The sequence below is a fragment of the Arthrobacter sp. Leaf141 genome (assembly GCF_001424565.1).
GTDB lineage: Bacteria > Actinomycetota > Actinomycetes > Actinomycetales > Micrococcaceae > Arthrobacter.
The window spans coordinates 140,180-195,708 of sequence record NZ_LMOL01000005.1 but is presented as its reverse complement, the minus strand read 5'-3'; the positions used below and the strand labels follow the sequence as shown (position 1 = coordinate 195,708).

At 67.8% G+C, this 55,529-nt stretch carries 56 protein-coding genes (2 of these 56 running past the window's edge); 27 read left to right on the top strand and 29 right to left on the bottom strand.

Annotation, left to right across the window (positions count from 1 at the left end; all coding sequences use genetic code 11):
• The 6 genes from paaE to ASF72_RS03425 all read right to left on the bottom strand — a co-directional run.
• Positions 1-364 carry the 5' end (the start) of a 1,2-phenylacetyl-CoA epoxidase subunit PaaE gene (gene paaE, locus ASF72_RS03450; RefSeq protein WP_056596658.1) on the bottom strand. 857 nt of this gene lie to the left of the window's left edge, so the window shows 364 of its 1,221 coding nt (coding positions 1-364); its start codon is at positions 362-364; its stop codon lies beyond the left edge, outside the window.
• Between the two features lie 12 nt (positions 365-376).
• Positions 377-877 carry a 1,2-phenylacetyl-CoA epoxidase subunit PaaD gene (gene paaD / locus ASF72_RS03445; RefSeq protein WP_056597417.1) on the bottom strand — a complete coding sequence of 167 codons (501 nt, stop codon included), beginning with the start codon at positions 875-877 and terminating at the stop codon, positions 377-379.
• Positions 878-888: 11 nt separating this feature from the next.
• A complete protein-coding gene (gene paaC / locus ASF72_RS03440; protein ID WP_056596655.1) occupies positions 889-1,818 on the bottom strand; it encodes a 1,2-phenylacetyl-CoA epoxidase subunit PaaC in 930 nt (309 codons plus the stop codon).
• On the bottom strand, positions 1,815-2,219 hold the full coding sequence (paaB, locus tag ASF72_RS03435; RefSeq protein WP_056596652.1) for a 1,2-phenylacetyl-CoA epoxidase subunit PaaB: 405 nt from the start codon (positions 2,217-2,219) through the stop codon (positions 1,815-1,817). The genes paaC and paaB overlap by 4 nt, the downstream gene beginning before the upstream one ends.
• On the bottom strand, positions 2,216-3,235 hold the full coding sequence (paaA, locus tag ASF72_RS03430) for a 1,2-phenylacetyl-CoA epoxidase subunit PaaA (protein ID WP_056596647.1): 1,020 nt from the start codon (positions 3,233-3,235) through the stop codon (positions 2,216-2,218). The genes paaB and paaA overlap by 4 nt, the downstream gene beginning before the upstream one ends.
• A 163-nt stretch (positions 3,236-3,398) precedes the next feature.
• Positions 3,399-3,881, bottom strand: a complete 483-nt coding sequence (locus ASF72_RS03425) for a pyridoxamine 5'-phosphate oxidase family protein (RefSeq protein ID WP_056596644.1) — start codon at positions 3,879-3,881, stop codon at positions 3,399-3,401.
• Positions 3,882-4,190: 309 nt separating this feature from the next.
• On the opposite strand from ASF72_RS03425, the gene ASF72_RS03420 reads away from it, so the two are divergent.
• Together ASF72_RS03420 and ASF72_RS03415 are read left to right on the top strand one after the other, a co-directional pair.
• Positions 4,191-6,416: a catalase gene (locus tag ASF72_RS03420; protein WP_056596640.1), complete on the top strand. Its 2,226-nt coding sequence runs from the start codon at positions 4,191-4,193 to the stop codon at positions 6,414-6,416.
• Positions 6,417-6,591: 175 nt separating this feature from the next.
• On the top strand, positions 6,592-7,548 hold the full coding sequence (locus ASF72_RS03415) for a hypothetical protein (RefSeq protein ID WP_056596637.1): 957 nt from the start codon (positions 6,592-6,594) through the stop codon (positions 7,546-7,548).
• Positions 7,549-7,630: 82 nt separating this feature from the next.
• Here the strand turns inward: ASF72_RS03415 and ASF72_RS03410 are convergent, their stop codons facing one another.
• On the bottom strand, positions 7,631-8,764 hold the full coding sequence (locus ASF72_RS03410; RefSeq protein ID WP_056596634.1) for a carboxylate-amine ligase: 1,134 nt from the start codon (positions 8,762-8,764) through the stop codon (positions 7,631-7,633).
• A 273-nt stretch (positions 8,765-9,037) separates the two neighbouring features.
• Between ASF72_RS03410 and ASF72_RS03405 the strand changes: the two genes are divergently transcribed.
• Positions 9,038-9,262, top strand: coding sequence for a hypothetical protein (locus ASF72_RS03405; RefSeq protein ID WP_056596631.1), 225 nt, complete (start codon positions 9,038-9,040; stop codon positions 9,260-9,262).
• Positions 9,263-9,281: 19 nt separating this feature from the next.
• On the opposite strand, the gene nhaA is transcribed toward ASF72_RS03405, so the two are convergent.
• Positions 9,282-10,607 carry a Na+/H+ antiporter NhaA gene (gene nhaA / locus ASF72_RS03400; RefSeq protein ID WP_056596628.1) on the bottom strand — a complete coding sequence of 442 codons (1,326 nt, stop codon included), beginning with the start codon at positions 10,605-10,607 and terminating at the stop codon, positions 9,282-9,284.
• Between the two features lie 244 nt (positions 10,608-10,851).
• On the opposite strand from nhaA, the gene ASF72_RS03395 reads away from it, so the two are divergent.
• The 3 genes from ASF72_RS03395 (at position 10,852) to ASF72_RS03385 (ending at position 13,029) form a co-directional block, all read left to right on the top strand.
• Positions 10,852-11,622: a CHRD domain-containing protein gene (locus tag ASF72_RS03395; protein WP_056596625.1), complete on the top strand. Its 771-nt coding sequence runs from the start codon at positions 10,852-10,854 to the stop codon at positions 11,620-11,622.
• Between the two features lie 10 nt (positions 11,623-11,632).
• Positions 11,633-12,319, top strand: a complete 687-nt coding sequence (locus ASF72_RS03390; protein ID WP_056596623.1) for a class F sortase — start codon at positions 11,633-11,635, stop codon at positions 12,317-12,319.
• A gap of 74 nt (positions 12,320-12,393) precedes the next feature.
• Positions 12,394-13,029 carry a hypothetical protein gene (locus ASF72_RS03385; protein WP_056596620.1) on the top strand — a complete coding sequence of 212 codons (636 nt, stop codon included), beginning with the start codon at positions 12,394-12,396 and terminating at the stop codon, positions 13,027-13,029.
• A gap of 72 nt (positions 13,030-13,101) precedes the next feature.
• Here the strand turns inward: ASF72_RS03385 and ASF72_RS03380 are convergent, their stop codons facing one another.
• Together ASF72_RS03380 and ASF72_RS03375 are read right to left on the bottom strand one after the other, a co-directional pair.
• Positions 13,102-13,938 carry an alpha/beta fold hydrolase gene (locus tag ASF72_RS03380; protein ID WP_056596617.1) on the bottom strand — a complete coding sequence of 279 codons (837 nt, stop codon included), beginning with the start codon at positions 13,936-13,938 and terminating at the stop codon, positions 13,102-13,104.
• 112 nt (positions 13,939-14,050) lie between these two features.
• Positions 14,051-14,683: a PAS and ANTAR domain-containing protein gene (locus tag ASF72_RS03375; protein WP_056597415.1), complete on the bottom strand. Its 633-nt coding sequence runs from the start codon at positions 14,681-14,683 to the stop codon at positions 14,051-14,053.
• A 214-nt stretch (positions 14,684-14,897) separates the two neighbouring features.
• On the opposite strand from ASF72_RS03375, the gene ASF72_RS03370 reads away from it, so the two are divergent.
• The 4 genes from ASF72_RS03370 to ASF72_RS03355 all read left to right on the top strand — a co-directional run bounded on the left by ASF72_RS03370 (position 14,898) and on the right by ASF72_RS03355 (position 18,531).
• Positions 14,898-15,512, top strand: a complete 615-nt coding sequence (locus ASF72_RS03370; protein ID WP_056596614.1) for an arsenate reductase/protein-tyrosine-phosphatase family protein — start codon at positions 14,898-14,900, stop codon at positions 15,510-15,512.
• 182 nt (positions 15,513-15,694) lie between these two features.
• Complete coding sequence (locus ASF72_RS03365; RefSeq protein WP_082483992.1) at positions 15,695-16,765, top strand: LCP family protein; 1,071 nt, start codon at positions 15,695-15,697, stop codon at positions 16,763-16,765.
• Positions 16,766-16,865: 100 nt separating this feature from the next.
• Entirely contained in the window at positions 16,866-17,645 is a 780-nt protein-coding gene (locus ASF72_RS03360; protein WP_056596611.1) for a histidine phosphatase family protein, read from the top strand.
• Positions 17,629-18,531 (top strand): NAD(P)H-hydrate dehydratase, encoded by a 903-nt coding sequence (locus ASF72_RS03355; protein WP_200933614.1) that lies wholly within the window; start codon positions 17,629-17,631, stop codon positions 18,529-18,531. Before ASF72_RS03360 ends, ASF72_RS03355 begins: the two co-directional genes overlap by 17 nt.
• A 22-nt stretch (positions 18,532-18,553) precedes the next feature.
• Here ASF72_RS03355 and ASF72_RS20250 read toward each other — a convergent pair whose 3' ends face one another.
• Positions 18,554-18,745, bottom strand: a complete 192-nt coding sequence (locus ASF72_RS20250) for a hypothetical protein (RefSeq protein ID WP_157370881.1) — start codon at positions 18,743-18,745, stop codon at positions 18,554-18,556.
• A 230-nt stretch (positions 18,746-18,975) separates the two neighbouring features.
• Here ASF72_RS20250 and ASF72_RS03350 point away from each other — a divergent pair, with 230 nt between their 5' ends.
• The 6 genes from ASF72_RS03350 to ASF72_RS03325 all read left to right on the top strand — a co-directional run bounded on the left by ASF72_RS03350 (position 18,976) and on the right by ASF72_RS03325 (position 28,128).
• The gene (locus ASF72_RS03350) at positions 18,976-21,216 is read left to right on the top strand and encodes a S9 family peptidase (protein WP_056596608.1); all 2,241 of its coding nucleotides are present in this window, start codon (positions 18,976-18,978) and stop codon (positions 21,214-21,216) included.
• 152 nt (positions 21,217-21,368) lie between these two features.
• Positions 21,369-23,366 carry a PKD domain-containing protein gene (locus ASF72_RS20765; protein WP_200933613.1) on the top strand — a complete coding sequence of 666 codons (1,998 nt, stop codon included), beginning with the start codon at positions 21,369-21,371 and terminating at the stop codon, positions 23,364-23,366.
• Between the two features lie 132 nt (positions 23,367-23,498).
• On the top strand, positions 23,499-24,200 hold the full coding sequence (locus ASF72_RS03340) for a hypothetical protein (RefSeq protein WP_056596606.1): 702 nt from the start codon (positions 23,499-23,501) through the stop codon (positions 24,198-24,200).
• Between the two features lie 6 nt (positions 24,201-24,206).
• Complete coding sequence (locus ASF72_RS03335; protein WP_056596603.1) at positions 24,207-26,714, top strand: hypothetical protein; 2,508 nt, start codon at positions 24,207-24,209, stop codon at positions 26,712-26,714.
• A gap of 8 nt (positions 26,715-26,722) precedes the next feature.
• Positions 26,723-26,929, top strand: coding sequence for a DUF2945 domain-containing protein (locus tag ASF72_RS03330; RefSeq protein WP_056596600.1), 207 nt, complete (start codon positions 26,723-26,725; stop codon positions 26,927-26,929).
• Between the two features lie 2 nt (positions 26,930-26,931).
• Positions 26,932-28,128: an NAD(P)/FAD-dependent oxidoreductase gene (locus ASF72_RS03325; protein ID WP_056596597.1), complete on the top strand. Its 1,197-nt coding sequence runs from the start codon at positions 26,932-26,934 to the stop codon at positions 28,126-28,128.
• A gap of 18 nt (positions 28,129-28,146) precedes the next feature.
• On the opposite strand, the gene ASF72_RS03320 is transcribed toward ASF72_RS03325, so the two are convergent.
• The 3 genes from ASF72_RS03320 to ASF72_RS03310 form a co-directional block, all read right to left on the bottom strand.
• Positions 28,147-29,313 (bottom strand): acetate kinase, encoded by a 1,167-nt coding sequence (locus tag ASF72_RS03320; protein WP_056596594.1) that lies wholly within the window; start codon positions 29,311-29,313, stop codon positions 28,147-28,149.
• A gap of 85 nt (positions 29,314-29,398) precedes the next feature.
• Complete coding sequence (locus ASF72_RS03315; protein WP_056596592.1) at positions 29,399-29,704, bottom strand: winged helix-turn-helix domain-containing protein; 306 nt, start codon at positions 29,702-29,704, stop codon at positions 29,399-29,401.
• Entirely contained in the window at positions 29,701-30,138 is a 438-nt protein-coding gene (locus ASF72_RS03310; protein ID WP_056596589.1) for a hypothetical protein, read from the bottom strand. The genes ASF72_RS03315 and ASF72_RS03310 overlap by 4 nt, the downstream gene beginning before the upstream one ends.
• Positions 30,139-30,318: 180 nt before the next feature.
• Here ASF72_RS03310 and ASF72_RS03305 point away from each other — a divergent pair, with 180 nt between their 5' ends.
• Positions 30,319-30,618 carry a hypothetical protein gene (locus ASF72_RS03305; protein WP_050684466.1) on the top strand — a complete coding sequence of 100 codons (300 nt, stop codon included), beginning with the start codon at positions 30,319-30,321 and terminating at the stop codon, positions 30,616-30,618.
• Positions 30,619-30,699: 81 nt separating this feature from the next.
• On the opposite strand, the gene pta is transcribed toward ASF72_RS03305, so the two are convergent.
• A complete protein-coding gene (pta, locus tag ASF72_RS03300; RefSeq protein ID WP_056596586.1) occupies positions 30,700-32,769 on the bottom strand; it encodes a phosphate acetyltransferase in 2,070 nt (689 codons plus the stop codon).
• 273 nt (positions 32,770-33,042) lie between these two features.
• Between pta and ASF72_RS03295 the strand changes: the two genes are divergently transcribed.
• From ASF72_RS03295 to ASF72_RS03280, 4 genes are all read left to right on the top strand, one after another.
• Positions 33,043-33,504 (top strand): hotdog fold thioesterase, encoded by a 462-nt coding sequence (locus ASF72_RS03295; protein ID WP_056596583.1) that lies wholly within the window; start codon positions 33,043-33,045, stop codon positions 33,502-33,504.
• A gap of 7 nt (positions 33,505-33,511) precedes the next feature.
• The gene (gene paaK, locus ASF72_RS03290; protein ID WP_056596580.1) at positions 33,512-34,867 is read left to right on the top strand and encodes a phenylacetate--CoA ligase PaaK; all 1,356 of its coding nucleotides are present in this window, start codon (positions 33,512-33,514) and stop codon (positions 34,865-34,867) included.
• 76 nt (positions 34,868-34,943) lie between these two features.
• Entirely contained in the window at positions 34,944-35,576 is a 633-nt protein-coding gene (locus ASF72_RS03285; protein WP_056596577.1) for a TetR/AcrR family transcriptional regulator, read from the top strand.
• A 111-nt stretch (positions 35,577-35,687) separates the two neighbouring features.
• Positions 35,688-35,981 carry a hypothetical protein gene (locus ASF72_RS03280; protein WP_050684461.1) on the top strand — a complete coding sequence of 98 codons (294 nt, stop codon included), beginning with the start codon at positions 35,688-35,690 and terminating at the stop codon, positions 35,979-35,981.
• 116 nt (positions 35,982-36,097) lie between these two features.
• Here the strand turns inward: ASF72_RS03280 and paaZ are convergent, their stop codons facing one another.
• Positions 36,098-38,209, bottom strand: coding sequence for a phenylacetic acid degradation bifunctional protein PaaZ (paaZ, locus tag ASF72_RS03275; protein WP_056596574.1), 2,112 nt, complete (start codon positions 38,207-38,209; stop codon positions 36,098-36,100).
• 144 nt (positions 38,210-38,353) lie between these two features.
• Here paaZ and ASF72_RS03270 point away from each other — a divergent pair, with 144 nt between their 5' ends.
• Positions 38,354-38,788: a PaaI family thioesterase gene (locus ASF72_RS03270; RefSeq protein ID WP_050684459.1), complete on the top strand. Its 435-nt coding sequence runs from the start codon at positions 38,354-38,356 to the stop codon at positions 38,786-38,788.
• A gap of 7 nt (positions 38,789-38,795) precedes the next feature.
• On the opposite strand, the gene ASF72_RS03265 is transcribed toward ASF72_RS03270, so the two are convergent.
• Positions 38,796-41,006 (bottom strand): S1 family peptidase, encoded by a 2,211-nt coding sequence (locus tag ASF72_RS03265; protein WP_056596572.1) that lies wholly within the window; start codon positions 41,004-41,006, stop codon positions 38,796-38,798.
• A complete protein-coding gene (locus ASF72_RS03260; RefSeq protein WP_056596569.1) occupies positions 41,003-41,722 on the bottom strand; it encodes a tyrosine-protein phosphatase in 720 nt (239 codons plus the stop codon). Before ASF72_RS03260 ends, ASF72_RS03265 begins: the two co-directional genes overlap by 4 nt.
• A 134-nt stretch (positions 41,723-41,856) precedes the next feature.
• Between ASF72_RS03260 and ASF72_RS03255 the strand changes: the two genes are divergently transcribed.
• Complete coding sequence (locus ASF72_RS03255; protein WP_056596566.1) at positions 41,857-42,774, top strand: SGNH/GDSL hydrolase family protein; 918 nt, start codon at positions 41,857-41,859, stop codon at positions 42,772-42,774.
• 7 nt (positions 42,775-42,781) lie between these two features.
• On the opposite strand, the gene ASF72_RS03250 is transcribed toward ASF72_RS03255, so the two are convergent.
• Positions 42,782-43,390: a GNAT family N-acetyltransferase gene (locus ASF72_RS03250; protein ID WP_056596565.1), complete on the bottom strand. Its 609-nt coding sequence runs from the start codon at positions 43,388-43,390 to the stop codon at positions 42,782-42,784.
• Between the two features lie 72 nt (positions 43,391-43,462).
• Here ASF72_RS03250 and ASF72_RS03245 point away from each other — a divergent pair, with 72 nt between their 5' ends.
• Positions 43,463-43,696: a DUF6480 family protein gene (locus ASF72_RS03245; protein ID WP_050684454.1), complete on the top strand. Its 234-nt coding sequence runs from the start codon at positions 43,463-43,465 to the stop codon at positions 43,694-43,696.
• Between the two features lie 10 nt (positions 43,697-43,706).
• Here the strand turns inward: ASF72_RS03245 and ASF72_RS03240 are convergent, their stop codons facing one another.
• From ASF72_RS03240 to ASF72_RS03220, 5 genes are all read right to left on the bottom strand, one after another.
• Entirely contained in the window at positions 43,707-44,582 is an 876-nt protein-coding gene (locus ASF72_RS03240) for a 3-hydroxyacyl-CoA dehydrogenase family protein (RefSeq protein ID WP_056596562.1), read from the bottom strand.
• Entirely contained in the window at positions 44,579-45,379 is an 801-nt protein-coding gene (locus ASF72_RS03235; protein ID WP_200933612.1) for an enoyl-CoA hydratase/isomerase family protein, read from the bottom strand. The genes ASF72_RS03240 and ASF72_RS03235 overlap by 4 nt, the downstream gene beginning before the upstream one ends.
• The gene (locus ASF72_RS03230; protein WP_056596551.1) at positions 45,379-46,605 is read right to left on the bottom strand and encodes a thiolase family protein; all 1,227 of its coding nucleotides are present in this window, start codon (positions 46,603-46,605) and stop codon (positions 45,379-45,381) included. The genes ASF72_RS03235 and ASF72_RS03230 overlap by 1 nt, the downstream gene beginning before the upstream one ends.
• Before the next feature lie 129 nt (positions 46,606-46,734).
• A complete protein-coding gene (locus ASF72_RS03225; protein ID WP_082178193.1) occupies positions 46,735-47,334 on the bottom strand; it encodes a pentapeptide repeat-containing protein in 600 nt (199 codons plus the stop codon).
• Between the two features lie 77 nt (positions 47,335-47,411).
• Positions 47,412-47,870 (bottom strand): SRPBCC family protein, encoded by a 459-nt coding sequence (locus ASF72_RS03220; protein WP_050684451.1) that lies wholly within the window; start codon positions 47,868-47,870, stop codon positions 47,412-47,414.
• 132 nt (positions 47,871-48,002) lie between these two features.
• Here ASF72_RS03220 and ASF72_RS03215 point away from each other — a divergent pair, with 132 nt between their 5' ends.
• Together ASF72_RS03215 and ASF72_RS03210 are read left to right on the top strand one after the other, a co-directional pair.
• Positions 48,003-48,179 carry a CsbD family protein gene (locus tag ASF72_RS03215; RefSeq protein ID WP_050684450.1) on the top strand — a complete coding sequence of 59 codons (177 nt, stop codon included), beginning with the start codon at positions 48,003-48,005 and terminating at the stop codon, positions 48,177-48,179.
• Positions 48,180-48,379: 200 nt separating this feature from the next.
• On the top strand, positions 48,380-49,111 hold the full coding sequence (locus ASF72_RS03210) for a dienelactone hydrolase family protein (protein WP_056596548.1): 732 nt from the start codon (positions 48,380-48,382) through the stop codon (positions 49,109-49,111).
• 93 nt (positions 49,112-49,204) lie between these two features.
• Here ASF72_RS03210 and ASF72_RS03205 read toward each other — a convergent pair whose 3' ends face one another.
• Positions 49,205-50,662, bottom strand: a complete 1,458-nt coding sequence (locus ASF72_RS03205; RefSeq protein ID WP_050684448.1) for an amino acid permease — start codon at positions 50,660-50,662, stop codon at positions 49,205-49,207.
• A gap of 318 nt (positions 50,663-50,980) precedes the next feature.
• On the opposite strand from ASF72_RS03205, the gene ASF72_RS03200 reads away from it, so the two are divergent.
• Entirely contained in the window at positions 50,981-51,742 is a 762-nt protein-coding gene (locus ASF72_RS03200; RefSeq protein WP_056596545.1) for a CPBP family intramembrane glutamic endopeptidase, read from the top strand.
• On the opposite strand, the gene ASF72_RS03195 is transcribed toward ASF72_RS03200, so the two are convergent.
• The 4 genes in view from ASF72_RS03195 to ASF72_RS03180 are tightly spaced (at most 40 nt apart) and all read right to left on the bottom strand, a layout consistent with a single transcriptional unit that may run on beyond the window.
• Positions 51,739-53,460, bottom strand: a complete 1,722-nt coding sequence (locus ASF72_RS03195) for a hypothetical protein (protein ID WP_056596542.1) — start codon at positions 53,458-53,460, stop codon at positions 51,739-51,741. The genes ASF72_RS03200 and ASF72_RS03195 overlap by 4 nt on opposite strands.
• Before the next feature lie 40 nt (positions 53,461-53,500).
• Positions 53,501-54,424 (bottom strand): carbohydrate ABC transporter permease, encoded by a 924-nt coding sequence (locus ASF72_RS03190; protein WP_200933611.1) that lies wholly within the window; start codon positions 54,422-54,424, stop codon positions 53,501-53,503.
• Positions 54,425-54,427: 3 nt separating this feature from the next.
• A complete protein-coding gene (locus ASF72_RS03185; protein WP_197273518.1) occupies positions 54,428-55,366 on the bottom strand; it encodes a carbohydrate ABC transporter permease in 939 nt (312 codons plus the stop codon).
• A 5-nt stretch (positions 55,367-55,371) separates the two neighbouring features.
• A protein-coding gene (locus tag ASF72_RS03180) for an ABC transporter substrate-binding protein (RefSeq protein ID WP_050684445.1) crosses the window boundary here: on the bottom strand, positions 55,372-55,529 show its end. Its footprint extends 1,114 nt past the window's final position; the window shows 158 of its 1,272 coding nt (coding positions 1,115-1,272); the start codon falls outside the window, past its right edge; the stop codon is at positions 55,372-55,374.

The window sequence follows — 55,529 nt, the reverse complement described above, 5'->3', positions numbered from 1 at the left end:
GGGTGTCCCCCGCCTTCAGCTCGGCGTTGGCCCAGGTGGAGAACAGCCCGCCCAGGTCCTGCTTCACGGCCACCCGGATCTCGCTGGTCCCGTCCGCGAAGCTCCGCGGCTCGGCGCAGATGGAGTAGCTGCGCCGCACCTCATGGAGTTCGCCGTCAGCATCCGGCAGCGTGGTGCGCAGGGCAACGTACTGGCCCGGGAGGTAGTCGAACTTCCCGGCCAGGTCCTGGGGCACCCCGAAGGTGACCTCGATGGCGTCCTCAGTCAGCCGGCGCACCTCCGCCACGGTGAGGGTATGGAAGGACGGACGACGGCGGCCGGTGGCCTCCGCCGTTTCGGCGGCGCTCTGGCGGACAACAGTCATGGGGTGCTTCCTTTACAGGACTTTGAAGTAGTCGAACGGTTCGCTGCAGTCCTGGCAGACGTAGAGCGCCTTGCAGGACGTGGAACCGAAGCGGGTGAGTTCCTTGGTGTGCAGGCTGGCGCACTGCGGGCACTTCACGGCCATTTGCAGCCGGATGGGGCCTGCGTGCCGGGCCGCGCCCGCCAGCCCGATAGGCGGTGCGATGCCGTACTCCTGCAGCTTCTGCTTTCCGGCGTCCGTCATCCAGTCGGTGGTCCAGGCCGGGGCGAGCACCAGGTCCACGTGCACGTCCGCGTATCCCTCTTTGGCGTAGGCGGCCTGGAGGTCGTCACGGATGGCGTCCATGGCGGGGCAGCCCGAATAGGTGGGCGTGATGGTGACCGTGACGCGCTCCCCCGCCACCTCCACGTCGCGGAGGATCCCCAGGTCAGCGATGGTGAGGACGGGGATCTCCGGATCGCACACGGTGGCGGCGATGTCCCAAACCTGTTGGGCCGCCGTCGTACGTTCCATTGCCACGGCGGTCACCACTTAGCTCCGGGATGCTCCCGGGCCAGGACCTGCATCTCCGCGAGGAGGTAGCCCAGGTGTTCGGAGTGCTTGCCGGTGCGGCCGCCGCCGGGTGCTGCCGGAACCTCCGGCACCTCGAGTTCCGCCGCCGCCAGGAGCTCGCCGGCCAGCCGGTCAAAGTCCTCCCGCAGGCTGGACGGCAGCACTGCCGCACCGGCTTGGGCCAGCCGCTCCGTGAGGTCATCGTCCTGGAACAGTTCGTTGACGTAGGGCCACATCAGGCGCAGCCCGTGGATCATCCGGCGGCGGGATTCCTCGGTGCCGCCGGCCAGGCGCAGGATCCACTGGGCGCTGTGGTCCCGGTGGTAATCCACTTCCTTGACGGCTTTGGCGGCGATGGCGGCCAGGGTGGCGTCGCTGGATTCGGTGAGCCGGCGGTACAGCTCGAACTGGTAGTAGCTGACCATAAACTGCCGGGCGATGGTCACGGCGAAGTCGCCGTTGGGCTGTTCGAACAGCTGCGCGGAGCGGAACTGGTGCTCGCGGCGGAAGTAGGCCAGGTCATCCTCGGTCCTGGCCGTGCCGTCCGGGTTGTCCATCCCGCCGGCCGCGTAGGTGAGGAAGGACCGGGCGTGGCCCAGCTGGTCCAGGGCGATGTTGCCCAGGGCCACATCCTCCTCCAGCTCCGGGGCCCGTGAAATCCAGTGACCCAGGCGCTGGGACAGGATCAAGGCGTCGTCGCCCAGCCGGAGCGCGTACTCGGCGACGTCTGCGGTGGGCTTGACCTGGCCGGTGCGGACCTCCAGGGCGATATCCTCGGGGCGGAGGGCGTTGCCGGGGGTGATGCGGGTGGCGCTGGCGTTGCTGTCGCCACTGCCGGCCACCCCGGTGGAGATGTCGCCGTGGCCGGTTTCCTGTGCCGTGTTGGTTCCGGTGCGGGTCACAGGTGCTTCACCCCTTCGCTCTTGGTGTAATACGTGGCATGCCGGTAATCCTTGCCCTGCGGGGACTCGAAGAACGATCCCTTGGCGTCCGGGTCGCTGGCGGCGATGGCATCCGCGGGGACCACCCAGATGGAGACGCCCTCGTTGCGGCGCGTGTACAGGTCCCGGGCGTTGCGGAGGGCCATGGCGGCGTCCGGCGCGTGCAGGGAGCCGGCGTGGACGTGGCTCAGGCCGCGGCTGGAGCGGACAAAGACCTCCCAGAGGCCCCAGCCGTTCCGGACTCCCGCTTCCTTGGCTGCTGCTTCCGGGCTGGGGGTTCCAGCCGGGACCTTCGCGGCTTCTTCGGCTACTTCCCTGGCGGCGCTGACGGGGGCATCGGGGTTTCCGTGTGGTGGCGTCATGCTGCGAATTCCTTTGTCTCCTTGGCCTGCTGTTTTGCTGCGTAGGCGGCCGCTGCCTCGCGGACCCAGGCGCCGTCGTCGTGCGCTTCCCGGCGACGTTCCAGGCGCTGGGCGTTGCAGGGACCGCGGCCGGCCAGGACCTCCTGGAACTCGTTCCAGTCCAGGGGGCCGTGCTCCCACTTTTTGGTGTCCTCGTTGAAGCGGACCTGATCATCGGGGAGCGTGAGGCCCAGGACCCGGACCTGCTCCACCATCATTCCCACAAACCGGCTGCGGAGCTCGTCATTGCTGAAGCGCTTGATGTTCCAGGCCATGGACTGCTTGGAGTTGGGCGAATCGTCGTCCGGCGGGCCAAACATCATCAGGGCCGGGGCGTACCAGCGGTCCACGGCGTCCTGCGCCATCTGCTTCTGCTCCGGGGTGCCGTTGGCGAGTTCCAGGAGGATCTCGAAGCCCTGGCGCTGGTGGAACGACTCCTCCTTGCAGACGCGGACCATCGCCCGGCCGTACGGTCCGTAGGAGGCGCGGCACAGCGGAACCTGGTTGCAGATGGCGGCACCGTCCACCAGCCAGCCGATGGCGCCCATGTCCGCCCAGGTCCTGGCCGGGTAGTTGAAGATGCTGGAGTACCGGGCCTTGCCGGCAATCAGGTCCGCCATCATCTGGTCCCTCGACTGGCCGAGCGTCTCCGCTGCGGAGTAGAGGTACAGCCCGTGGCCGGCCTCGTCCTGGACCTTGGCCATGAGGATGGCCTTGCGCTTGAGGCTGGGGGCGCGGGAGATCCAGTTGGCTTCGGGCTGCATACCGATGATTTCCGAGTGCGCATGCTGGGAGATCTGACGCAGCAGCGTCTTCCGGTACGCCGGGGGCATCCAGTCCCGGGGCTCGATCCGGGAATCCTCCGCCATGACGCGGTCAAAGTAGGCCTGGCCGTCCGCCTGGTGCTGCCGGGCCTGTTCCTGGGCTGCTTCCGCCTGGGGCTCTGCGGGCACTGACTGCAGGTTCTGCGCTGCCATGGTTGCTCCTATGCAATGTCCTTCTGGACGGCCGCAGATTTATTTACCGACCGTTCGTTCAGGATATGCGGAGGGGCTGCGGGGCGTCAAGCGCGCAGGGCATCAGTCCGGATGGCGCCGGACGAGGTTTGGGGTCATGACGCTGTCCCGCTTTGCGCCCCGACTACTCCGGGGAAGTGTGCGGTGCAGTGCTGAACTGGGTCCACCACGTCAGCGGCGGCGTGACCCGAAAGCGCCTGCCGGTGATGGCGTCCGGTGTGATCCGGACGAAATGGTCCTTTTGGCCGCCCTGCCAGGGGAAAAGAAAAAGGGACATCGAATCGAGGATCTCCTCGGTTCCTGTCAGGGCAGCGGCTTTGCCCTTAACCACCACGCTCCAGGCCATCCCCGAAGCCGCGTCGACGCCGTCGGCCTCCAGCGCAACCGGCGTCCCGCCCAGGGCGCCGCCCAGTTTGGTTCCCCCGCCGGTCCGGAAGACGACGCTGCCATGGTCCACTGCGTAGTTGAGCGGAAAGATGTCGGGGTGGTCATCGACCCACACCGCCAGGCGTCCAACCGATACCTGCCGCAGGAGTTCCCAGCATTGCTGGGAGTCAAGGTTTTCCACGGACGCCGTCGTCCCGGGTGCGTTGGACTGGTTGGTCATGAAGCAGACCCTACGCCCGCACGGTCAACCGCACCAGAGCGCCGAACCGGGTGCGATTGCCGATTCCACCAGGAGCTACTCGAAGGACGCACGGCGCTGATCCTTTAGGGGGATATTCCGTCCGTCCGGGGCGGCGGGCCCGGGCACCTGCCCCGGTGCCGCCGTCGTCCGCTGGCCCGCGAGCGAAAGTGCCAGCGGCCCCGGACACCGCGGACGTTGTCAGGCAGGTCCAGTCACCCTAGGATACTAAGCAAGCTTAGCTTTAGGTGATGTCCGGGCTAAGGCAGCCAACTCCGAGGAGACAATATCGTGCCAGTTGAAGACAACATCGTCATTCCGGGCGCTCCGTCCACCGAGCCTCCCGCCGTCGAAGAACCCACCGCTCCGCGCGAGCCGTTGCCGCCCAAGCCTGACCAGCAAGGGCCGGAGACCGTGTCCCCCACGGGAAGCCCCACCGGGGCGCCGGCCACCTCGCGCGCCCAGTCCGGCCAGTACCTGACCACCGCCCAAGGGCTGCGCCTGGGTGACACAGACCATTCACTCAAAGCCGGGCCGCGCGGCCCCATCCTGCTGCAGGACCACCACCTGCGGGAGAAGATCACGCACTTCGACCACGAACGCATCCCGGAACGCGTGGTGCATGCCCGGGGCGCGGGCGCGCACGGCATCTTCCGCTCCTACGGGACGGCCGCCAGGATCACCAGGGCAGGGTTCCTGGCAGCGGATGTTGAGACGCCCGTGTTCGTTCGGTTCTCCACCGTCCTGGGATCCAGGGGCTCCGCAGACGCGGTCCGGGACACCCGCGGGTTCTCCACGAAGTTCTACACCGACGAGGGCACCTACGACCTGGTGGGCAACAACATCCCGGTGTTCTTCATCCAGGACGGCATCAAGTTCCCGGACATCATCCACGCCGGCAAGCCGCACCCCGACCGGGAAATCCCCCAGGCCCAAAGCGCCCACGACACATTCTGGGACTTCGTCTCCCTGCACACCGAGGCGCAGGCCCACACCATGTGGAACATGTCGGACCGGGGACTGCCCCGCTCCTACCGGACCATGGAAGGTTTCGGCGTCCACACGTTCCGGCTGGTCGACGCGGCAGGCAAGACCACCCTGGTGAAGTTTCACTGGAAGCCCAAGCAGGGCGTCCACTCGCTGGTGTGGGAGGAAGCCCAGATCATCAACGGCATGGACCCGGACTTCCACCGCCGTGACCTCGCCGACGCCATCGAAGCGGGCGCCTACCCGGAATGGGAGCTCGGGATCCAAACATTCCCGGACACCGAGGACCAGATGTTCGAAGGGATCGACCTGCTTGACCCCACCAAGTTCGTGCCGGAGGAGCTCGCGCCCGTCCAGCCCATCGGGCTCATGACGCTCAACGCCAACCCCACAAACTACTTTGCCGAAACCGAGCAGGTGGCCTTCCATCCGGGACACCTGGTCCCGGGCATCGACGTGACCAACGATCCGCTGCTTCAGGTCCGCCTGTTCTCCTACCTTGACACCCAGATCTCCCGGCTGGGCGGGCCCAACTTCGCCCAGCTCCCGATCAACCGGCCGCACGCCCCGGTCAACGACATGCTCCGCGACGGGATGCACCAGACAGCGGTCCACGGCGGAACAGCCCCGTACCACCCGAACTCCCTGGACGGCGGCTGCCCGTTCCTGGCGGGCCAGGACGTGGGGGCGTTCGTCGATGTCCCCGAGGAAATTGCGGCGGGCATCAAGGAACGGCGCAATCCCGCGTCCTTCGACGACCATTTCAGCCAGGCCCGGTTGTTCTTCCGCAGCCTCACCCCAGTGGAGCAGGACCACGTCATCCAGGCGTACACCTTTGAGCTCGGCAAATGCTACGAAGCGAACATCCGCGAGCGGCAGCTTATGGCCCTGGCCAACATCGACGCCGGCCTCTGCGCCGCCGTGGCCGCCGGGCTGGGAATGCCCGCTCCGGGAGCCACCGTCCAGGTTGCCGATGCGGAGCCGAGCCCAGCCGTGTCACAGGTTGGCGGCTCCTGGCCGGTGACCGGCAGGGTGGTGGGGATCCTCGCCGACGCCGCCAGCGACGTCGCGCAGGTTTCAGCCGCCCGTGAGGCGTTGAACGCCGAAGGGATCGTCCCGCTCGTCATCGCGCCGACGGGCGGTGTTCTGGCGGGCGACGACGGCGCCGGCGTCCCGGTGCAGCGGACGTACCTGACGGCCCGGTCCACGGAGTTCGACGCCGTCATCGTGGCAGGTGCCGGGAAACCCGCCACCGATGCGACCCAGGGACGCGACGCCAAAGCCGGCGAGCCGGCCGGCGCCGTCGATCCCCGGGTGGCCCTGCTGCTCTCAGAAGCCTTCCGCCATGCCAAGGCGATCGCGGCGTGGGGCTCCGGAACTGAGGCGCTGGCTGCTGCCGGCGTGAGTGCGGACGGGCCCGGGATCACTGTGGGTGAGGGCCCGGATGCTGTCATCCCCGCTGTCCTTGACCTGCTGGCCGCCCACCGGGCCTGGGACCGCTTCCCGGCCACGGGGGCGGCCGGCAAGTAGTCACTCCCCCGCTGGCCCTTCTGGACCTCGACGCGCATATTCCCTGCCACGCCCCAAATACCGGGTGCGACAGGGAATCTGCGTGTCGGGAATGAAGCTGCGTGTCGGCGCCCGTTCTCCACATAGCCGCTGCCGGCCCTATCGGAGCGTCCCGGCCTTCCGGCATGGTCGGTCCGTGCCTGATCTTCCGCCGCTTCTGCTCAGCCGTGACCGCCTGTCCCACGACCTGACCCCCAACGAACTCGCCAAACGGGTGAAGGCCGGGGCGCTGGTCCGGCTCCGGCATGGCGTCTACACCGAGGGACCGCGTTGGCGGACGCTTGCCCCGTGGGAGCAGTACCGGCTCACGGTCCAGGCCGCCGCGGAGACGTTCCAGAAGCCAACGGTGTTCGCCCGGCGCTCGGCGGCCAGTGTTTGGGGAATTCCTTTCGTTGGGTACTCGCACCCGGTGGCGGCGCTCACCTTGAAGAACGACGGCGGCCGCTCACGTTGCGGGGTCCAGCGCCACTTCGCTGGCGGCGCGGGGCTTCAGGTGGTCCAGCGGGAGGGCCTCCTGGTGACCAGCCGCCTCCGCACGGTGCTGGACCTGGCGGCCTTCCTCCCGTTCGCCGAGGCTGTGCCCGCAATGGATCACGTTCTGCGCCCGGACCCGGCCCATTCGCTGCCCGCCCTGACCAAGGCAGAGCTGGAAGACGCTGTTGGCGCAACCTACTCGGCTGCAGCATCGCGGCGCATCCGGGCTGTGCTCGGATTTGCGGATCCATTGTCGGAATCCGTCGGCGAGTCGCTGAGCCGGGCAGTGATCCATCTGGCCGGGTTTGAGGCGCCGATCCTCCAGCAACGGTTCTCGGACGCCGGTGGCCTGGTGGGTTACGTGGACTTCTGCTGGAAGTGGTCCCGGGTTGTGGGTGAATTCGATGGCGAGACGAAGTACGTCAAGCAGGAGTACCTGCGAGGGAAAACTGTGTCCCAGGTGGTTGTGGCGGAGAAGAACAGGGAAAACCGGATCCGGGCGCTGGGGTTCGACGTGGTCCGCTGGGACTGGGCGGAGTTAAGGCGACCTGGCGCGCTGGAACGGAAGCTGGCCGTGGCAGGGGCGCCCCGCCGTCGGACGCGTTCCGCCGGTTCATGACGCGCAATTCCGTCCACGACGCGCATATTCCCGGGCGCACCCGTTTTATGCGGGTCGCTGGGGAATGTGCGCGTCGAAAACCTCAAGGCGCGGTGCACTCCACCGCGTCCGCCACCACCGCACGCAGGTCGCCGGTCCGGTGATACACCTCCAGCTGCCGGATCGCCCCCGTGCCGTCCGCCAGCAAGGCGTCGGTCAGCTGCTCCACCCGGCGCAGGTCGCCGTTGTCCGCCAACGCGCCGCGGACATGGTTCAGCAGGGAATTGACGACGGCGAGCGCCGGGGCAGGATGGAACGTCTCGGGATCCAGGAGTTCGCCACGCAGTCCCCACCGGCCGGCCTTCCAGTTGGCCAACCGGACCAGCGCAGCCGGCACAGCCATCGGCGGGGTGTCCTGCCGCCATTCCCGGGCGGCGGTATCCACCAGGGCCCGGGCGATGCCTGCCAGCAGCACGGTGTTTTCGGGCAGTAAGCACACATCCGCTACCCGGATCTCCACGGTGGGATAGTGCCGGGACATGCGGGCATCAAAATAGATCATGCCTTCGTCCATGGCCACGCCGGTGCTCACCATGTCGTGGACCAATTGGTGATATGCCTCTGGTGCACCCAGGATTTCGAGGGGTCCGCCGGTGGGCCACCGGCTCATCACCTGCGACCGGTAGCTGGCGTAGCTGGAGTCCTCACCGTGCCAGAAAGGCGAGTTGGCGCTGAGTGCCACGAGTACGGGCAGCCAGCAGCGGATCCGGTCCAGGACTCCCACGGCTTCGGCGGCCGACGCCACGGAAACGTGGATGTGGCAGCCGCAGGTCAGCTGCTCCCTTGCGGTCAGGCCATACTCGTCAGCCAGGGCCGCATAACGCCGGAGCCTGATGGGGTGCGGATCGCAGGGCAGCGGGGAGATGGCCAGGGCGGCGGCCCTGGCACCCACGGACTGCGCGGCCCCGTCCGCCAATGCCCGGCCAGCCCGGATGTCCGCCTCGAGTGCTGCCATGCCCGCATGCGGAGGCGTGACCACCTCGATCATCTCCTGCTGGAACTCGGCCGTCAGGACCGGGCCGCCGTCGTCGTTATTTCCCACGGCAGCCACCCGGTACCGATCCAGCAGTTCGCCGGAGAGGGGCCGTGCCTCGCCGCTCCCGGGATCGACCAGCAGTAATTCCTCCTCGACGCCGAACGTCCGGGGACCGTCTCCGCTGCTTCCGGCGTTCCTCATACCTTCCCACTACCCGCAATTGCCCCGCAGTATTCATCGGCGGAGCAAGTCAAAGCTGCGGGGACGGCCGCCTAAACCCCCCGTTGCGCTATCACCTATGGTCCCCAAACCCGGGGAATGGGAGCCATAAGTGATAGGGCAACGGGGAGGGGCGGGAGGGCGACGGGTCACACCTGTCACTGCTGACACACGAAAATCACCCGGCCGAAACACACCGGCAACGTCGCTGCGGCAGGCTGGGCCTTACCGGGATCCAACAGCAGGAGGCACAGCATGGAAGCACAGGCACTGGACACCAGCCAGCTCGGCGTCGGGGATCACATCGAGGCGTGGCACCGGGGGAAACTGTTCCACTCAGGCCGGGTGACCGGCGTCGTCCCTGCCCTTGAACTGTTCTGGATCCTGGACGAACGGACGGGCGCGCGCAAGCTCCTGGATCCCGAGGCCCTGGAGATCCGGCACGTTGGCGCAGCCGCCCAACCGCTGGCACCTGCCTGACTCGCCCAAAAGCAGGGCGTTACGGCCGGCCCTGGTACACGTCCGGGATGCCGTCCTGGTCAGCGTCCACTTTCTCCAGCTCCTCGGCCTGCCAGTAATACCGGTTCCGGGAGGTCAGCACCAGCGTGGCCAGGACCGCCGCAATCAGTGAGGCGGCCAGGATGCCCACCTTGGCGTGGTCGTCGTGCGGGCTGCCCAGCCCGAAGCTCAGCTCCGCCACCAGCAGCGACACCGTAAAGCCGATGCCCGCCAGCAGCGCCACCCCGAAGATGTCGATCCATTTCAGCGAGTCGTCCAGCCGGGCCCTGGTGGCTTTGGTCAGGACCCAGGTGGTGCCCAGGATGCCGATGGGCTTTCCCAGCACCAGGGCCACGATGATGCCGAGCGCCACCGGATCGCTCAGCGCGGAAACAAACCCGGACCAGCCGCCCACGGCCACGCCCGCTGAGAAGAACGCGAACACGGGAACGGCAATGCCCGCCGAGATGGGCCGGAAACGGTGTTCAAAGATTTCCGCCAGGCCGGGACCTGCGCCGGGGCCGCCGCCGGCCTGCGAGCGGATGACCGGAACGGCGAAGCCCAGCAGCACCCCGGCCACGGTGGCATGGATGCCGGACGCGTGGACCAGCGCCCACGTCACGATGCCCAGCGGCAGCAGGATCAGCCACGCCGCGGCGGCCTTGCGGCCGAAGAAATGCCGGTACTTCTGGGCCAGGAATGCGTACAGGCCCAGCGGGATGAGGGCCAGGAGCAGCGGAGTGACCTGGATGTCGGTGGAGTAGAAGAACGCGATGATGCTGATGGCGATGAGGTCATCCACCACGGCCAGGGTGAGCAGGAAGATGCGCAGCGCGCTGGGCAGGTGGGAGCCGATGATGGCCAGCACGGCAACAGCGAAGGCAATATCCGTGGCGGTGGGGATGGCCCAGCCGCGGAGGGTCTCGGGGCTTGTCAGGTTGATCGCAGCGTAAATCAGGGCCGGAACCACCACGCCGCCGGCCGCTGCAGCTACCGGAACGATCGACTTTTTGATCTCCCGCAGGTCCCCGGCCACAAACTCGCGCTTGAGTTCCAGGCCCACCAGGAAAAAGAAGATGGCCAGCAGCCCGTCAGCGGCCCACGCGCCGAGGCTCAGTTCCAAATGCCACGGTTCATAGCCGAACTTCAGGTCCCGGAGCGCAAAGTAGGAGTCCGACGCCGGGGAGTTGGCCCAGATGAGGGCAATCACCGCTGCGGCCACCAACAGGGCGCCGCCCACGGTTTCCTTGCGGAGGATCGCACCGATCCGGAGGGCTTCGGAGTAGCTGCCCCGGGAGAAGACACGGGACTGGGGTGTTTGATTCATGAGCTGGTCCTTCGCGGAGGGTCGACAAAACTATGCCGACCAGACTTCCCGGCGCACCTTCGCTCCATCTTACGGGCCGCCGTCGGGCGCGGGAAAACTGGCAGAAAACCGCGGCAACGGGCAAGTTCCCAGAAAAAAGTAAGGTTGCTCACAATTTTTCCCATCCAACCCGTCCACGGCACCGAAGTACAGATGTCCCTCAACTGGGACGACAACGTCACTTGTATGAGGAGAATGCTTTCCGATGAACAAGACTCTGCGCTTCCTCGCTGTTCCCACCCTCGCCCTCGGCGCGCTGGCACTGTCCGGCTCCCCCGCCATGGCATCCGACCAGTCCTACCAGTCCACGCTGGGCCAGATCAACGGCAGCTCCGCCTCCGGCACCATCACGGTTGATGTCACGGGCAACCAGGCCCACGCTGTGCTGAAGGTTTCCGGCCTCGCCCCCACGTTCATGGATGCGCCGTACCCGCACGTCCAGCACATCCACGGCGGCGCGCAGGGCGTCTGCCCGGCACCGGGCGCTGACGCTGATGGCGACGGCGTCATCTCCACCACCGAAGGCGCACCGAGCTACGGCGGCATCGTCACCACGCTCTCCACCAGCGGCGACACCAGCCCGGCCGCAGGGCTGGACCTGAAGCTCGCAGGCCAGGGCGCCAGCTACACCGTTGACCGGACGTTTGAGCTGAGCCCGGACACCAAGGCTGCCCTGGAAGCCGGCACCGCCGTTGTGGTGGTCCACGGCCTCGATCCCGCCACCCTGAGCGCTGCCGGCCAGGCCGCCAAGTCGGACCTGGTCCCCACCCTGCCGCTGGCCGCCACTTCCCCCGCACTGTGTGGAACGCTGAAGGCCGGCATGGCAATGCCGTCCGGTGGCGTTGACACCGGCGTGGCCCAGGAAACCGGCGGCACCAACGCCGGCGCCCTGGCCCTGGGCGGCGGGCTGGTCCTGATGGCCGCAGCCGGCGGCACCTACATGGTCCGCCGCCGCACCGCCAACGCAGCCGCGTAATCACACTGTGATGCATCCGAAATCCGGTCGCCGCGGGGGCCTTCGGGCCCTGGCGGCGGCCGGGCTTCTGCTCCTGACCGCCGGCTGCGCTGCCGGAGCGTCCGACGCCGGCCCCGCACCCACCGCCTCCACCGCACCGTCCGCGACTGCTTCGGCCAGTCCCTCGGCCGCGGTGCCCACAGCACCGGCTCCAGCAGCCCCGGCCGTTCCGGCCACAACGGCAGCCCCTGAACTTCCGGCCCTGGCCAGGTCCGAACCGGTACGGCTTGAGATCCCGTCCATCAGCCTGCGCACGGACCTGCTGAGCCTGGGCCTGCGGGAAAACGGCTCGCTGGAGGTACCCCAGGACACCGGCAACGGTGCCCCCGCCGGCTGGTACAACGGATCGCCGTCGCCCGGCGAGCGCGGACCAGCCATCATGCTGGGCCACGTGAACGCCCTCGGCGGTAACAAGGGCGTCTTCGCGGACCTCCGCCAGCTCACCCCGGGCACCGAGATCAACGCGGTCCGGGCCGACGGCAGCACCGCCACTTTTGTGATGGACCGCGGCGCCGTCTACGGCAAGGACAACTTCCCCACCTTCGAGGTCTACGGCAACACCGCCGGGCCCGAGCTCCGGCTCATCACCTGCGACGGCTATGATCCGGCCACCGGCCTCTTCGACGACAACTACGTGGTCTACGCGAAACTCAAGTGATCCACCCGGGCTGGACTTCCCAGCCTGACAACCGGCCGCACGCCCCCAGGGCAGGCGGCCAGGACGGAAGAGTCATGAAGAAGCACGCTCCCCTGCTGGCGTCCCTGGCACTGTCGTCCCTGCTGCTCTCCGGCTGCGCTGCTGCGGCGGGCGCCCCGGGGCAGGTGACCGGGCCGTCGTCGGACGCTGCTTCCTCCGCAGACGCCTCCCCCTCCGGAAGCCACGCCGGCGGGCACCACGGCGGCGGAACGTCCTCGCCCCGGCCTGCCGACGGACCCAGCGAGGCCGCCAAGATGGTGTGCGGTGACCAGCCGATGGAGCGGCTCACCACCATCCTCAAGCTGGAGACCGACCCGCACACCATCAACAGCTGGGCGGACAGTACCTTCACCTGCATCTACCACCTGGACGAAGGCGCCCTGGAAATCTCGGTGAAGGAAGCAGCGGACCAGACCACGGCCCTGAAGTACTTCGACGCCATGCAGGCCCTGGCCAAGGACGCCAAACCCATCACCGGGCTGGCCAACCTGGGCTTCCCGGCGTACGAAACGGCAGACGGGTCCGCCGTGTTCCAGAAGGACAACTTTGTGCTCCAGGTGGACGCATCGGACCTGCCGGCCACCCTGGGGCCGGACGCCATCACCCGCAACGGACTGGCCTACCAGCTGTCCACCACCATCCTGGCCTGCTGGGTGGAGCACCACTCCTGACGCCTCAGGCACAAAAGTTGTCCCGCCGTCCATCCGGACAGCGGGACAATTTTTTTGCTGTGGTTGCTGGTGCTACTTCGCCAGGAAGTTCACGACGGCGGCATTCCACTCGTCAGCGTGGCTGACGTTGCAGCCGTGCGGGGCATCCTTGATCACGTGCAGTTCGCTGTTGGAAAGTGCTGCATGGGTGCGGGCACCGGAGCCCTCCAGCGGCACGGTGGCGTCGCCGTCGCCGTGCAGGACGAGGACGGGCACGCCCACCTTGGGCAGGTCCTCCCGGAAGTCGGTGCCGGCGAAAGCCGCCATGCAGGCGAGCGCGGCCTTTTTATCCGCCTGCCGGCAGAGCGCCAAGGCTTCCTGGCGCTGCTCCTCGGTGACCTTGAGGACGCCATCGACGGAAAAGAAGTCCTTGGTGAATCCGTCATAGAAGGCATCCTGGTCCTTGGTCAGGTCCGCCGTCATTCCCTCAGCCTGCTCCTTGGTGAGCGGCCCGTCGGGGTTGTCCTCGCCGTGCATCAGGTACGGCGGCACGGCCGAGGCGAAGACTGCGCTGCGGACCCGGTCCGCACCGTATTTGCTGAAGTAGCGGGCCACTTCGCCGCCGCCCATGGAGAAGCCCACCAGGGTGGCATCCTGCAGGTCCAGCTGTTCCACCACCGCGTGCAGGTCCTCCGCGAGGGTGTCGTAGGTGTACCCGGTCATGGGCTTGTCACTCCTGCCGAAACCGCGCCGGTCGTAAGTGACCACGCGGTAGCCGGCCGCCTGGAGGGCAGGTACCTGGTCCTTGAAGGCTTCGCCTGACAGCGGCCACCCGTGGATCAGGACCACCGGACGGCCGGAGCCGCCGGTGTCGTCAACGTGCAGGTTGGTGTCCTTGAAAAGTCCGTGATGCGCAGTAACTTCGGTCATGGCTTACCTCTCGGTAGGGATGCTCCAGGCCAGGAGGTGACCCGGATGCCCCTTATTCGTAAGCCTGCTGACTTTTGGATGGGTGGGGGTTTTCCATGCTGTGCCGGCGCGGCTAAGAGGCCAGCGCCCTGACCGCAGCATCGAGGTAGTCGTGGGCCTGCGGGGAGCCGGCCAGCTGCACCAGCTCGGTGGCCACCACCACCAGCTTGATGTTCCGGTGGCTGCTGTTGCGGGCCAGGACTTTGAAGGCGCTCTCGGCGGAGATCTTCAGCTGGCCCATCAGGATCCCGCAGGCCTGGTCCACCACGCTGCGGGTGGACAGCGCCCCGGCCACCGCGTCCCTGGAGCTCTGCTCCGTTTCCCGCTGCAGGGTGGTGGTCAGGTCCACCATGATGCCCTCCAGCGCCACCACGGTCCCGGACGCGTCCAGGATGCCGTCACCTGATGTCAGCACCCGCCGGATCCGGCCGCGCGCGTCAATGATCCGGTGGTACATACAAAAGTATCCGCCGTCCTGCGCCACCTGCGTCACGATGTCCCGGCACTTGGCGCGGTCATCAGGATGTTTGTGGGCGAACAGCAGCGCGACGCTGGGCACCACCTCACCGCGCTGGTAGCCGTGCAGCTGGTACATGCCGTCAGACCAAGTGAACGTCCAACCGGGCAATTCCACCCGGAAGCTACCGGCGACACATTCGGTGTCACCCAGCGCACTTGAATACGTATAAGGACTTACCTGTTTCATCCGGGCCGCCTCCTGGGTCGGCTTCAGCCCGGCAAGCGGGACTGAGTCCGATCGCGTTACCTTCATTATGGTCCTCCTGCTCCCCCGTGGGTAGCTTCGGGGGCCCTTGGTTCTGGAGGGCACGACGGCGGCACCCGCCCGGGTGGGCCGGCGCCGGGCCCCCGCGTGTTAAGTTGAAAAACAAAGACCCCACCGGCTGGAGCGAGAAATTTCCTTGGACACGTCCGACCCCGTACGAATCCTGACCGTCTGCACCGGCAACATCTGCCGGTCGCCGGTGGCCGAACGGCTGCTGCAGACCGGGCTGAACCAGGTGGTGCCGGGCGGCTTCGAAGTGACCAGCGCCGGAACCCGGGCCATGGTGGGCGATCCGATGCAGCCGTTGTCGGCGGACATGGTGCGGACGTACGGCGGCGAACCGGAGGGTTTCACCGCCCGCCAACTGACCCCCGGGATCCTGCGCGGAGTGGACCTGGTGCTCACCATGACCTCCGGGCACCGCGGCGAGGTCCTGCAGCTGGACGCCTCGATGCTCAAACGGACCTTCACCATCCGCGAGTTCGCCCGCATGCTCAACGTGCTGGACGAGCGGGCAGCGGCGAAGGTGGCGGGCCCCGCACCCGCTGCCGACGGCAACGCAGCCCTGTGGCGGTCCCTGCCAGCGCGCGCGGCCGGGGTACGGCACCTGTCGCTGCCCGGAGACAGTGCGGAAAACGACATCATCGACCCCTACCGCCGGGCCCCCGAGGTGTACCACCAGATGGAGGACGAGCTGGCGCCGGCCATCATTTCCATCCTGCGGCACGCCCGGCTGAACGCCCCCGCCTAGGACCACTTGCCCTATCACTCCGGGTCGCTAAAACCCCGGTTTAAGGACCATAGGTGATAGCGCAACGGGGTTGGCGGGCTGCTTCCCGGTTCCGGAGGTGACAGTTTGGCCAACTCCATAGCCAAAAGGGCCGTGCCGGGCGGACACTGATCCCACTACTGCACAGCGAAGTGGGGGACGACATGAGCTCAGCCGGCGGCCTGGCCCTGGCCCTGCACCGGCGGCGGTGGATAGCGGCCCTCCTGGCGGTCGCCCTGGCCGTTGTGGCCGTCGTCGCGGCCATCAACCTCACCCGGACCGGCGCGGATACCCCGCCCGTCACGGCCCAGGACCTGCCGCTGCCCGTCAGCGAATCGCCCACGGCAACGGCCGACGTCGGCCCCTCCCCCGCCGTGCCCCTGCCGCCGCCCGCGCCGGAGCCCATCCCGGACCTGGCGGCCGCTGCCATGAACGTTTTGGTGATCGGCAGTGACAGCCGCGCCAGCGCTCGGGAGGCGGCCGCGTTCACGGCGGCGACCGGCGAGTCCATCGACCACCGGGCGGACACCATCATGGTGGCCCACATCCCTGCCGACCGGAGGTCCCTGTCCCTCGTGTCCATCAACCGGGACCTCTGGGTGGAGATCCCTGACTACGGCGGGGCCAAGATCAACGCCGCCCTGGAGGTGGGCGGGATCGACCTGACGGCACGGACCGTGGAGTCGCTGCTGGGCATCTCGATCGCGCACACCGTAATGCTGGACTTCCACGGATTCCGTGGCCTGACGGATGGGCTGGGCGGCATCGATGTGCCCGTGGCGCTGCCGTTCCAGTCCACGCACGACACCGGGCACGTCTTCACTCCCGGGATCAACCACCTGGACGGGCAGGCCGCCCTGGAGTTTGCCCGCGAACGCTACGCCTTTGTGGACGGCGACTTCCAGCGGGTCCGCAACCAGCAGGTCCTGGTCCGCGCCATCCTGGCCCGCCTCACTGCCGGCGGAGCGCTGAACGATGTCACGGCGGTCAGGTCCCTGGTGGAGTTTGCAGGCTGCTGCCTGACCGTGGATAAGGGCTTCGACCCATTGCAGGTGGCCGTTCTGGCCTACAGCCTGCGGAACCTGGACGTCAATGCGATCGGGACCATAACCCTCCCCACCGCCGGAGACGGATTCGTGGCGGGACAGTCGGTGCTGTTTCCCGATTACGGCGGGGTCGCGGCCGTGGGTGCTGCGCTGCGGGACGGCCGGATCGCGGAACTCACGGCGCCGTAAGGCTCCCCCCGGGAGCCCCCGTTTGATGTCCGGCCTGATGGGTACGGCCACAATAGTGTCCCTGCATCCTGCATGGGCTGTTTGAACGGGGTGAACCTTCATGAACAACGACGACGGGCTGACCGCGGAGGTCCGGCAGGCCGGGGCCGTGGAACTGCTGCTGATCCGGCACGGCGAGAGCGAAGGCAACGTCGCCGCGAGCGCGGCGGACCAGGCGGCGGTGGAGGTCATCGACGTGCCCGCCCGCGACGCGGACGTCAGCCTCTCCGGCACCGGCCGGGACCAGGCGGCGGCGTTGGGCCGCGCGCTGGCCAGCTTTCCGTCTGACCGGGTGCCGGACCTGGTGGTGTCCTCGCCGTATGCCCGGGCCCGGCAAACCGCCCGGATCGCCGTGGAAGAAGCCGGGTGGCCGCTGCAACTGCGGACCGATGAACGGCTCCGGGACCGGGAACTGGGCATCCTGGACATGCTGACCCGGTACGGGGTGGAGCAACGCTTCCCGGCGGAAGCCGAACGGCGGCTCTGGCTGGGGAAGCTCTACTACCGGCCGCCTGGCGGGGAATCGTGGGCGGATGTGGCCCTGCGGCTGCGCTCCGTCCTGGCCGAACTGAACACGGCCGGTACCGGACACCGGGTGGTGCTGGTCTGCCACGACGCCGTCATCCTGTTGTGCCGCTATGTCCTGGAGGGCATGTCGGAGGAGGAACTGCTGGACCTTGCCGCCGGCACCTCCGTGTTCAATGCGTCCATCACCCGGTTTGTCAGGCCGGAAGGACATGGACCGTGGACACTGGAGAGCTTCAATGATGCAAGCCACCTGAGCGAACAGGGCGTATCAGTGACCGAGCACGCAGGAGACGCCAGTGTCCGCCCCCGCTGATTCCGGGCCCACGCCGGTGACCCCCTCCTTGCTGCGGGACTGGCCGCTGCCCGCGCCGGGATCGGACAAGTACTCGCGGGGGTCGGTGCTGGTGATCGGCGGGGCACGTGCAACACCGGGCGCCGCGCTGCTGGCCGGCAGGGCTGCGCTCCGGTCGGGAGCGGGAAAGCTGACGTTGGCAGTGGCTGCCTCCGCGGCCGTCCAGGTGGGGGTGGCCCTGCCCGAATGCGGGACGGTGCCCCTTCCGGAGTCAGCCGGCGGGTCGGTCACGGCGGACGGCGTGGAACTCCTCGGCGAGGACCTGGACCAGGCCGATGCAGTGCTGATCGGTCCGGGCCTGGACGATCTGGATCTGGCCGGGGAGCTCCTGCGGGCGGTGCTGGCCCGGGAGGAATCCGCTGGTGGGGATCCCGCCGAGGGGGGTCCCGCCGTCGTGCTGGATGCTTTTGCCCTGGGCACTTTGCCACGGCTGGAGAAGGCACCGGATCAGTGGCGCGGGCGGCTGATCCTCACTCCCAACCCGACGGAAGCGGCGATCCTGTTGGGCCGGGACGTTGCTGACCTGCCGGCTGATGTCGCGGAGATTGCCCGGAGGTTCGGCGCCGTGGTGAGCTGCCAGGGGGTGGTTGCCGCCAGTGACGGCGGGCTCTGGGAGATCACCACAGGGTACGGGGGCCTGGGCACCTCCGGCAGCGGAGACGTGCTGGCGGGCGCGATCGCGGGCCTGCGCGCCCGCGGCACCACCGGCGCCCAGGCGGCCTGCTGGGGGACACATTTGCATGCGGCCGCCGCAGACCGCCTGGCCAGCAGGCTGGGCCCGCTGGGATTCCTGGCGGGCGAGCTGGCGGGCGAGTTACCCGCCCTGATGCTGGAACTCAACACCTGACAGGCGCCCGGCTCCGGGCGTGTCAGCTCCGGGTGGGGTCCGGACGCAAGGGTGCCGGGCCGGGGTCGGGCACCGGCAGGGGTCCCGGCGGGTCCGGGGCGTGGAAGGGATCGGGCGACGGCGGCCCGGGGTAGCCGGGCTGCGTCGGGTCCGGTGTGGTGGGCCCTGGCTCGGGCGGAAACGGCTCGGGTTCGTGCACGGGCGGGATGGTCATGGAGCTTCCCTTCTCACGCTGGGGCGGATATGCCTTGGCTCGAACAGGATACGCCCGGCCCCGGCACCCCTTCCATCCCCCGTTGCCCTATCACCTATGGTCGTCAAACAGGCGGAATGGGAGCCATAAGTGATAGGGCAACGGGGGTGGGGGCCGGGGGTGGGGCGGGCTGGGATCACCCGGTAGCGAACGGGCCCCGGTTTGTCGGGGCCGGTGGATATATTGAAGCCATGACCTCCACGCCGCTCCAGGATTCCGCCAGCACCCCTGCACCCGTCAAGGCTTCACCGCCGGTGGCCAGGAAGGTCCCATCGGAGCGGACCCATCATGGGGACACGTTTGTGGACAACTACGAGTGGCTCCGGGACAAGGAATCCGCGGAGGTGGTGGCCCACCTGGAGGCTGAGAACGCCTACCAGGAAGCCGTCACTGCGGACCAGGAACCGCTGCGCGAGGCGATCTTCCAGGAGATCAAGGGCCGCACCCAGGAAACCGACCTCTCCGTCCCGCACCGCAAGGACGGCTGGTGGTATTTCAGCCGCTCCGTGGAGGGCAAGGAATACGGCATCCAGTGCCGCGTCAAGGCCACGGACTCTGCGGACAAGGTGGCTGACTGGACCCCGCCCGCCGTGGCGGCAGGGACGGACATTCCCGGCGAGGAAGTCCTCCTGGATGGCAACGTGGAAGCCGAAGGCCAGCCTTTCTTCTCCGTGGGCGGCTCCGCGGTGACGGTGGACGGCAACCTCTACGCCTACGCCGTGGACAACTCCGGCGACGAACGCTTCACTCTCCGCATCAAGGACCTGCGCACCGGTGAACCGCTTCCGGACGTCATCGAGAATGTGTTTTACGGGGTCTCCTTCTCCCCGGACGGCACCCGCATTTTCTACACCGTGGTGGATGACTCGTGGCGCCCGTACCAGGTGCGCGTGCACGTCCTGGGCACCCCGGTGGAGCAGGACACCGTGGTCTACCAGGAGGACGACGCCGCCATGTGGCTGGGCTTTGAGCTCTCCTCCGACCGGCGTTTCCTGGTCCTGGGCATCGGCTGCTCGGAATACAGCGAGACCCGGCTGCTGCGTTTCGATGATCCGGACCAGCAGCTGCATACCGTCATTTCACGTGATGAGCGGGTGCTCTACGAAGCGGAGCCGTTTCTGCTTGAAGGACCGGACGGCGAAAAGTCCGAGCAAATCCTCCTGACCCACAACCGGGGTGCCATCAACTCGATGGTCTCCATCATGGACCCGGCCGAGCTCGCCAAGCCGCTGGCGGAGCAGACCTGGCAGACCGTCATCGAACCGTCCGAGCACGTCCGCGTCAACGGCGCGGGCCTCACCGCCACGCACCTGGTGGTGTCCATCCGGAAGGACACCATCGAGCGCGTCCAGGTGCTGGGGCTGGCCGGGCTGGGCACGCCGGCCCAGCAGGCACCCGTGGAGCCGGCCTTTGATGAGGAGCTCTACACTGCGGGCGTGGGCGGCGCGGACTACGCGGCGCCCGTGATCCGGCTGGGCTACACGTCCTACTTCACGCCGTCGCGTGTCTACGACTTTGTGCTGCCCACCCCTGAGCTGCCAGCCGGCGAGCTGCTGCTCCGCAAGGAAAGCCCCGTGCTGGGCGGCTACGACGGCAGCGACTACGTGGCAACCCGGGAATGGGCTGACGCCGCTGACGGCACCAGGATCCCGCTGTCGGTCCTGCGGCACAGGGCCGTTCCGCGGGACTCGACGGCGGCCGGCCTGGTTTACGGGTACGGCTCCTATGAGATGAGCATGGATCCCGGTTTCGGGATTGCCCGGCTCTCCCTGCTGGACCGCGGCGTGGTGTTTGTGATCGCGCACATCCGCGGCGGCGGCGAGCTGGGCCGGCACTGGTACGAGGACGGCAAGAAGCTCACCAAAAAGAACACCTTCACTGACTTTGTTGACGCCACGGACTGGCTGGCTGGCTCCGGCTGGGTGGACCCGGCCCGGATTGTTGCCCTGGGCGGCTCTGCAGGCGGCCTGCTGATGGGTGCCATCGCCAACATGGCGCCGGAGAAGTACGCCGCAGTGGTGGCCCAGGTGCCGTTTGTGGACGCGCTGACCACCATCCTGGATCCGGAGCTGCCGCTGTCCGCGCTGGAGTGGGAGGAATGGGGCAATCCCATCACCGACCCCGAGGTGTACGCGTACATGAAGTCCTACACCCCATACGAGAACGTGCGTGATGTGGCGTACCCGCGGATCGCTGCTGTGACCTCCTTCAACGACACCCGGGTCCTGTACGTGGAGCCGGCCAAATGGGTGCAGGAACTGCGGAACCACACCACCGGATCCGAACCGGTGGTGATGAAGATCGAAATGGACGGCGGCCACGGCGGCGCGTCCGGCCGGTACGTCCAGTGGCGCGAGCGGGCCTGGGATTACGCCTTCATCGCGGACTCCGTGGGCGCCAAGGAACTGCTGCCGGGGGCCGGACTGAAATAGCCCTGGCCGGTTCCGCGCAGCAGGCGCGGAACCGGGTAGTCCGGGCCGGAAATCCAGGTACCGCGCGCTCTGGCATGCTGCCGGAGCCAGGCCTATGGTTCACAAAACACACAAAATATGTGTGCTGCATTCCGCCGGATGGAGAAGCAGCCGTGAACGGACCGAAAAACCCAGCAAAGCCGCGGACCGCCGGGTTCTGGCACCGCGCCACCGTCATCCTGGCGAGCGCCGCCGTTGTTATGGCGGGCACCGTGGCGCTGCATCCCGTGCTGGCGGAACTGCTGCCGGGCAGCACCGACGCCGCCGAAGCCGCCCCGATCCCCGCGGTTGCCGGCGAACTGCACGTCACGGCGGCCGGCGACTATTCAAGCTCCACGGCGGCAGCGGACGTCCTGGCCCGGGTGGGGCAGCTCAAACCGGACCTGCACCTGGCCATGGGCGACCTCTCCTACGGCGCCACCGGGGCGGAGCAGGCCTGGTGCGATTTTGTCACCTCCCGCACCGGGCCGGGCTTCCCGTTCCAGCTGGTCTCCGGCAACCATGAGAGTAACGGCCAGAACGGCAACATCAACGACTTCGCCGCCTGCCTGCCCAACCAGCTGCCCGGCGCCGTGGGGACCTACGCCCGCCAGTACTACGTGGACGTCCCGCAGCAGAACCCGCTGGTGCGCTTTGTGTTCATCTCCCCCGGCATCCCCTTCCCGGACGGCACCTGGGATTACGCGGCCGGCAGCGCCCGGTACAACTGGACAGCTGCGGCCATTGACGGCGCCCGGTCCGCTGCCATCCCGTGGGTGGTGGCATCAATGCACGCCCCCTGCCTGTCGATCGGCCAGTACAGCTGCGTTGCCGGCACCGACATCACCAACCTGCTGCTCAACAGGAAAGTGGACCTGGTCCTGAACGGCCACGAACACCACTACCAGCGCAGCAAGCAACTCGCCAGTGCCGCCGGCTGTGCCGGGCTGCAGCCCGGCACCTATAACCCGGCCTGCGTCCGGGACACTGACAATTCCCTGGCCAAGGGCGCCGGCGCCATCTTCGCCACGGTGGGGACCGGCGGCGTGGCGCTCCGGGACGTCAACACTGCGGATCCGGAAGCGCCGTACTTCGCGGCCTATTCCGCCCTGAACGCCAGCCCCAGCCACGGGCTGCTGGACCTGAAATTCACGGAATCAACCCTCAGCGCCGGTTTCGTCGCCACCGACGGCGCTTTTTCGGATGCCTTCACCGTCGGGGCCACGGGCACCAACACACCGCCCACGGCTTCCTTCACGCCGTCGTGCACCGGCCTGACCTGCGGGTTCAACGCCGCCGCGGCCAGCGACCCGGACGGGACCATCACCAACTACGCCTGGGACTTCGGTGACGGCAGCAGCGGCACCGGTGTCTCGCCGTCGCACGCCTACGCGGCCGCCGGCACCTACAACGTCACCCTGACGGTCACGGACAACGGCGGCGCCACCGGCACGGCCACCCAGGCCATTACGACGGCGGCCGGCACCGGCCCGTTCGCGCAGGACACGTTCACCAGGACAGTGAGCAACGGGCTGGGCAGCGCGGAAACCGGCGGGGCCTGGACAGTTCCGGGCAGCGCCGGCAACTACTCCGTGGCCAACGGCACGGGACGGCTGCGGATCCCCACGGCCGGGTCGGGCAACACCGTGGCCCTGGGATCGGTCAGTTCGTCCGCCACCAACCTGACTCTGGAGCTCGCCACCGACAAACCCGCTTCGGGCTCCGGGCTGTACCTCTCCGTGGCGGGACGCCGGATTGCCGGCGCCGGCGAATACCGTGCCAAGGCGGGCCTGACCGCCACGGGCGCCGTGAACCTGTCCCTGGTCAGGACCAACGCCGGCGGCACCGAAACCGTGATCCAAACAGGCACCACCATCGTGGGCCTGAACTACGCCGTGGGCGACCGCCTGGCCGTCCGCCTCCAGGTCACCGGGACCGGCACCACCACCGTCCGGGCGAAAGTCTGGGAAGTGGGAACAGCCGAACCGGTCAACTGGCAACGGTCCGCGACGGACACCACGGCGGCGCTGCAGGCACCCGGCGGCATCGGCCTGATGACGTACCTCTCCAGCAGCGCCACCAACGCCCCCGTCACCGTGCTGCTGGACAACGTCACGGCGGGTGCTCCGTAGCCGGCGCCGGTAACATCGGTCCGTGCCCGGGCGTGCGGGTACCCAAACAATGCTAATCATGCTTACTATTGGCTGGCGTCGGGCTGCCCGCTGGGGGCAGGTCAACCCGCGCGGACCGGAGGTTGCCCAAGCATGGAACAAGAATTGCGTCCCCTCACCGACGACGAACTCCTGTCAGAGCAGGCCACCGCCTTGCCGGACAAGGAAGTTGCCTCCGTCCTGGACCTGAACGCCGATCTGGACCTTGGCATCGACGCCGCCGCCCCGATCGATCTGGCCGTCGCGGCGAACGCCAACGTCGCCGCGCCGATCGACGCCGCCGCCTCCGCCAACATCCTTTCCTTCGGCTCCGAATCCCAGGCGCTTGCGGACCAGGGCGTCATGATTGACCAGGGCATCGTGGCGGACGCCGATGCCGGGTCCGCGCAGGACAGCGTGATCAACCAGGGCAATGACACGGTCGACGGCGGCACTCCCGAAGACACCGCCGGCGGCGCTTCCGAAGGTGGCAGCGTCCTCCCCGACGGTTCCCTGCCGGACGGCACCCTGCCGGATGTGGGCGCTGTGCCCGCCGATCCCGCAGCCGCATTGGACGGGGACCTGCTGAACGTCAACGTGGATCTGGCCGCAGACGCCGACATTGCCGCCCCCATCAACGGCGCCGTCGCAGCCAACGCCAACGTGGCAGCCCCGATAGACGCTGCTGTGGCTGCCAACATCGGCTCGATCGACAGCGACGCCTTCGCCGTGGCCGACCAGGACGCCCTGATCACCCAGCACATTGAAGGCGAAGCGAACGCCTCCGCTGACCAGCAGTCCAACCTCGAACAGTAAGTCCGGATGAGCCTGACCACCGGCGGGCCGCGCCCTGAGGCCGGCCCGCCGCTGTCCCCTGCCGAAACTCCCGCCACACAGCGGCGGAATCCTTCCCACGCCGACGGCGTGCAGCTCCTTGGCCAGTCCGACGGCTCCGGCTACCGCGAAGCGCCGTATCTGGTGCGCCGCGCTGACGGCCAGACCCTGCAGCTGACCCGGCTGCTCTACCTGGTGCTGGCGGCGGCGGACGGAAGCCGGAGCGAGGCCGAAATCGCCCACCACACCAGCCAGGGCTTCGGCAGGCTGGTCAGCGCGGCGAACGTGGGCACCCTGATGCAATCGCAGCTGCTGCCCATGGGCCTGCTCCGGCTGGCGGACGGCTCGGAGCCGGAGGTCAGGAAAGCGGACCCCCTCCTGGGCATGCGTTTCCGTTTTACGGTGACGGACCCGGAACGCACCCGCAGGATCACCGCCCCGTTTGCGGTGCTGTTCAACCCGCTGATCGTGGTGGCCGTGACGGCGGCATTCCTGGCCGCCAGCTGGTGGGTGCTGATGGTGCGGGGGCTGGGCTCCGCCACGCACGAGGCGTTCGCGAACCCGGTCCTGCTGCTGTTGGTTTTTGCTGTCACCATCCTTTCGGCCGGTTTCCACGAATTCGGCCACGCCGCCGCTGCCCGCAGGGGTGGCGCAACACCCGGTGCCATGGGGGCCGGGCTGTACCTGATCTGGCCCGCCTTCTTCACCGACGTCACCGATTCCTACCGGCTGGGCCGGGGCGGCCGGCTCCGCACTGACCTGGGCGGGCTCTACTTCAACGCGATCATCGCCGTCCTCATCACAGGGCTGTGGTGGGCCACGGGCTTCGATGCGCTGCTGCTGGTGGTGGTCACCCAGCTCCTGCAGATGGTCCGGCAGCTGCTGCCGCTGGTGCGGTACGACGGATACCACATCCTGGCGGACGCCACCGGCGTCCCCGACCTGTTCCAGCGCATCAAGCCCACGCTGCTGGGCCTGCTGCCGTGGCATTGGGGGAAACCCGAAAGCCGCGCGCTCAAGCCGTGGGCACGCGCCGTGGTGACGCTCTGGGTGCTCATTACGGTTCCGCTGCTCCTGTTCAGCGTGGCCATGATGGTGCTTTCCCTGCCGCGGCTGCTTGGCACCGCCTGGGCCAGCGCCGCCACGCAGCAGGGCCTGCTCGCCGCCAGCCTCGCCGCCGGGGACCCGGCTGGCGTCGCGGTGCGCGCCCTGGCGATCGCCGCCGTCGTCCTCCCCGTCCTGGGCATGCTGTACATCTTCCTGCGGCTGCTCCGGCAGCTGGTCACCGGCATGTGGCGCAAAACGGCCGGCCGGGCGCTGCACCGGACGGCAGCCATGGGTGCCATCGTGGCGCTGCTTGCCGGGCTGGCCTGGGCATGGTGGCCCGACGGCGGGACGTACCGGCCCGTGCAGCCGTACGAACGCGGCACCCTCGCCGACGCCGCGGCCACTGTCCTTCCGCAGGGCAGCACCATCCTGCGCGAAGGCACTGCCGGCAGCACCGTGGCGCTGTGGCCCCAGGGTGAGCCCATGCCCACCCGGGACAACCCACGGCTGGGGATGGTGCTGGTTCCGGCCGAAAAGGCGGCGGCAGGGTCCGCGCAGCCCGCCGGCTCCGGGACGGATGCGGCGCCGTCGTGGGTGTTCCCGTTCGACCGGCCCGCCGCGCCCGAAGGCGACGGCAACCAGGCCCTGGCGGTCAACACCACTGACGGTTCGGTCAAGTACAGCGTGGCGTTTGCGCTCGTGTGGGCCGACGACGGCGGGCCCGTGGACACCCGCAACGAGGCCTACGCCTTCGCCGACTGCGCGGACTGCGCGGCCGTGGCCGTCGGCTTCCAGGTGGTGCTGATTGTGGGTGAGGCGGACGTTGTTGTTCCGGAAAACCTGTCCGCGGCAGCCAACTACAACTGCAGGGACTGCCTCACGTACGCCTTGGCAAGCCAGCTGGTCCTGACGCTGGACGGCCCCCTCGGCACGGACAGCCAGGGGCAGCTCGAGGCACTGTGGGCGGAGATCGCCGACTATGGCCGGACCCTCCGCAACCAACCGCTGGCCTCCATCCAGGGCCGGCTTTCGGCCTACAAGGACCGCATCACTGCGATCGTCAAAGCTGATCCCGCTGCGGCCCGGACCGGGCCGTCCACCGGGCCGTCCACCGGACCCTCCCCGGCCACTTCCGCCGGTCCCGGCGGAACGCCCGCCCCTGGGACAACACCCGGCCCGGGCGCAACGCCTGCCCCCAGCGGCCAGCCGGCCACCGGCCCCACAGGCTCCAGTTCCGGCTCCGGTTCCGGCAGCGTACCGGTTCCAACGGGGACGGCCCCGGCCCCGGCGGACCCGGCAGGGACTGCCCCTACCACCGCACCGGCGACGCAACCCGCCATAGGTGGCCTGCCGGCGTCGGACGCACCCGTTGAGCCGGCGGCCCCCACGGCGGATACTGGGGGCACGGCACCCGCCGGCGAGCCCCAACCCACCGCACCACCCCGCTAGGAGAGCAGATGTCATTGAGCAAGGGAACGTCCGTGGAATGGAACACGCCCCAGGGCATGACGCACGGGAAAATCGTGGAAAAGAAGACCAGCGACTTCGAACTGGACGGCAACACGCACCGCGCCAGCAAGGACGAGCCGCAGTATGTGGTGGAGTCGGCCAAAACCGGTGCACGCGCTGCGCACAAGGCCTCGGCCCTGAGCGAGAAGAAGTAGCCGTGGCCGCCCGGCACGAGGTCCTGATCATCGGCGGTGGCAACGCCGGGATCTCCCTGGCCGCGCGTCTGCACCGCTACGGCGTCACGGATGTGGCGGTGGTCGAGCCCAAGGACCACCACCTCTACCAGCCGCTCTTCTCCCATATCGCCGGCGGGCGGGCGCAGGCCACGGAAGCCATCCGCAGCCAGCTGTCCGTCACTCCGACGGGCGTCACGTGGATCCACGACGGCGCCGCCGCCATCGACGCCGACGCCAACACCGTGACCCTGGCCTCCGGCGCCGAAGTGGCCTACGGACAGCTGGTGGTGTGCCCGGGCCTGCAATATGACTGGGACGCTGTGCCCGGGCTGGCCGAGGCCGTCCACTCGGCGCACGGCTCGTCGCACTACGAGTTTGAGCTGGCGCCCAAGACCTGGACCCTTCTCAGCGGCATGACCTCCGGGACCGCCGTGTTCACCATGCCGGCCGGGCCCATCAAGTGCGGCGGCGCCAGCCAGAAACCCATGTACCTTGCCTGCGACTACTGGCGCGAACAGGGCGTACTGGACAGCATCCGCGTGGTGATGGTCCAGCCCTACCCCACCGTGTTCGGTGTCCCCGAAATAGACGACGAGCTGGACCGGAAGATTGCCGAATACGGCATCGAACTCCGGACCAACAGCGAGCTGGTGGCAGTGGACGCCGGCTCGCAGGTGGCCACCATCCGGGACACCGGGTCCGGGGCGGAGGAAGCCCTCCGCTACGACGTCCTGAACGCCGTGCCGCCGCAGTCGGCGCCGGACTGGCTCAAGGCCACGGACCTGCCGGCGCCGGGCGAACCGGGCGGCTTCGTCGACGTGGACCGGCAGACCCTGCGGCACCTCCGCTACCCCAATGTCTGGTCGCTGGGCGACGCCGCCGGCACCACCAATTCAAAGTCCGGCGGGGCCCTGCGCAAGCAGACCAAGGTGGTGGCGCAGAACCTCGTCGCCGCCCGGAAGGGCAAGGCGCTGCCGGCCAAGTACGACGGGTACTCCGTCTGCCCCTTTACGGTGTCGCGCTCCACGGTGGTGTTCGCGGAGTTCGATGACCGGTACCGCCCCCGGCCCAGCATCCCCCGCGTCCCCACCTGGAACGAGAGCCGGCTGTCCTGGGTGGTGGACCGGGACATCTTCCCGCAGGTCTACTGGAACCTGATCCTGAAGGGCCGGGCGTGAACGGGTTCCCGCCGTGGGTTAGGTGGCCGCGGGGAGATTGACGACTGCGGCCGTCGCCTCCGCGATGGCCCGCTCCTCATCGGTGGGGACCACCAGGACCGGCAACCCTGACTCCGGCGTGGAAATCACGCGCGGTTCCCTGGTCCGGACACTGTTCAGGCCGGCGTCGAGCTCCACACCCAAGGCACTTAGCCGGTCCGCCACGAGGGCACGGAACTGGTGCGAGTTCTCGCCGATGCCGGCGGTGAACACCAGCGCCTTCGCCCCGCCCACGGCCACGTGGTAGCCGCCGATGTACTTGGCCAGCCGGTAGGACGTGACGGCCAGGGCGGTGGCTGCCCTGGCGTCGCCGGACTCCGCGGCGTCCACCACGGAGCGCATGTCATTGTTGCCGGCCAGCCCCTTCAGGCCGGACTCCCGGTTGAGCAGGGTGTCCAGGTCTTCCGGGGTCCAGCCTGCACGGCCCAGGAACACCAGGATGGAGGGGTCCAGGTCGCCGGACCGGGTGCCCATGACCAGGCCTTCGAGGGGAGTGAAGCCCATGGACGTGTCCACCGAGTGGCCGCCGCGGATGGCCGTGACGGACGCGCCGTTACCGAGGTGGGCGATCACGCCGTCGAACTCGTCCACGGGCAGGTCCAGCAGCGCGGCCGCCTGCCGGGTGACGTACTCGTGCGAGGTGCCGTGGAACCCGTACCGGCGGATGCCGTGGTTGGTGTAAAGCTCGTCCGGGACGGCGTACCGCCAGGCGTGCTCGGGGAGGGTGCGGTGGAAAGCGGTGTCGAAAACCGCTACCTGCGGCATGTCCGGCCATTTTTTGGCAATGGCCCGGATCCCCAGCACGTTGGCCGGGTTATGCAGGGGCGCCAGCGGGTTGAGCCGCTCGATGGCGCGGGTGATCTCGTTGTCGATCAGCACGGGTTCGGCGAACCGCTCGCCGCCGTGCACCACCCGGTGCCCCACGGCGTCGAGCGTCAGGTCGCCCAGGTCCTGCTGGATGGCGGCGTCCACCTGCTCCAGCGCTTCGGCGTGGTCGCGCGGGCCCTGGGTTTCGCCGTCCCCGCCGCCGCCGTTGCCCACGCCGATCTTTTCGATCAGGCCCTCCGTCAGGACGCTTCCCGCCGCCACGTCGCGCACCTGGTACTTGAGCGAGGATGAACCGGAGTTGATGACCAGTACGAGCATGAGTGGGGCCTCCTGAGCCGTGCGCCTGCAGTTCCGGTCCCAGCCTATCGGGCGGTCCCCCGCTGCTGCGGATCCTGCACCGACCCTATCCTCCGGCGATGTCCCGCAGGGTCTGCAGGTGCGCACGCCAGGCGTCCGTGCCGGCTTCGGACAGGCTGGCGGAAGTGCGGGGCAGCTTGCCAACGAAGCTCTTGCTGATCTGCACATACCCGGCCTTCTCCAGGATGGACAGCTGCTTGCTCAGCACCGAGTCGCTGACCTGGATGGCATCGCGGAGGTCCTTGAAATCCATGGTCTCCGCCCCGGCCAGCGCCGCCATGATGGAAAACCTCACCGGCGAGTGGACCAGGTCATCCAGCCGGTGCCGCGGGTGTTCAGGACCAGTGCTCATGAGCGGAGTTCGCGGAGCGCCTGGGACAGGCCAAAGCCTGCAAGCACGACGGCGGCGCTCATGTAGTACGCCAGGTTGCCGTCGCTGAAGCGGACAACGCCCACCACGATGGCGAGCACGTACAGGAAGAAGAAGCCGAACAAGGAGGTCAGGAACCGGCGGGTGAAACCGGTTTTCGCGGACCGTTGGAAGATGGGAATGATGCAGGAGATCACTGCAGCCCAGACACCGATGGACCCGGCCAGCAGCGGGGCTCCGTAGCCTGTAGTGGCCACGATGTGGAAGCCGACCATCAGCAGCGAGCCCAGGATGGCCAGGCTGGTGAATGTGACGGCGGCCGGCCAGCCGGCTGTTCTGGTGGCCGATCTGCCGAGGCTTTCGGCGCGGGCCAGGAGCTCAAGTGCTTCGGCTGAGGTGGGGCTCTGGCTGTCCATGGTGTGCCTTCCGGTGGGTGCCTTGTTGTTGACTCCACCCTAAGAAAGTACTTTCCAATATGTCAAGTACTTTCCGGGGCTCAGCGGGAAAGTTCACATCAAACCACCCGCCGTTGCGAATGGCCGGACCGTGTGCTTATGGTCAACACACACGCTGCACCACGCCCGGGAGGAAATTCCATGCCGAACAGCACCAACCACACCGAAGACAACGACCCCACCAACACGGGGTCCAGCAGCACCGCGCCGCTGGACAGCGGGAAAGAGCAGGACGCCGGCTCCGGCACCAAGGATCCCACCGGCGTTGAAGGCGCCAACCCTGCCCTGGACGACACCGGAAGCGCCAAGGCGGGCCAGACCGGTGACGCGGCAGAGCAGCCGGAAAACCCTGCAGACCTGGACCTGACCCCGCAGGGGCTCTCCGACGAGCCCGCCAAGCAGGAGGACCCGGACAGCCCGGCCAAACCGGACAACAGCTAGTCCCGCAGGAGGCGGCGCCGGCACCTTAGCCAGGTGCCGGCGTCGTCCGTCTCCGCGGATTCCTGCGGCAGCGGCGCCGTGTCAGGCCTGCGCCTGGATGGCCGTGATGGCCACGGTGTTGACGATGTCCTCCACGGTGCAGCCGCGGGAGAGGTCGTTGACCGGTTTGCGCAGGCCCTGCAGGACGGGCCCCACGGCCACGGCGCCGGAGCTTTGCTGCACGGCCTTGTACGTGTTGTTGCCGGTGTTCAGGTCCGGGAAAATGAACACCGTTGCCTGCCCGGCCACTGTGGAGCCGGGCATTTTGGACGCGGCAATCGAGGCGTCCACGGCGGCGTCGTACTGGATGGGACCCTCGACAGCGAGGTCCGGGCGGCGCTGGCGCACCAGGTCGGTGGCCTGCCGCACCTCGTCCACGGCCTCCCCCGAGCCGGAGCCGCCGGTGGAGTAGGACAGCATGGCCACACGCGGCTCCACCCCGAACTGCACGGCGGTCTCCGCGGACGCCAGGGCGATGTCCGCCAGCTGCTCCACATTGGGATCGGGGTTCACGGCGCAGTCGCCATAAACCAGGACCCGGTCCGGCATCAGCATCAGGAACACCGAGGACACGATCTTCACGCCGTCCCGCGTTTTGACGAATTCCAGGGCGGGCCGGATGGTGTGGGCCGTGGTGTGTGCGGCCCCGGACACCATGCCGTCCACCACTCCCAGCTGGACCATCATGGTGCCGAAATAGCTGACATCCTGCATGATTTCCAGGGCTTTGGGCAAGTCCACGCCCTTGTGTGCCCGCAGCTCGGCGTACTTCTCCGCGAACTGCTGCCGGAGCGGGGATGTTGCCGGGTCCACCACGTTGATGCCGGAAAGGTCAATGCCGCTGCCTGCCGCCAGCTCGCGGACGTCGGTTTCCGGGCCCAGGACGGTCAGGTCGCAGACGTCGCGGCGGTGCAGGATCTCGGCAGCACGCAGGATCCTGACGTCCGTCCCCTCGGGCAGGACCACGTGCCGCCGCTGGGTCCGGGCCCGTTCGATCAGGTCGTGCAGGAACCGCAGCGGGGTCATCCGCTCCGCCCGGGGCAGGTGCAGGCGTTCCACCAGCTCGGCTTCGTCAACGCGGCGGGACCACAGGCCCAACGCCGAGGCCACCTTGCGGCGGTGTCCGGACCAGATCTCGCTCCGGACCTCCGCCACCCGGCGGGCCGTGGTGTAGGTGTCCTGGCTGGAGGCAAAGACCGGGAACGGAGCCTGCGCCAGGAGCGGGTAGATGTTGGCGTCGGGAGCCAGCCCACCCGTGAGGATGAGGCCCGACGGCACCGGGAATTCAGGCGAGAAGGAGGATGCCAGGCAGGCCACCATCACGTCGGCCCGGTCGCCCGGCACAATCACCAGGGCGCCCTCGTCCAGCACGTTCAGGAAGTTGCCCACGTTCATGGCCGCCACCTTGATGTCCCGGACGTCCCGCTCCATGTCGGCGCGGCCGGCAATCTGCCGGACGCCCAGCGCCGCGGCCACCTCACCCGTGGTGGGGCGGGCAATTTCGTCCAGCTCGGGCAGCACGTACACGGGCCGGCCGGAGGCGCCGGGTTTCACGGCAGCGGCGATGTCCGCCAGGTCTTCCGGGTCGGCGCGGTTCACCATGATGGCCAGCAGCGAGCACTTTTCCGCCAGGAGCTCCTTCCTGGCAACCTCGACGGCGGCCGCAGCCTCCGCCACGGTCCGCCCCTTGGCGCCCACCACCGCCACCACGGGTGCGGCCAGGTTGTTGGCCAGGCGGGCGTTGAGGTCGAACTCGACGGCGGCGTCCTGGCCGGTGAGGTCTGTTCCTTCCACGATCACCACGTCGCAGTGCCGGGAAATCTCGGCGAAGATCTCGACGCAGCGGGCATCGATGTCAGCACGCCGGCCATCCGCCAGCAGGCCGCGGACCTCCTCGAACGTGAGCCCGCCGCGGCAGCGCTCATCCTCCAGGGCGAACCGGGACTTCATCAGGGCCACCATGGGATCGTCCGCCGCCACCTTGCCGTGGACCACGGGCTTGAAGAAACCGATCCTGTCCGCATGCCGGTGCAGGGTGTCCGCCAGGCCCAGGGCCACCAGGGATTTGCCCGAGCCGGGGGTGGTTGCGCTGACGTAAATGCCTTTGGCCATGGTCCGCCCTTTGCTGTTTGCTGGTGCCGGTCCATCCATCCTTGCACTTGTTGGCGGGCTTGGGCCGTCCGGCCCGCGTGGTGCCGGACACGCCCCCTGCGTGTGGCCCCCTCCCAGCCCCTCCTCACCCAACTGACTCGCAGTTGTTGTCGTTTTGCGCCCTCAAAACGACAACAACTGCGAGTCAGTTGGGGGAGGGGCGCCCTTGACACCGGACCCCCCGATGGGATTACCTAATGAACATTCGGTAAATAAAGCTGGAGGCAATGACGCATGGCTGAAACAACACTGTCCGGGCTCCCCCATCCCATCCTGGCGAACGACCACGCCTCCGCCTGGATGGGCATCGAGGTCCTCGCCGTGGGCGACGGCCACGCCACCATCCGGATGACCCTCCGGCAGGAAATGCTCAACGGCTTCGGGATGGCCCACGGCGGAATGATCTTCGCCTTCGCCGACTCCGCCTTCGCCCTGGCCTGCAACCCGGCCAACCCGGCGCCCGGTGCGGAAAACACCATCACCGTGGCATCCGGCGTCGACATCAACTTCCTCAAGCCCGCCTACCAGGGCCAGGTCATCACCGCAGCAGCCAGCCTCCGCTCCAGCGCGGGCCGCAGCGGCATCTACGACATCCAGGTGTTCGCCGCTGACGCAGCCGCAGACACCATCCCCGGCACCCCCGGCGAACTCATTGCCGAGTTCCGCGGCCGCAGCCGCACCATCCCCAGGAAGTAGGAACGCCATGACCCTGCACGCCCCCGAAACACCCGTCTCCCCAACAGGCACCGGCGCCGACCTGGACCGCGAGGAAACCATCTCCCGCGACGAACTGGAAGCCCTGCAGCTCAGCCGCCTGCAGCACACTGTCGCGTACGCCTACGACCGCGTGCCGCTCTACAAGCGCAAGTTCGACGACGCCGGCATCCACCCCGCCGACCTCCGCGAACTCAGCGACCTGGGCAACTTCCCGTTCACCACCAAGGATGACCTCCGCGCCGAATACCCGTTCGGAATGTTCGCGGTGCCACAGCGCGAAGTAGCCCGCATCCACGCGAGCTCGGGCACCACGGGCCGGCCCACCGTCGTCGGCTACACCAAACAGGACCTGGCCGACTGGGCCAAACTGGTGGCCCGCAGCTTCCGTGCCGCCGGCATCCGCCCCGGCATGAAGGTGCACAACGCCTACGGCTACGGGCTGTTCACCGGCGGCCTGGGCGCCCACGCCGGCGCGGAAGCACTCGGCTGCACCGTGATCCCCATGTCCGGCGGCCAAACCGAACGCCAGATCCAGCTCATCCAGGACTTCCAGCCGGACGCGATCCTGGCCACCCCCACGTACCTGCTGACCATCGCCGACGCCATGGCGCACATGGGCATCGACCCCACCTCGACGTCGCTGAAGTTCGCGGTGCTGGGCGCCGAGCCCTGGACCCAGGAAATGCGGCACGAGCTCGAGGTCACCATGGACATCAAGGCCTGCGACATATACGGCCTGTCCGAGGTGATGGGCCCGGGGGTCGCCGGCGAGGCCGTGGAAACGCAGGACGGCAGCCACATTTGGGAGGACCACTTCCGGCCGGAGATCATCGACCCCTTCAACCCGCTGGCCGGCAAGGAAAACGTACTGGGCGACGGCGAGCACGGCGAACTCGTCTTCACCTCGCTCACCAAGGAAGCCCTGCCCATCATCCGCTACCGCACCAAGGACCTCACCCGCCTCCTGCCCGGCACCGCCCGCCCGGCGCACCGCCGCATGGGCCGCATCACCGGCCGCAGCGACGACATGATCATCCTGCGCGGCGTGAACCTCTTCCCGTCGCAGATCGAGGAAATCGCCCTCCGCATCCCCGAGCTCAGCCCGCACTTCCAGCTCGAGCTCACCCGCCCTGAAGGCCAGCGCATGGACCAGTTGACGATCCGGATCGAGCGCCGTGAAACGGTCACGCAGGAGCAGGGCACGACGGCGGCCCGCACCTTGCGGGAGCAGATCAAGATCCACGTGGGTTCTTCATGCGCAGTGGACATCGTGGAGCCGGGCGCGCTTGAGCGGTCCAACGGCAAACTGCGGCGGATCTACGACCTGCGGCCCAAGGTATAGCTGGCCGGAGCGACCCGCCCGGGCCGGCAGCCCTGTCGGCCCGGACCAACCGACCGTTCATGAGAAACTAGCGTCTATGTCCAGCACCACTGAAGCATCCAGCACGGCCGGCCCGCCCGCGGGCACCAAACGCGGCCGGCCCGGCTACGACCAGCAATCGGTGCTGCGCATCGCCGTCGACGTCTTCAACCGGCACGGCTACGACGCCACGTCCATGGGCATCCTGGCTGAGAACCTGGGCATTTCCAAGTCTGCGATCTACCACCATGTGCCGTCCAAGGGCGACCTCCTCAAGCTTGCCCTGGACCACGCGCTGGGCGGCCTGGAAGCCATCCTGGAACAGCCGGAGGCCGCGTCCGGGGCCGCCGATGCCCGGCTGGAGTTTGTCCTCCGCCAGACTGTTTCGGTGCTGGTGAACCGGTTGCCGTTCGTTACGCTGCTGCTGCGGCTCCGCGGCAACACCGAAATCGAACGGGACGCCCTGGAACGGCGGCGAACGTTCGACCACAAGGTGGCCGGCCTGATTTCCGCTGCGCGCGACGAGGGCTCGCTCCGTGACGACATCGATCCGCGCACCGTCAGCCGCCTGGTCTTCGGCATGATCAACTCGATCGTGGAATGGTACAAACCCGGCGGCTCCCTCTCCCCCGAGCGGCTGGCGGACAATATCATCACCATGGCCTTTGACGGCCTGCACGCCCAGCCCTGACCTTTCGGTTCGTCCAGCCCCCTTGCGCGGGCCACGCGATGCTAAGCGTGCTTGGTAATCCCCTGTGCCCGGACTACGGTGGAATGACGAACCCGAACGGAAGGTACAAAAATGAGCCACCCCAAGGAAGAAGCAGCTGCCGGATTCATCGTCCCGGACCCGTCGAAACTCCGTGAGGACATCGCCGGCGATTCAGGCGACGAGGCCAACGCCATCCGTTTCAGCGAAGAGCAGGCCCTGATCGAGGAACAGGCCCACGGCATCCGCCCGGACACCTACAGCGTGCCTGCGGACGAGCCCTCCATCGACGAGGCCCGCGGAAACCTGGACCTGTCGGACCAGACGGCCACGGCCGCCGAAGAGGACAGCAGCGACGACGGCACCCACGACGGCGCCGAGTCCTGATTCCCTAAAGGCCCCGCCAAACCCCCAAAACCCCAAAACCCCCGTTGCGCTATCACTTTTGGTCCCCAAACCCTGGGTTTGGGGACCAAAAGTGATAGCGCAACGGGGGTGCGGGGCTACTTCGCCACGAGGGTCAGGACGTCGTAGGTGGCCACGGTTTCGTCGTCCTGGTTGGTGAGGACGGCATCCCAGGCCACCTCACCGTACTCGTCCGTCTCGCGCGGGGTGATTTTCTTGGCCGTGAGCGTCACGCGGATGGAATCGCCGGCGGCGACCGGCGTGATGAACCGGAGGTTTTCCAGGCCGTAGTTGGCCAGGACGGGGCCCGGAGCCGGCTCAACAAAGAGTCCGGCGGCCCATGCCAGGAGCAGGTAGCCGTGCGCCACGATGCCCGGGAAAAACGGGTTCGCTTCCGCCGCTTCCTGGTTGGTGTGCGCGTAGAACGTATCCCCCGTGGAATTGGCGAAGGCCGTGATGTCCTCGAGGGTGACCTGGCGCAGGTCGGAGCGGACGGCGTCGCCGATCCGCAGCGACGCCAGATCCTTCCGGAAGGGGTGCGTTCCTTCGGTGTCCACGGTGAAGTTGCGGTCCGCGCCGGCATGCCAGACGCCGGTGACAGCGGTGAGCATGTTCGGTGAGCCCTGGATGGCAGTGCGTTGCATGTGGTGCATGACCGAGCGGATGCCGCCCAGTTCTTCACCGCCGCCGGCCCGGCCGGGACCGCCGTGGACCAGATGTGGCACCGGTGAGCCATGTCCGGTGGAGGACCTGGCGTCTTCGCGGTTGAGCATCAGGACGCGGCCGTGGTGGGCGGCGATGCCGGTGACCAGTTCCCGTGCCACAGCCGGATCGTTGGTGCACACAGTCGCCACAAGGGAGCCGCCACCGCGGGCGGCGAGGCGGACGGCGTCGGGCAGGTCCTTGTACCCGATCACTGACGCCACCGGGCCAAAGGCCTCCAGCGAATGGATGGCTTCGGTTTCAGCGTCGTCCCAGCTCAGGACCACGGGCGACATAAACGCGCCGGCCTCCACCACGCCCGTGGTGCCGTCCGTGGAGATGACCGACGGCGAATCGAGCGTTCCGTACGCCAGTTCACCGCCGGCGTCGAGCATTGACTGCACAGCGGCGCGGACATCCGCGAGCTGCTCCACGGAGGCGAGGGCGCCCATGGTGACGCCCTCCGCGCGGGGGTCACCAAGGACCACGCGCTCCTCCACACGCTTTCCGATCGCCGCAATAACTGGCTGCACCAGGTCCGCCGGGACGATGGTCCGGCGGATGGACGTGCATTTCTGGCCGGCCTTGACGGTCATCTCGGTGACCACGGACTTGATGAACGCGTCGAACTCGGGGGTGCCCGGAACGGCGTCGGGGCCCAGGATGGCGGCATTAAGGGAGTCGGTCTCGGAGGTGAACCGGACCCCGCCTTCCACCACATTGGGGTGCGATTTCAGGGACAGCGCCGTGGAGGCGGAGCCGGTGAACGCCACGAGGTCGCGGTAGTCCAAAACGTCCAGGAGGCCCCGGACCGAGCCGGAAATCAGCTGGAGGGAACCCTTGGGCAGGATGTTGGATTCGATGATGGCCTTCACCACGGAAGCGGCAACATAGCCTGTGGGGGTGGCGGGCTTGACGATGGTGGGGACCCCGGCCAGGAAGGCGGGGGCCAGCTTCTCCAGCATGCCCCAGACCGGAAAGTTGAAGGCGTTGATCTGCACGGCGACGCCGGGGATGCGGGTATAGATGTGCTCGCCGACGAATGAGCCGTCCTTGGACAGCACCTCCATGGGCCCGTCCACCACCACCTGCGAGTTGGGCAGTTCGCGCCGGCCCTTGGAGCCGAAGGTGAACAGGACGCCGATTCCGCCGTCGATGTCGATCATGGAGTCGATTTTGGTGGCGCCGCTCTGGGCGGAGAAGCCGTAGAAGTGCTCGCGGCGGGCGTTCAGGTACTGCGCCAGTTCCTTGAGCTTGAGTGCGCGCTGGTGGAAGGTGAGCCTGCCCAGTTCGGCCTGGCCGGTGGTGCGGCCGTAATCCACGACGGCGGCCAGGTCCAGACCAGCCGTGCTGACGTTGGCCAGGATTTCCCCGGTGCTGGCGTCGCGGACGGGGACTGCGGCGCCGTCGGCGTCCGGGCCGGGGGTCCACCAGGAGTCCTTGACGAAGCTGGGGACTGTTTCCACGGTGTTGGCGGGAGCCTGTGGGGCTGTGGCTGTGGTGGTCATCGTTGACGGGTCCTTCCGGCAAGGGGGCAGACTTGACGGCGATCATTACTGACCGTCCGTTCGGTAATATAGGTAGACTACATGAATGTGCGGCGGCGCACATCAGCAGGCAACGGCCGGCTGCAGCCATCAGAAGGAGAGTTCATGGGCGACGCATCCACCACCGGGACTGAGGCAGCGGCCGGTCCGGAGCTGTGGAAGATCACGCTGGGTGAACTGGACGAGAAGATGGGGGTCAGGATTGTCGAGGAATCCGTGCAGCGCGTTGTGGCCACCATGCCCGTTGCGGGGAACCGGCAGTCGTTCGGCCTGCTGCACGGCGGGGCGTCACTGGCCGTAGGCGAGGCAGTGGGCTCCTGGGCGGCGGTCATCCACGCGAGCACCCTGGGCAAGACCGCCGTGGGTGTGGACGTGTCGGCCACGCATCACCGCTCGGCCCGGGAAGGCGTAATCACCATCACCGCCACGCCCATCCACCTGGGCGGCACCCTCACCACCCACGAAGTGCTCATCACCAACGATGCCGGCCAGCGGCTCTGCACCCTCCGCATCACCAACCTGCTGCTGGACCGCAGGTAACGGCGCTTTACCGCGTTGCCGGCTTCCTTCCGCGCCCCACCAGGATCAGCAGGAAGGCGCCGGCCAGACCGGTGCCCAGCCCGATCCACACCATTCCGGCGACGGCGGCGCCCGTGTTGGCAAGCGCAGCACCTGTGGGCCCCGCCGTGCTGCCGTTGCCACCAACGCCCGTGATGGCCAGGTCAGCGGGGGTGTCCGACGGCGGCTGGACGACGGCGGCCGGGCCCCCCGCGGCGCCGGTGGGGTCAGCGGTGGCTGGGGCGGTTGTGGCTGGGTCGGCAGCGGCCGGCGCCACCACGATGGGCAGCGGGTCCGGCTTGGCTTCGACGGGAGCCGCCGGTTTCACGGGAACAGGCGCCGGTTTGACGGGCGCAGCAGGTTGGGCCGGGACAGCCGGCACGGCAGGGACAGCCGGCACGGCAGGGACAGCCGGGACGGCAGGGACAGCCGGGACAGCAGGCGGAGCCGCGAAACTGAAGCTGGCCGGGCCGGACGTGCTGAACCCGTTGACGGCCTCGGCAGTGAACCGCAGCTTCCCGGTGAACCCTGCGGGGACCTCGAAGCTCCAGTTCCCGCCGGCGTCGACCGGAACATCAACAGGGGCTTCCCCGCGGACAGTGACGCGGACCTTGGATCCGGCTGCCACGGCTGATGCCGGTGCCGCCGGGACGGTGCCGGTGACGGGCTGGCCGGCAGTGTAGTTTTTGCCGGCCGCGGGCGCGGTGACGGCGGGCTTGTTGAGGAATACCTCAAGGCCGTAACCGGGCAGCACCTTCAGGTTGTCGGCAAGGGTGGACGCAACGGCGAAATTCCGGACCACGTTGCCCGCGGCATCCGGGGCGTCGCCGGCGGAATGGGTGCCCACCGCGTAGCTGCCGCTGAGGTAGGGCCCGCCGGAGTCGCCGCCACTGGATTCGATGCCGTAGGACAGGAAGCCGTGGAATGCCCGCAGGTCGCCGGGATCAGCCCAGGAGCCGGGGCCCGGCACCACAAAGATGCCCACCTCATCCACGCTGCCGCAGGACCACGCCGACGTCCGGCCGGAGCGGCACACGGGCATGCCCACCACCGGGTTGGCCTGGCCGATGATCTTCACGTCCGGGCCCGGCGCGGAAGCATCAGCCCAGGTGCTGGCTGCCGGCACGGGGTCCATGCCTTTCTGGAGGTGGGCCACCACCGAGATGTCTGCGCCCACGTTGCCCGGGTTCTCGGCGTCGTCTGGGTTTTCGATGATCCGGGAGTTGCCGGCGCCACCGAACTGGCTGAAACCAAAGGTCCCCAGCAGCGCAGCGGCCGGGCCGCGGGGCTCAAGGGTTGCGGTCCGGGCGGCGCCGTCAGTGGAACAATGTCCGGCGGTGAGGACAGCTGGCAGGCCGTCCGGGCTAAACACGGAGAACCCGGTGGAGCAGGTCACGCCCTGGTCCGAAAAGAACCCGGTACCGCCCAGCACGTCCGCTTCCGCGGCCAGGGGCGGCCCGGCGTCGAGTTTAACGTTGGTGAACCGGGAGGCGAACCGTGCCGGCGACAGCTTGCCGCGTTCGGTGCCGGCAGTAACACCGGGAGCGCCGGGTTGTCCCTCGGCAGCGGCATCAGCGGCCTCGGGCTGATTGATGCCGCCGGTCCTGATGACAAATCCGGCGCCGGACGCCACCACTGCCTGCAGTCCCGCGGGTCCCACCTGGCTGACGTAGTCCTGGAACAGCTGCTCCGTGCTGGCCGCAGTTTGGCTGCCGGCAGCCGCGTCAGCCGACGCCTCGGCGGCGGCCCCGTCACCGGCGGAGGGCTCGGTGGCCTGGGCGGCGGCCTCAAGGGCGGCACGTTCGCCGGAATCCACTGCCAGGTCCACCGGAGCGTCCAGTGCCAATCCAGCCACTGCCGCGGCCAGCCCGGGCCCGTCCCCGGATACGACGATGCGCCCGTCCACAACCTGCAGGGCGGTGAAGCCCGGCACGTTCCGAAGGGCAGCCTCGATGTCTGCAGCGGCGGATGCCAGCTGGCCGGCGGCGGAAAACTCCGCCGGCGTCAGGCCAAGGTCCCGCTGGACCGCCGTGGTGAGATCGCCTTCCGCCGGTCCGGCGGGGGCTGGTGCAGAAGATGAGTCTTCCGCAGAGGGGGCAGCCGGTGTGCCCCACGCGGGTGCTGCAAGCCACGCCGACGACGCCACCAGCGCTGCCGCCGCGGCCAGCGGCAGGAACTGCCTGTTGATAACTGATTTCATTTCGCCACTCCCGCTCCGGCCAGGGACTGGACCGCTGTAAGTTCATCGGGCGTTAAACCGTGTCGCAGGAGAAACGCCCGGGTGTCGAGCTCCCGGACAAACTGCACCACCAGCGCGCCGCGGGCGGCCAGGAGCGGCGCCAGCTCTGCTTCGTCGAGGTAGCGTTCGCGGTCATGGGGCGGTCCGTGGGTCCGGTAGCGCTCGTTGATGCCGCGCGCCGCCTGCCGGTATCCCTGCGCAATCTCCGCGTCTGTGTCGCCGGCGAGGTCCTGGACCATTGCGGCAACCATGCCGCTGCGGTCCCGGCCGGCCGCGCAGTGGAGCACCACCGCACCCCTGTCCGCGGCTGCCGCGAGCGCCCGGAAGACATCCACCAGCTTGTCCGGGAACAGCCGGGCGTTGTCCGCGTAATAGGCGGGGTTGTTCAAGTAAGGACCGCAGACGGCCGCAAAGTCGGGGTCGCCGGGCACTTCGGTGGGCGCCGCGACCACAGTGATGCCGTGTAGGTCGGCGGGCACAACGGAAGGGTCCGTGTCCCGGCGGCGCACCTCCGCAGCGTTACGGAGGTCCACCACGGTGCGGATGCCGTCGTCGTGCGCCTGCTGCCAGCCTGCCGCGGTGAGCCATTCCCGGCGCCCCATGCGGAACACTCCGCCCGTTACGTGCCACGCATTAACGGCGCCATCCCAGACGACGGACCTGCCCGAATTCCTCATTCCGAAAGCTAATCACAGCCCGGGAGGCACTTCGTGCACACCAGCCGGTGACCTGCGGCGCAATCAGGCGTACGGTGTCACTTGCGAGCCCACCGCCCGCCACGTAGGAAGGCTGTTGTTCAAAGGAGAACATCATGGCAATTTTGGCTTTACGACGGCGGCGGGGGGCCTTTGCGGCCGTCCTTGCCACCATGGCAATGGCACTCGGTTTCACGGCAATCCCTGCGCAGGCAGCGCCGCCTCCGCAGGCGGACTATGTTGCGCTGGGCGACTCATACACGGCAGGAACAGGCGCCGGCTTAGCCTTACGCCCCGCGGGGGTGGCTTGCTGGCAGAGCAATCCGGGCTACGTGGACGTGGTGGGAAAAACGGGCCGGGTAAACCTCGTGGCCAACGGTGCCTGCCATGGAGCGGTCCTGTCACAGGCCAGCCCCTTCTATGACCGCGTCATTGTAACTCCCACAGTGCAGGAGCAACTCGCGTCCCTGGCCTTCATGGGGGCGATCTCCGCGGATACTGAACTGGTCAGCATCACCGCCGGAGCCAACGATGTGGGCTTCTCCTACGCCCTTGGAGTCTGCGCCACCCAGCCCGCGGCTGTCTGCGCCGGCACCTTGGACTACCTCACGTCGCCCACTAACCTCGGTTTGCTCCAGGCCGGCCTTGCCCAGACTTACGCTGCCATCCATGCGGCAGCACCAAACGCGAGGATTGCAGTCCTGGGCTATCCGTTCCTTTTTGATCCGGCCAGCCCCTTTGCTCCCATTCCAGCAGAAAACCAGCAGCTGATGAATGGGGCGACCATCCGGCTGAATACAACGATCGAAGCGGCCGTGAACACCGCCAACACTGCCTTCCACGTCAACGCACAGTACGTCGATATGACGGCACGGTTCGCAGGACACCAGGTCAACTCCGCCGACCCATGGCTGCAACTGAATCTTGCCCTGCCCACTGCGGACTACAACTTCCACCCGAACCAGGCCGGGCATCGCGCCTACGCCTCAGCGATCATGGGGGCAGTCAAGCCGGCACAGCTCGCACGGAGGTAGCCGCGCCCTACCCGCGCCGGGCCAGCCGGTACTCAAGCCCGGCGCGGACCATGGGCCACTCGTGCTCCAGGATGGAGAACACCACGGTGTCGCGGAGTATCCCGTCCGAGGTCCGGGAGTGGTTCCGGAGCACGCCGTCCTGCTTGGCGCCCAACCGTGCAATCGCTTCGCGTGACTGGTGGTTCAGCCAATGCGTGCGGAACTCCACGGCCGGGCAGCCGAGCGCCTCGAACGCGTGTTCCAGCAGGAGCAGCTTGGACTCCGGGTTGGTGCCGGTGCCCTGCGAGGACGCCGCGTTCCAGGTGGAGCCAATCTCCACCCGCGGTGTTGCGGCGTCGATGTTCATGTAGGTGGTCATCCCGATGACCTGGCCCGGACCGCCGGTGACCGGGTCCGCCAGCCTCGTGGTGAACGGCAGCATGCTGCCCTGCTCCTGGAGGTCCAGCCGGCGCCGGATTTCGGCTGCCATGCCCTCCGGGGTGGGCACCGAGGTGTACCAGAGACGCCACAGTTCGCCGTCCGCGGCTGCGTCCACCAGGCCGTCATGGTGTTCCGGCGCCAGCGGTTCCAGGATCACGCGGCGGCCGGTCAAGGTTACGGGGTTCATAAAAGTCACTGCATCAGCCTAGGCCCACACTCCGCTGCCCGTTAGTGTGGGGACAGCAGGACCGCGAGCGAGGGAGTTGACGTGTCAGGTACCAATCCGGACCCCGAGGACGACAAGATCACAGGCCTGGAACCCGGCGGCGGCGTTCCACCGGGCGAAACACCGCCGGGCGAAGGCTCGGTGGCTGGAACGTCGGAACCGCGCCAAAAAGGCTCCGGCAAGGGTCAGCAGATTTTCTGGGTGGGTGCCATCGGTGCCGGCGTGGTGCTGTTCCTGCTCTACTTCATCGGCTACATCGTGGGCTTCTTCGACTAGCCGGAACGCGTTACTGGGCGGGCCAGTCGAAGAACCCGCGGCCGGTCTTGCGGCCCAGTTCGCCGCGGGCCACCTTGTCCCGCAGGATCTGCGGCGGGGCGAAGCGCTCCCCCAGGGTGGAGTGCAGGTATTCGGCAATGCCCAGGCGCACGTCAAGGCCCACAATGTCCGTGGTCCGCAGCGGTCCGGTGGGGTGCTTGTAGCCCAGGACCATAGCCGCATCGATGTCTTCGGCAGAGGCAACCCCCTCTTCCACCATCCGCATGGCCTCCAGGGCAATGGCCACCCCCAGGCGGGAGGACGCGAACCCCGGCGCGTCGTTGACCACAACAGCAGTCTTCCCCAGCGCTGCCACCCAGTTGCGCGCTGCGGCGGCGAGCCCGGCGGAGGTCCGTTCGCCCAGGACCACCTCGATGAGGGTGGAGGCCGGGACGGGGTTGAAGAAGTGCAGGCCCAAAAAGTCCTCGGGCCGCTTCAGTTCGTTGGCCAGCCCGGTCACGGACAGCGAGGATGTGTTCGAGGCGATGCACGCACCGGCGGTCAACTGCTCCTCGATCCCCCGGAGCGCCGCGACCTTCAGTTCCCAGTCCTCCGGAACCGCCTCCACCACCAGCTCCCGGCCCGCGAACGCGCTGTAGCCGGTGACCACCTCCAGGCGCGCCGCGAGGTCATCCACGGAGGTCGTCACTGCGCCGCGTTCAACACTCTTGGCCGCGGCGGAGAGGACCCTGTCGCGGGCGGCGGCGGCAGCCTCGGCGTCGCGCTCCACCACCACCACGTCCGCACCCTTGACCAGGAATGCGTGGGCGATGCCGGCGCCCATGCGGCCGCCGCCCAGGACACCGATGGACCCCGGCAGGCCGGGGGAAAGCTGGGGGTTGGTCATGAGTCCTTCTTTCCGCCGGGCTGGGTACCCCGGGCAGCTTTGGTGTCCAGGAAGGCCTGCATCCTGTCGAACTTGGCCTGCGATTCGAAGAGGATGCCCTGGGCCAGCTGGTCGATGAGGGGGTGGGCTTCAGCCGGGGCATGGAACACCTGCTTGGTGATCCGCACTGCCAGCGGGTCCTGCCGTCCGATCCGGTCCGCCAGGCTGTGGGCGGCGGCCATCAGGTCCGCCGTGTCATGGATCCCGGAAATGAGATTGACGGCCAGGGCCTCCTCGGCGCCGAGGACCCGTCCGGCCAGCAGGATCTGCTTGGCCACCGGCTCCCCCACCAGCTCCTTGAGGCGCCAGCCGGCCCCCGCAGCGGCGAGGATTCCCAGCCCGGTTTCCGGGTTGCCGATCCGCACTGACGGCGTGCCGATCCGGAAGTCGGCGGCGTAGGCCAGTTCCGCGCCGCCGCCCAGGCAGTAGCCGTCCAGCGCGGCGATGACCGGCATGGGCAGCTTGGCAATCCTGATGAAAATTGTGGAGTTGATACCCTGCAGCGCATCGTCCCGCCGCCGTTCCCGCAACTGCCTGATGTCGGCGCCGGATGCAAAAACACCGTCTGTACCGGCGATGACCAGGATCCGCGGGTTCTGTTCCAGTGCCGTACACACCACGTGCAGCTCGTCGACCATCTGCTGGTCTATGGCGTTACGGACCTCCGGCCGGTTGAGCAGCACCACCACCCGGTCGGCGCGTTCCTCCACCAGCAGGGCGGAGAAGGTTTCGGCGGCCAGGTCCACGGCGCCCGGCATCAGACTTTCTCCAACAGCAGGGCGGTGCCCTGGCCCACACCGATGCACATGGTGGCCAGGCCCAGCGCCGCATCTTCGCGCTCCATCCGGCCCAGCAGGGTGATGGCGATCCTGGAGCCGCTGGAACCAAGCGGGTGGCCCAGGGCGATGGCGCCGCCGTCGCGGTTCACAATGTCCGGGTCAAGGCCCAGGCGGCGGATGCTGGCCAGGGACTGGGTGGCAAAGGCCTCATTAAGTTCGACGGCGGCAACCTCACCGATGGTGCGCCCGCTCCGCGCCAGGACCTTGCGGGTGGCGGGCACCGGGCCGATGCCCATGATTTCCGGTTCGCAGCCGGCCGACGCGCCGTCAACGATGCGGGCACGCGGGACCAGGCCCAGCTTTTTGATGGCTTCTTCCGAGGCCACAATGATGGCGGATGCGCCGTCGTTCAGGGTGGAGGAGTTTCCAGCGGTGACCACGCTCCCGCCGCGGACCACAGGCCGCAGCCCGGCCAGGACGTCCATGGTGGTACCGGCCCGGGGGCCTTCATCGGTATCCACCACGGTCTCCGATTTCCTGGTAGCCACCGTCACGGGCACGATTTCGTCCCTGAAGCGGCCGGCGGCAATGGCGTCCAGCGCCAGCGCGTGCGAGCGGACGGCAAAGGCGTCCGCGTCTTCGCGGGTGATGCCGTCCACGCGGGCCACTTCCTCGCCGGTCTCCGGCATGGAAAAGGTCATTTTGCCATCCCTGGACAGCGGTCCCTTTTGGAACTCCGGGTTCACAAACCGCCACCCGATGGAGGTATCGAAAATCTGGCCGGGTTTGGCGAACGCGGCGGCCGGCTTCTCCTGGACCCACGGCGCCCGGCTCATGGATTCCACCCCGCCGGCGATCACGATGTCCGCGGCGCCGGCCTTAATCATGTGGCTGGCCTGGATAATGGCGCTCAGCCCCGAGGCGCAGAGCCTGTTGACGGTGATACCGGGAATGTGGAGGGGCAGCCCGGCCAGGACAGTGGCCATCCGGGCCACGTTCCGGTTTTCCTCACCGGCGCCGTTGGCGTTGCCCAGGATGACCTCGTCGATGCTGTCCGGATCGAGCCCGGCCCGGGCCACCGCCTCGCGGACCACCAGGGCCGCCAGGTCGTCGGGGCGGACGGCTGACAGCGCGCCGCCGTACCGGCCCACCGGGGTTCGTACCCCGCCAACAAGGAAAGCCTGCGGACCTGCGGTTGCAGCCATGGAAACACCCTTCACGCGATCAACAGCACTGTCATCGGCGCCCGGCAACGCGGAAAACCACTTACCGACCGTTCGTTCTGTAAATAGTACACGGGGCACCCGTCGTTGCGAAGCGCCCCAGCCGGGGCGTTACAGGACCGTCAACCCCAGGTGCGCCGCCAGCAACGGCGCCAGGAGGCTTAACTGGTACTCGTCCACCACCACACCTGCCAGGCTGCCGAGCCCGCTGATGGACCGGAATTCGGTCCCGCGGAGGTCAACGTCCTTGAGCTTTGCGCCGCTGACGTCAAGGGTGCCGATGGTGCAGTTTTTCAGTGCCACCCGCGTTCCGGTGGCCGACCCAAGGTCCAGTTCGTTGATGATGCAGTCGCTGATCAGGACGTCGGTGAGTTTGGCGCCGCGCAGGTTGAGGAAGTCCAGCTTGCCGCCATCGATATGGACCGACTGCCAGCCACTTTCGTAGAGTTCCGCGGACCCCAGCCGGGGGTTCCGGACCTCGACGTCCCGCCAGGCGCTCCGGGCGGCCCGGAACACGGGGGCGTACAGCTCGCCGATGATGCAGTCACGGAAGGTGGCGCCGCGGAGCTGGGTGTCGTTGAAGGAGATGCCCTGGAACTCGCATTCGGAAAAATCAGCACCGCCCAGGTCCAGACCGTCCGCTGCTGCCCGGTGGAACCGGACACCGTCATACCGTTCGCCGCTGTGGAATCCGGCCGACTCCAGGTCCATCAGGTCCACGCCCGCCAGGAGTGCCCGGGAGAGCTGCGGCGCGGCGACCTTGGGGGCACGTGCCCGGGTGGCCGCCACTAAAGCGACTCCGCTTTGGCCGCAATGTCCGCGAGATCCTTGGCGAGGGCCTTGCGGGTGATGGCCAGCCCGACCTTGCCGAACACGGCCAACATCACGCGCATGGCCGCCGAAGGGTTGTCCACGTGGGTGCCGAAGGTGACAGTGAGGTCAGTGCCGCCCTCGCGTGGTGCCAAGCTGAACCGGGTGCTGTAGTCGGCACCGCCCTGCTCCGCTTTGACCGTGGTGCTGCGGGTCGGATCCACCTGGGCCACCCACATCTCAACGGTCTCGGACCGGCCCATCATTTTCCGGGTCTCCTTCCAGCGTGTTCCCTCGCCGTAAGGACCGTCCGTGAGCGGCTGGACAGCTTCGACGCCGGACAGTGTGGTGGCCGAGCCGGGAATGTCCGTGATCACGGCCCAGACCTGGTCAGGTGTTGCCTGGATGTGCCGGGTGACGTTTGTGCTTTGGTCCATGCTTCGAGCCTAGCCGTGGCCGCCGACAACTTACAGGCAGGGAAAGTCCGGTCCAGCTTGATTTAGTAAGCAAGCTTCGTGTTATGGTGAAAATGCAGTATTTGATCAACGCAACGAAAGGTGGCAACCAGCATGGGCCTCGGAGACAAGATCAGCAACGCAGCGGAAGACATGGGCGGAAAAGCCAAGGAAGCTGCAGGAAACGCAACCGACAATGACAAGCTCAAGGCCGAAGGCCAGGCTGACCAGGTCAAGGCCGACGCAAAGAAGGTCGGCGAAAGCGTCAAGGACGAATTCAAGCGCAACTAGGTTCAGGCTGAGGCAGCCGGGCACCGCCTTCGGGTAGCCCGCTGCATTGCTGGAACGCAGCGCATAGACGGCGGCGGATCCCACGGGATCCGCCGCCGTTCTGCTGTGCGGACGCAGCAGCCAGGGATTCCAGCCGGCGAGTCCATTCCGCACAGCCAGCCCTGCGGCCTGTTGCCGGCAGCCGCCGCTAGCCTTGCCCCATGACCTTCATTGACCTTAGCGCCGAAAGCGCAGTTGCCGGCGGTTCCACCAACCTGCGCGGCTATCTGGCCACGCCCCCGGGGCCGGGCCCGTTCCCCGCCGTGGTGATGATCCACGAGGCATTCGGCCTGGACGCGAACTCAATGGGCCACGCGGACCGGCTGGCCCGGGCGGGGTACCTGACCCTCGCCGTCGACCTTTTCAGCGACGGCCGCAGGCGCTGCCTGGTGGCAACGATGCAAAGCCTGGTCAGCGGCCACGGTACGGCGTTTACGGACATTTCCGTGGCGCGTGCCTGGCTGGCCGGCGCCTCGGACAGCACCGGCAGGACGGGCGTGATCGGCTTCTGCATGGGCGGCGGCTTTGCCCTCCTGGCGGCCCGCGACGGGTTTGACGCCGCGGCGGTCAACTACGGGAAGCTCCCCGGGCATCCGGAGGAGGCCCTCCGTGACGCCTGCCCCATCGTGGCCAATTACGGTGCCAGGGACAAAACCCTCAAGGGTGCCGCCGCCAGGCTGGAAACCGTCCTTGATGATCTGGGGATCGAAAACGACGTCAAGGAGTTTCCCCACGCCGGCCATGCGTTCCTCAACGAATCCGAGGCCGGGCCCGCCGTCCTGCGGCCGCTGATGCGGGTGCTGGGGATCGGGCCGGATCCGGAGTCTGCACCGGAAGCCTGGCAGCGGATTGAGGACCACTTCGCCCGCCACCTCAAAACGACGGCGCCCTGACGGACTCTCCCGTTAAACGCCGGACGGCGGGGCACCCTAGGGGCGTCCCGCCGTCGTACGTTTCCAACCAGCCTGGCGGCTGCCGAAGAATTCCTAGCTGTAGAGCTCGTTCTTCGGTGCGTTGTTCCTGACCTTCTGCCAGCCGAGCCACAGCACCAGGGCGAAGAACGGGATGGTCGCCAGGGTCCAGAGGCCCAGGTAGAAGACCTCACCGCCCTTGTTGGTCATGGTGTCGAAGCCGATCAGGACCACAATCACCAGCAGTGCCACCAGCCCGGCCCAGCTGGTCCACGGCGAACCGGGCATGGGCAGGCTGGAGGTGACGCCCTTGCGGTGGCGCAGCGCGATCTGGCTGGCGAAGATGGCGCCCCAGGTGAAGATCACGCCGATCGAGGCGGTGTTCAGGGCGAGGTCGAAGGCGTAGGAGCCGCCCAGCCAGATGTTCAGCAGGATGCCCACCAGGTAGAACGCCGCGATGGCCAGGATGGCGGCGTACGGGACGTGGCGGGAGGACATCTTGGTGAGCCACTGCGGGGCGTGGCCGTTGTTGGCCATGGTGCGGAAGACCCTGCCGATCGAGTACAGGCCGGAGTTGCAGGAGGACAGGGCCGCGGTGATGACGATCATATTCATCACATCGCCCACCCAGCCCAGGCCCATCTGGCCGAACACGGTGACGAACGGTGAGGTCCCGGCCACGTACTGGTCGGAGGGAAGCAGCATGGCCAGCAGGGTTACAGAACCGACGTAGAACACCACGATGCGGAGCACAACGGCGCGGATGGCCTTGGGCACTTCGCGCTTTGGGTTCTGCATCTCGCCTGCGGTGATGCCGACCAGTTCGATGCCATTGTAGGCGAAGATCACGGCGTTCAGGACAAGCACCATCACCAGGGCGCCCTTCGGGAACATGCCGCCTTCAGCAGCGAAGAGGTTGTTCACCGAGGCGTTGCCGTCACCCACCTTGGCGTTGGTGACCACCATGAAGGTGCCCACTGCCAGGAAGATCAGGATGGCGCCCACCTTGAGGCAGGAGGCCCAGAATTCGAACTCGCCGAACGCCTTGACGCTGAGCAGGTTCACGGCCACCAGGAGCAGGAGCGCGGCAATGGCGCTGACCTCCACAGGGACGTTGGGGAAGAAGAACTGGAAGTACAGGCCGATTGCGATCAGTTCCGCGATGCCCGTCATGCCCCAGTTGATGAAGTACATCCAGCCGGACACATAGGCGCCCTTGCGGCCGAACATTTCGCCGGCGTAGCTGACGAACGAGCCTGAGGTCTGCCGGTACATGATGAGTTCGCCGAGGGCCCGCATCAGCAGGTAGGCGATGACGCCGGCAATGGCGTAGGAGAAGATCAGGGCGGGGCCGGTGGAGGCGAGGCGGCCGCCGGCTCCCATAAAGAGGCCGACGCCGATCGCGCCGCCCATGGCGATCATGGTGACGTGGCGGCGGCCCAGCGTTTTGCTGTATCCCTCGGCGCTGAGGGACGGGTCAGACGTGGCCGCGGCCGGGGTGTTCTTAAGATCTGAGGGGGTACTTTGAGGCACAACGATTCCTTGTAGGTTGGGGGTTGGCCGCATCCGGGGGCGAATGATCCAGATCACATAATTCGGTGTTTAGCCCCGGGGGCAACCGATTACATCCATGATCCTTCGCACAGCCGAAGCTTCGCGCGGCTCGTCCATCGTACAAGACGCGAAGGGTGCCACGTGACGCGCACAACACTTCCGGTGTCTGCAGTACCGGATCCGCCCCCGCCCCTGTACCCCGGCCTCCCCCCGTTGCCCTATCACTTATGGTCGCCAAAAGGACCAGGTGGGAGCCATAAGTGATAGGGCAACGGGAGGGGAGACTAGGCTGAAACCATGGCCACCGCCCACCGGATTTCCCCTGCCCTGCAGCCGCAGCTGTACCGCTTCTCCCGCCTGGATTATGCCGCCGTGATTCTCTACATCGGCTTCGCGGGGATCTTCGCCCTGGCCGGGGAGTTCCTGGCCCCGCTGGTGGCGCAGCTGTCGCCGTCACCCGCAGCGGCCTCCTACGCTTTGAACCTGCTGTTCTACGCCTCGGTGGGCATCCTGGCGTTCCTGGCGGCGCGGAAGGTGGTGGGCCGGGACCTCCGCGTGCTGGCCACGCGGCCCTGGTTCACGGTGCTGATGGTGCCTGCGGGCGTGATCGTGATGATGATCCTGACGGCTGTGCTGGTGGCGCTGGGCGGTGAGGTCCAGACGTCCGTCAACCAGGCCGGGCTGCAGCGGCTGATGCAGCAGGTGCCCGCGTGGCTGATGGTGCCGCTGCTGGTGGTGGCCGGCCCGTTCGTGGAGGAGTTCATCTTCCGGCACCTGCTGATCGGCAAGCTGAGCCGGCGGCTGAACATCTGGCTCTGCTGCGCCCTGTCCGTGGTGCTGTTCGCCGCGCTGCACATCGCCGGCCGGGAAGCCATCACCCTCACCGCCCTGCTCCCCTACCTGGCCATGGCCGCAACCCTGGTGTTCGTCTATGTGTGGACCGGGAAGAACCTGATGTTTTCCTACTTCGTCCACGCGGCGAAGAACCTGCTGGCAGTGGTGTTCCTGTACGCCATCCCGCCCGAACTCTTTGAGCAGATGCAGCAGCTGCAGGCCTAGGCGCCCGCTGCCCGGAACGTGAAGCGGCGGGTGCCGATGGTGCGCCCGGTGATAAACACCTTCACCCCTGCTGCGGCGTTGGTGCCCGCGAGGTACCGGTAGCTTTCGCCGGGGTTGTATGCCGCCGGGGAATCGGGATCGGCGGCAAGGCCAGGGCCGAACTCGATGACGTCCGTCCCCACCCGGTACCGGCCCGTCTCCGCCACCAGCTGGTAGGTGTCCGGTTCATCCAGCGGCACCACGCCCTCCAGCTCGCCGCCGGGTGCGAAGGTCAGTTCCAGGGCGTAGGCGGTGTCCGTGCCGTCAAAGGCCACGTCAACAACCGTCGCGGCGCCGGCCACGCTGACATCCACGCTGGTGGACAGCCGGTGCACCACCGTGGGGCGGCTGCTGAAGTCCATGGCGGCGCTGAACCGGCCCTCATGTTCAAGCGCGTAGATGCCGTCCGCCCGGCGTTTCGCGGCAGGCAGGGGCAGGTAGAAGTTCGCGGCCAGCTCCTCTGACAGGGCGACGGAGCTGCCCGTGCGGCGGGTGTGCTGGCTGCGGAACGGGCCCAGGTCGAAGAAGCTGCGGGAAAGACGCACGCCGGAGAGGGCCGCCGCGCCCGCCGCGAAGCGCAGGAACGTGGGGTTGGTGGCCAGCCCGGATACCACCCCGGGTTCCTGGTGGTCGCAGCCGCCGAACACCGTGGTCACGGCGCCGGCCTCCCGGAACCGGAATACACCGCAGCTTTCCAGCGCAGTCTCCGCCGGGACCAGCGGCGGCGGCATAACGGCGGCCGACGCCGGCCCAGCCTCCAGCGCCTGGCCCACCAAAGGATCCAGCCGGGTCAGCGCCAGCAGCTTAGCCGGTTCGTGCAGCGGGAAGCCCTCCAGCCAGGCCGCGGCCGCCGCGAACTCCGGGTTCCCGTCCTGGGCAGCGAGCCGGCGGTAGAAGGGCAGGAACGGGGCCGCCTCGAAGGCCTGCCACTGGTCCTGCCGGCGGGAGTGCACCGATTCCACCGTGCCGTCCGGGTTGAACCAGGGCAGGAACGCGGTGAGGTTGGCCCGGACGTGGTCCAGCAGTTCCGGCCGGTCCGAGCTGTCCGCGATGGCCAGCAGGGAAGGGTTGGTGACCGCCGTTGCGTACAGCGGGCTGCGCTCCGAGTACATGCCGTCCGGCAGCTGGTCGATCCCTTCGGCCAGCCACTCCGCAATCCGCGGGTCGATGTCCGGCCGCGGCTGCAGCTGGTTCATCTGTGCCAGCGCGGCGCAGAGCTCCCACCGATGGTTGGGGGTGTGCACGCCGCCGGCCACCATGGCGTCCGTGGCCCGGGCGATGATGCCCCCCAGCCGCTCCGCCACCCCCACCAGCAACGGATCGGCGGCTGCCGCCGCGCCGCCCCGGATCAGGCCCAGGGCCAGGCACACGTCGTTCAGGGTGAACGCGGAGTCCGGCGGCGAGCACAGGTTGGTGCCGTCAAACAGGCCCGTGGGGCCCTGCAGCTGTTCCAGCCGGGCCAGGCAGGCGTCCATGTCCGCACCCAGCCAATCCTGGCCGTGATAGGCGGAACCGGGTTCCGTGTAGACGGCCAGCAACGCCAGCAGCCGGGACATGGCGGGCCGGTGCGCCAAAACCTGCGCGCCGCCGTCGTCCGTGTCCAGCATTGCCGCCACAAAACCGTCTGCCGCCTTTGCCACCCGGGTAAGGAAACCGGCGTCGGCCACAACTGTCTGCAAAATGCTTACCTTTCAGAGGTCCCGCCGGGGCGGAACGGGGTCAGTCCTTGAGGCCGGCGCTGACGTCGGCGTTGAGCACGTACTTCTGGAACACAAAAAACACCAGCACCAGCGGCAGGAGCGAGATCACGGACGCGCCCAGCAGGACCGGCCAGTCGATGTTCTCGGCGCCCACAATGCTGCGCAGCGCCACCTGGAGCGTGTACCACTTGGGATCGTTGAGCACGATCAGCGGCCAGATGTAGTCGTTCCAGCGCCACTGGAAGGAAAAGATGGCCAGGGTGAACAGGATGGGCCTGGACAGCGGGAGCATGATCCGGAAGAAGATGGCCAGCTCGCTGGCGCCGTCGATCCGTGCCGAGTGCAGCAGGTCATCGGGAACCGTCAGGAAGAACTGCCGGAACATAAACACGCCGGTGGCGGTGATGACGGAGGGGACGATGATGCCGGCCAGCGAGTTGTACAGGCCCAGGTCCCGGATCACCGTGAAGGTGGGGTTCAGGATCACCTCGGTGGGCAGCATGGTGGTGGCCAGGACGCACACAAAAAACAGCCGGGTGCCCTTGTTGTTGTACTTGGCCAGCGCGTAACCGGTGCAGGCGCTGAAGAAGACGGTCAGGACGGTGGTGACGATCGCCACCGTGGCCGTGTTCAGGAAGTACTGGGCGAAGTCCACCCGCTCCCACGCGTCCACAAAGCCCTGGAACGTCCATTCCCGCGGGATCAGCGACAGCGGGTAGCTGAACAGTTCGCTGCCGGGCTTGAAGGAGCTCAGCAGGAACCACAGCAGCGGAATTGCGTAGAGGGCGGCGATGACCCACATCAGCACGGTCAGCGGCAGGGAGGTCCGGCCTACGGCTTCGCTGTTTTTCCGTTTGCGGTTACGGGGCCGGGCAGCGGCCCGTTCGGCGCCGAGGGCTGGTTCTTCCGCCACGGCGGGCGGGAGGTTGGCAGCTGTTGCCATGGGTCAGGCCTTCTTCCGGTTGAACCGCAGCTGGATGAGCGCGATCGCCAGCAGGACCACCATCAGCACCATCGACGCGGCGCTGGCGTAGCCCACCTTCGACTGCTCGAAGCCGGTTTTGTAGATGTACTGCACGATGAGGGTGTTTTCCGTGCCCGGGCCGCCGTTGGTCAGCGCCTGGATCATGGCGAACTCCTTCATGGAGCCGATCGTGGAGAGCAGGATGACCATGAACGACGTCGGCGCGATGCCCGGGAACGTGACGTTCCGGAAGCGCTGCCACGCGTTGGCCCCATCCAGTTCGGCGGCCTCCAGCAGGGCCTCCGGGATGTTTTTCAGGGCCGCGATGAACAGCAGCATGTTGAATGCGGTACCGCCCCAGGCCGAGGCGAAGATCACCACCATCAGGGCCAGGTTCCCATTGCTGGACCACGGCACCGCGCTGCCGCCGGCGCTGGTGATCAGGAAGTTCACAAACCCGAAGTCCTGGCCGAACAGCCACTTCCAGATGACGCCCACCACGATGGGAGAGATCAGCCAGGGCAGGAAGATGATGATCTTGGCGGCGGTGCGCCCCCGGACAGCCTTGCTGACCAGCAGCGAGGCCACCCCGAGGGAACACACAAACACCAGCGGCACCGAGAGCACGGTGTAAACGAACGTCCGGCCCAGCGCAGCGTAGAAGGTACTGTCCGCGAAGAGCTTCTGGAAGTTGGCCAGGCCGATGAAGTTCAGCTTGCCAACGCCCCGGTAGTCCGTGAAGGAATACAGCAAACCCAGGGCTCCGGGCCAGACGAAGAACACCAGGAACAGGACCACGTTGACGCCCAGGAGGATCAGCGGTGCCAGGACGTAGCGGTTCCGGCGGTTCTGCTGGGACTTGCTCCGGACTGCCGGGGCAGGAGCCTGCTCCGGGGCCGGGGTGATGGTTGGCTGTGCCATGGAACTCAGGCGCCGTTGTAGAGCTTCACGATGTTCTCCACCGTGGTTTTGGCGTCCTGGCTGCCGGAAAGCATCTTGACAGTCTCTTCACGCAGCGGGTCACCCGAGAACGGGGCCTCGGCGTAGGCTTCCATGACCACACGCTTGATGGCGTTGTCGCCCT

Excerpts from the sequence above, each read along its gene's own strand:
- paaZ (WP_056596574.1), bottom strand. The coding sequence starts at position 38,209 with ATGACCACCACAGCCACAGCCCCACAGGCTCCCGCCAACACCGTGGAA.
- paaA (WP_056596647.1), bottom strand. The coding sequence starts at position 3,235 with ATGGCAGCGCAGAACCTGCAGTCAGTGCCCGCAGAGCCCCAGGCGGAA.
- ASF72_RS03320 (WP_056596594.1), bottom strand. The coding sequence starts at position 29,313 with ATGCTCGTACTGGTCATCAACTCCGGTTCATCCTCGCTCAAGTACCAG.
- ASF72_RS03385 (WP_056596620.1), top strand. The coding sequence starts at position 12,394 with ATGAAGAAGCACGCTCCCCTGCTGGCGTCCCTGGCACTGTCGTCCCTG.
- ASF72_RS03240 (WP_056596562.1), bottom strand. The coding sequence starts at position 44,582 with ATGACCAACCCCCAGCTTTCCCCCGGCCTGCCGGGGTCCATCGGTGTC.
- ASF72_RS03425 (WP_056596644.1), bottom strand. The coding sequence starts at position 3,881 with ATGACCAACCAGTCCAACGCACCCGGGACGACGGCGTCCGTGGAAAAC.
- ASF72_RS03340 (WP_056596606.1), top strand. The coding sequence starts at position 23,499 with ATGGAACAAGAATTGCGTCCCCTCACCGACGACGAACTCCTGTCAGAG.
- ASF72_RS03335 (WP_056596603.1), top strand. The coding sequence starts at position 24,207 with ATGAGCCTGACCACCGGCGGGCCGCGCCCTGAGGCCGGCCCGCCGCTG.
- ASF72_RS03350 (WP_056596608.1), top strand. The coding sequence starts at position 18,976 with ATGACCTCCACGCCGCTCCAGGATTCCGCCAGCACCCCTGCACCCGTC.
- ASF72_RS03270 (WP_050684459.1), top strand. The coding sequence starts at position 38,354 with ATGGGCGACGCATCCACCACCGGGACTGAGGCAGCGGCCGGTCCGGAG.
- ASF72_RS20250 (WP_157370881.1), bottom strand. The coding sequence starts at position 18,745 with ATGACCATCCCGCCCGTGCACGAACCCGAGCCGTTTCCGCCCGAGCCA.
- ASF72_RS03285 (WP_056596577.1), top strand. The coding sequence starts at position 34,944 with ATGTCCAGCACCACTGAAGCATCCAGCACGGCCGGCCCGCCCGCGGGC.
- ASF72_RS03210 (WP_056596548.1), top strand. The coding sequence starts at position 48,380 with ATGACCTTCATTGACCTTAGCGCCGAAAGCGCAGTTGCCGGCGGTTCC.
- ASF72_RS03260 (WP_056596569.1), bottom strand. The coding sequence starts at position 41,722 with ATGAGGAATTCGGGCAGGTCCGTCGTCTGGGATGGCGCCGTTAATGCG.
- ASF72_RS03405 (WP_056596631.1), top strand. The coding sequence starts at position 9,038 with ATGGAAGCACAGGCACTGGACACCAGCCAGCTCGGCGTCGGGGATCAC.
- ASF72_RS03410 (WP_056596634.1), bottom strand. The coding sequence starts at position 8,764 with ATGAGGAACGCCGGAAGCAGCGGAGACGGTCCCCGGACGTTCGGCGTC.
- ASF72_RS03265 (WP_056596572.1), bottom strand. The coding sequence starts at position 41,006 with ATGAAATCAGTTATCAACAGGCAGTTCCTGCCGCTGGCCGCGGCGGCA.
- ASF72_RS03185 (WP_197273518.1), bottom strand. The coding sequence starts at position 55,366 with ATGGCACAGCCAACCATCACCCCGGCCCCGGAGCAGGCTCCTGCCCCG.
- ASF72_RS03375 (WP_056597415.1), bottom strand. The coding sequence starts at position 14,683 with ATGAAACAGGTAAGTCCTTATACGTATTCAAGTGCGCTGGGTGACACC.
- ASF72_RS03230 (WP_056596551.1), bottom strand. The coding sequence starts at position 46,605 with ATGGCTGCAACCGCAGGTCCGCAGGCTTTCCTTGTTGGCGGGGTACGA.
- ASF72_RS03305 (WP_050684466.1), top strand. The coding sequence starts at position 30,319 with ATGCCGAACAGCACCAACCACACCGAAGACAACGACCCCACCAACACG.
- ASF72_RS03365 (WP_082483992.1), top strand. The coding sequence starts at position 15,695 with ATGAGCTCAGCCGGCGGCCTGGCCCTGGCCCTGCACCGGCGGCGGTGG.
- ASF72_RS03390 (WP_056596623.1), top strand. The coding sequence starts at position 11,633 with ATGCATCCGAAATCCGGTCGCCGCGGGGGCCTTCGGGCCCTGGCGGCG.
- ASF72_RS03295 (WP_056596583.1), top strand. The coding sequence starts at position 33,043 with ATGGCTGAAACAACACTGTCCGGGCTCCCCCATCCCATCCTGGCGAAC.
- ASF72_RS03225 (WP_082178193.1), bottom strand. The coding sequence starts at position 47,334 with ATGGACCTGGAGTCGGCCGGATTCCACAGCGGCGAACGGTATGACGGT.
- ASF72_RS03200 (WP_056596545.1), top strand. The coding sequence starts at position 50,981 with ATGGCCACCGCCCACCGGATTTCCCCTGCCCTGCAGCCGCAGCTGTAC.
- nhaA (WP_056596628.1), bottom strand. The coding sequence starts at position 10,607 with ATGAATCAAACACCCCAGTCCCGTGTCTTCTCCCGGGGCAGCTACTCC.
- ASF72_RS03310 (WP_056596589.1), bottom strand. The coding sequence starts at position 30,138 with ATGGACAGCCAGAGCCCCACCTCAGCCGAAGCACTTGAGCTCCTGGCC.
- ASF72_RS03395 (WP_056596625.1), top strand. The coding sequence starts at position 10,852 with ATGAACAAGACTCTGCGCTTCCTCGCTGTTCCCACCCTCGCCCTCGGC.
- ASF72_RS03315 (WP_056596592.1), bottom strand. The coding sequence starts at position 29,704 with ATGAGCACTGGTCCTGAACACCCGCGGCACCGGCTGGATGACCTGGTC.
- paaD (WP_056597417.1), bottom strand. The coding sequence starts at position 877 with ATGGAACGTACGACGGCGGCCCAACAGGTTTGGGACATCGCCGCCACC.
- ASF72_RS03235 (WP_200933612.1), bottom strand. The coding sequence starts at position 45,379 with ATGCCGGGCGCCGTGGACCTGGCCGCCGAAACCTTCTCCGCCCTGCTG.
- pta (WP_056596586.1), bottom strand. The coding sequence starts at position 32,769 with ATGGCCAAAGGCATTTACGTCAGCGCAACCACCCCCGGCTCGGGCAAA.
- ASF72_RS03280 (WP_050684461.1), top strand. The coding sequence starts at position 35,688 with ATGAGCCACCCCAAGGAAGAAGCAGCTGCCGGATTCATCGTCCCGGAC.
- ASF72_RS03360 (WP_056596611.1), top strand. The coding sequence starts at position 16,866 with ATGAACAACGACGACGGGCTGACCGCGGAGGTCCGGCAGGCCGGGGCC.
- ASF72_RS03330 (WP_056596600.1), top strand. The coding sequence starts at position 26,723 with ATGTCATTGAGCAAGGGAACGTCCGTGGAATGGAACACGCCCCAGGGC.
- ASF72_RS03255 (WP_056596566.1), top strand. The coding sequence starts at position 41,857 with ATGGCAATTTTGGCTTTACGACGGCGGCGGGGGGCCTTTGCGGCCGTC.
- paaB (WP_056596652.1), bottom strand. The coding sequence starts at position 2,219 with ATGACGCCACCACACGGAAACCCCGATGCCCCCGTCAGCGCCGCCAGG.
- ASF72_RS03380 (WP_056596617.1), bottom strand. The coding sequence starts at position 13,938 with ATGACCGAAGTTACTGCGCATCACGGACTTTTCAAGGACACCAACCTG.
- ASF72_RS03190 (WP_200933611.1), bottom strand. The coding sequence starts at position 54,424 with ATGGCAACAGCTGCCAACCTCCCGCCCGCCGTGGCGGAAGAACCAGCC.
- paaK (WP_056596580.1), top strand. The coding sequence starts at position 33,512 with ATGACCCTGCACGCCCCCGAAACACCCGTCTCCCCAACAGGCACCGGC.
- ASF72_RS03220 (WP_050684451.1), bottom strand. The coding sequence starts at position 47,870 with ATGGACCAAAGCACAAACGTCACCCGGCACATCCAGGCAACACCTGAC.
- ASF72_RS03215 (WP_050684450.1), top strand. The coding sequence starts at position 48,003 with ATGGGCCTCGGAGACAAGATCAGCAACGCAGCGGAAGACATGGGCGGA.